The following is a 46829-nucleotide window of genomic DNA, read 5'->3' on the forward strand; positions in this document are numbered from 1 at the left end:
GCTCCGGCACCCCCCGGGTGTTCTTCGGCCCGCGGGCCGGTGGTGGGCTTGTCGCGCAGTTCCCCGCGCCCCTAAAAAGCCTCCACCCGGGCCGGGGCGTTCAGCCGGAGTTCTTGGGGGCGCGAGGAACTGCGCGAACAACCACAGGCGGTCCGCAGGCCGAATACACGCGTGGGCGCCGGGCGCGTCCGGTCTCGGGGCCCGGGCCCGGAGCGTCCGGCGTCCGCAGGTGTTCTTCGGCCCGCGGGCCGGTGGTGGGCTTGTCGCGCAGTTCCCCGCGCCCCTAAAAGCCTCCACCTCCCGCGGCGGGAGGCGGGTGTCAACGGGAGGCGAGGGGGGTTCTGGGGTGGGACTTCGTGGTGGGGGTGCAGTCGTAGTGGTTCGGGGCGTAACCCCCGGGGCCGCCCAGGAGCACGCCGCCGCCCTCGGCCGCCGCGCGGCTCTCCGCGAGGGTGCAGACCAGCTGTGACAGGGCCTCGGGCGCCAGGTCCTCCGGCTGGCGGCTCAGGCGGTAGGTGCCCTCGGGGTCGCCGTCCTGGCCCGCGGAGACCGTCAGCGGGCCGCGGACGTACGTCTGGAAGCCCGCCTCCCGCTCCGTCTGCGACGGCTCCTTCTGGAGTTCGGCGACGAGCGCCCGCGCCACCGGGAGCGCGGCCTCCTCCACCGGCCCGGACGGCTTCGCGGACGGTCCCGCCGAGCGGTCGACCGCGACCAGTTCGGACGCGCAGAGCAGATAGATCCGTACCGGCTCGGACCGCGAAGGCTGGGCCTGCGGCCCGCCGTCCCCGTTCACCGCGCACGGCATCCGCGCGGGCGCGGTACCGCCGTCCACGGGGACCTGGGTGGGGCGGATCCCGCAGCCGCCGAGAAGCAGGGCGAGCGCCGCCGTACCCCATAGAACACGCAGCCGGCCCGTCCCGACCGCGACCGACCGTGTCACTCTCCGCCGTCCTCTCGGCCCACCGGGCCCGCCGTGCCGCCGCCGGGACCCTCGGGCCCCTCCGGCTCCTCATCCGACGGTTCGGTCGCCGCCAAGGGGTCCCTTGGCAGCCGCAGGACGAAGACCGCCCCGTCGCCGTCGGGCGAGTTCGCCGCCGTGATCGTGCCGCCGTGGATATGCGCGTTCTCCACCGCGATCGACAGCCCGAGCCCGCTCCCCTCCGACCTCGGCCGGGACGCGCTCGCCTTGTAGAAGCGGTCGAACACGTGCGGCAGGACCTCCTCGGGGATCCCCGGCCCGTGGTCCCGTACCTCGATCACCAGCTCGGCGCCGGTGCCGTCGGGGGAGACCGCGCCCGTCGCCGGGTCCACGGTCCTCACCGAGACCCGGACCGGCGAACCGCCGTGCTTGAGCGCGTTGCCGATCAGATTGGCCAGAATGACGTCGAGCCGCCGGGGGTCGAGCCGGGCCATGGTCCCGCGTTCGGCGTCGAGTTCGACCGCGTCCAGCCAGGCGCGGGCGTCGATGCACGCGGTGACCTGGTCGGCGACGTCCACCAGGTCGACGACGACCTTCACGGTGCCCGCGTCGAAGCGGGTCACCTCCATCAGGTTCTCCACCAGATCGCCCAGCCGGCGCGTCTCGGACACCACGAGGTTGACCGCGGGCGCGATCATCGGGTCGAGATTGTCGATCTCGTCCTCCAGGACCTCCGTGACGGCGGTCAGCGCGGTCAGCGGGGTCCGCAGCTCGTGCGACATATCGGCGACGAAGCGGCGGCTCGACTCCTCCCGCGCGCTCATGTCCGCGACCTTCTTCTCCAGCGACTCGGCGGTCTTGTTGAAGGTCCTGGCCAGTTCGGCGAGTTCGTCGGTGCCCGACACCCGCAGCCGGGTATCCAGCTTGCCCTCGCCGAGCCTGCGGGCGGCGTCGCCCAGTCTGCGTACCGGCTTGAGAACCGTCGTCGCGGCGGCCTGGGCCAGCAGCGCGGAGCCCACCAGGGCCAGCGCCGTGGCGATCCCCAGCGACCAGGCGAGGGTGTTGAGGTCCTTGCTCTCGGGCTCCAGCGACTTCAGCATGTAGCCCGTGGGACCGCCGTTGGCGACCCGGCTGCCGCCGACGAGGAACGGCTCGCCGTCGCGGACGATCCGCTGCCAGTACAGGTGGTACGGGGCGGAGTTGCCCGCACCCGTGGGCTGCCGCCGGTTCACCTGCTCCCGCAGTCCGTCCGGTACGTCGCCGAAGGCGAACTCGCCCAGATCGGATGCGCCCACCACCGGCGCGCCCCCCTCGCCCTCGCCGATCAGCAGCACGCTGTAGCCGTCCCGGCCGTGGCTCATCTGTTCGGCGGTGCGCTGGAGTTCGGTCTGCGAGGGGTGCAGCGGCAGCGACGCGGCCCGGCTCTGCAACTGGGCCCGGAAGTCGTCGATCGTGGTCTTCTGCGTACGGCTCAGCACGGCCTCGCGGTTGAGCCAGTACGCGATCCCGGACGCCGAGACCGCGGCGGTCAGCGCGACCACGGCGAACACGACGAGCAGCCGCAACCGCAGACTGGTCCAGCGGAGACCGGCGACTATGGCACGCTTCGCGGCACCGGTCACCGCGCCGTCCCTCCGGTCACTGGGGAACGTCCAGCCGGTAGCCCACACCGCGGACCGTGCGGATCAGCGTCGGCGACGAGGGAATGTCCTCCACCTTCGCCCGCAGCCGCTGGACACACGCGTCGACCAGCCGGGAGTCCCCGAGATAGTCGTGCTCCCACACCAGCCGCAGCAACTGCTGCCTGGACAGGGCCTGTCCGGGCCGCCGGCTCAGCTCCAGCAGCAGCCGGAGTTCGGTGGGGGTGAGCTGGAGGTCCTGCCCGTTCTTGGTCACGGTCATCGCCGAACGGTCGATCACCAGGGAACCGAAGGTCGCCGAATCCGTGGACTCCCTCTCACCGCGCCGCAGCACGGCCCGGATCCGGGCGTCCAGCACCCGGCCCTGGACGGGCTTGACGACATAGTCGTCGGCGCCGGACTCCAGCCCCACCACCACATCGATGTCATCGCTGCGCGCGGTCAGCAGGATGATCGGCAACTGGTCGGTACGGCGGATCCGGCGGCACACCTCGAAGCCGTCGATCCCGGGCAGCATCACATCCAGCACGATCAGGTCGGGCCGCTGCTCCCGGAGGAGTTTCAGGCCGTCCTCGCCCGTCGCCGCAGTGGCCACTCGGTGGCCCTGGCGCGTCAGGGAGAGTTCGAGGGCCGTGCGGATGGCGTCGTCGTCCTCGATCAGCAACAGGAAAGGCACGGGGGCCATTCTGGCCCATGCCGGTCCCGGAGTTCGACCGGCACCGCGTCCGGGCGGGCCCCGGGACCCGTACCGGCCCCTGTGACAGTGCTGTGACAGTCGACGGACACCGCGATGAAACAGCCTGGGCAAGCTTGTGCCCATCGGACGGAAGCCCGAGGAAACGAACCAGCACCACTGACTCCAAGACGACGGGGGGCGCGAGGATGAAGACGGCACTGCACGGAGCCATCGCCAGCGCAGTGACCACGCGCCTGCACGACGTCCACGTCAGGTCCGGTGAGAAGGTCTCCGGCGCCGTGAGCGGGCGGGGGTGCGCTCGCGGCGCCGGAGTACGGCACAAGCCGCCGTACATGACGGTGGTGGACACCGTGATGACGGTGACGGACACCGCGCCGGTCGAGGTGCCGCGTCAGGCCGAGGCCCCGAAGGCGGCGGCCCCGAAGCCGCCGGCCCCGGCCGCGGGATCGATCTCCGAGGCGGAGTTCACGGCGTACGTCCAGGAGCGGCGCTCCGCCCTCTACGCCACCGCGTACCACCTGACCGGTGACCGCTTCGAGGCGGAGGACCTGCTGCAGAGCGCGCTGTTCTCCACCTACCGGGCGTGGGACCGGATCAGCGACAAGGCGGCGGTCGGGGGCTACCTCCGCCGCACGATGACCAATCTCCACATCAGCGCCTGGCGGCGCCGCAAGCTCAACGAGTACCCCACGGAGGAGCTGCCGGAGACGGCGAGCGACACCGACGCGATGCGGGGTACCGAGCTGCGGGCCGTGCTGTGGCAGGCGCTGACCAGGCTCCCCGAACTCCAGCGGACGATGCTGGTCCTCCGGTACTACGAGGGCCGTACCGACCCCGAGATCGCGGACATCCTGGACATCAGTGTCGGCACGGTGAAGTCGAGCATCTGGCGGTCCCTGCGCAGGCTGCGGGACGACCAGGCGCTGAGCTTCGGCCGTGACGAGGAGGAGTCCTTCGGCGAGCTGGTGGCCTGAGGGCGGGGGGAAACACGGGGGAAAAGGGGGGACCGCCCGGCCGGGGGGCCGTGGCGGTTCGAGTGGGGGGCATGAGGCCGGGGGGCCTCATGGTGTGAGGAAGGAAACGGGGACCGGGGCGTCACGGGGGAGCCCCTGCGGAGCGGGATCGGACAGGCCGGGGGGTCTTGTCCGGTCCCGCTTCGTGTTGTCCGTTCCTCTTCTTCCTGCCCGTTCTTCTTGCCCGCCTTCTCGTTGTGCGCCGGGGCCCTGTACAGGTCGCTACGCGCGTAGATATGCTCTTGTGGTGACCATGCCCCGAATCCACCCCGCCCTCGCCGACGTCACCGCGTCCGACCAGGCGCTCCGCAGATTCCTGCACGGGCTGCCCGGTGTCGATCCCGTCGGGCTCGAAGCGCGCGCCGCCGCCCTCGGGACCCGGTCGATCAAGACGACGGCCAAGGCGTACGCCATCGACCTGGCCATCTCGATGATCGATCTGACGACCCTGGAGGGCGCGGACACCCCGGGCAAGGTCCGGGCGCTGGCCGCCAAGGCCGTCCGTCCGGATCCGACGGACCGGGAGACCCCCTCGACCGCCGCCGTCTGTGTCTATCCGGACCTGGTGGCCACCGCGAAGGCGGCGCTGGGCGGCGCCGATGTCAAGGTCGCGTCCGTCGCCACCGCGTTCCCCGCGGGCCGGGCCGCCCTCGACGTCAAGCTGGCGGACGTCCGGGACGCCGTCGCTGCCGGGGCCGACGAGATCGACATGGTCATCGACCGGGGCGCCTTCCTCTCGGGCCGCTATCTGAAGGTCTTCGAGGAGATCGTCGCCGTCAAGGAGGCGTCGGGTGCCGCCCGGCTGAAGGTGATCTTCGAGACCGGTGAGCTGTCCACGTACGACAACATCCGGCGGGCCTCCTGGCTCGGGATGATCGCGGGCGCGGACTTCATCAAGACCTCGACCGGCAAGGTCGCGGTCAACGCCACCCCGGCGAACACGCTGCTGATGCTGGAGGCGGTCCGCGACTTCCGGGAGCGGACCGGGACGCAGATCGGGGTGAAGCCCGCGGGCGGCATCCGGTCCACCAAGGACGCGCTGAAGTTCCTGGTGCTGGTGAACGAGACCGCGGGGCCCGACTGGCTGGACCCCCACTGGTTCCGCTTCGGCGCCTCCAGTCTGCTCAACGATCTGCTGATGCAGCGCCAGAAGCTGGCGACCGGCCGCTACTCCGGCCCCGACTACGTAACGGTGGACTGAGCCCGATGACCAATCCCTTCAGCTACGCGCCGGCTCCCGAGTCCCGGGCGGTCGTCGACATCGCGCCCTCGTACGGCCTCTTCATCGACGGCGAGTTCACCGAGGGCTCCGGCGAGGACCGCAACAAGACCCTCTCCCCGGCGACCGAGGAGGTGCTCGCCGAGTACGTCCAGGCCAATGAGGAGGACGTCGACCGTGCGGTGCGCGCCGCCCGCAAGGCGTTCGAGAAGTGGTCGGCGCTGCCGGGCGCCGAGCGCGCCAAGTACCTCTTCCGGATCGCCCGGATCATCCAGGAACGCAGCCGTGAGCTGGCCGTTCTGGAGACCCTCGACAACGGCAAGCCGATCCGGGAGACCAGGGACGCCGATCTGCCGCTGGTCGCCGCGCACTTCTTCTACTACGCGGGCTGGGCGGACAAGCTCGGCCACGCGGGCTTCGGCCCCGAGCCGAGGCCGCTGGGCGTCGCGGGCCAGGTCATCCCGTGGAACTTCCCGCTGCTGATGCTGGCGTGGAAGGTCGCCCCGGCGCTGGCCACCGGCAACACGGTCGTCCTCAAGCCCGCCGAGACCACCCCGCTCTCCGCGCTGTTCTTCGCCGACATCTGCCGTCAGGCGGGGCTGCCGAAGGGCGTCGTCAACATCGTCACCGGCGACGGGCGTACGGGCGCGGCGCTGGTCGGCCACCCCGGAATCGACAAGGTCGCCTTCACCGGCTCCACCGCCGTCGGCAAGGCCATCGCCCGGCAGGTCGCCGGGACCTCCAAGCGGGTCACGCTGGAGCTGGGCGGCAAGGGCGCGAACATCGTCTTCGACGACGCCCCGATCGACCAGGCCGTCGAGGGCATCGTGAACGGCATCTTCTTCAACCAGGGCCAGGTCTGCTGCGCGGGTTCCCGGCTGCTGGTCCAGGAGTCGGTCGAGGAGGAGCTGCTGGACGCGCTGAAGCGCCGGCTCGGCACGCTCAGGCTCGGCGACCCGCTGGACAAGAACACCGACATCGGCGCGATCAACTCGGCGGAGCAGCTTGCCCGGATCACGGCCCTGGCGCGGACCGGCGAGGCGGAGGGCGCCGAGCGGTGGACCGCGCCGTGCGAGCTGCCGTCGGCCGGCTACTGGTTCGCCCCCACCCTCTTCACCGGGGTCACCCAGGCGCATACGGTCGCCCGGGACGAGATCTTCGGCCCGGTGCTGTCGGTGCTGACGTTCCGTACCCCCGACGAGGCCGTCGCCAAGGCCAACAACAGCCAGTACGGCCTGTCGGCGGGCATCTGGACGGAGAAGGGCTCGCGCATCCTCGCGGTCGCGAACAAGCTCCGGGCCGGGGTCGTCTGGGCCAACACCTTCAACAAGTTCGACCCGACCTCGCCCTTCGGCGGCTTCAAGGAGTCGGGCTTCGGCCGCGAGGGCGGTCGCCACGGCCTGGAGGCTTACCTCGATGTCTGACCGTCTCAGCGTTTTCAAGACCTACAAGCTGTACGTCGGGGGCAAGTTCCCCCGCTCCGAGAGCGGCCGGGTGTACGAGGTGACCGACGCAAAGGGCGTATGGCTGGCGAACGCGCCGCTCTCCTCCCGCAAGGACGCCAGGGACGCCGTGGTCGCGGCCCGCAAGGCGTTCGGCGGCTGGTCGGGGGCGACCGCCTACAACCGGGGCCAGATCCTCTACCGCGTCGCCGAGATGCTGGAGGGCCGCCGTGAGCAGTACGTCCGCGAGGTCGCGGACGCGGAGGGCCTGTCCAAGTCGAAGGCGGCGGCCGTCGTCGACGCGGCGATCGACCGCTGGGTCTGGTACGCGGGCTGGACCGACAAGGTCACCCAGGTCGTCGGCGGGGCGAACCCCGTCGCGGGCCCGTACTTCAACCTCTCCACGCCCGAGCCGACCGGTGTCGTCGCCGTCGTCGCGCCCCGGGATTCGTCCTTCCTGGGCCTGGTGTCGGTGATCGCCCCGGTGATCGCCACCGGCAATACGGCGGTCGTGGTGGCGAGCGAGAAGGCCCCGCTGCCCGCGCTCTCCCTGGGCGAGGTACTGGCCACGTCCGATCTGCCGGGCGGGGTGGTGAACATCCTCTCGGGCCGTACGGCCGAGCTGGCGGCGCCGCTCGCCGCGCACCAGGACGTCAACGCGATCGATCTGACCGGCGCGGAACCGGCGCTGGCGAAGGAGCTGGAGATCGCGGCGGCGGACAATGTGAAGCGGGTCCTGCGCCCGGCGCCGGTGGACTTCGCCGCGGACCCGGGGATGTCCCGGCTGACGGCGTTCCTGGAGACGAAGACGGTCTGGCACCCGACGGGGGCGCTGGGCGCCGCCGGCTCTTCGTACTGAGGCTCCGTCCCCACGGTGGGGAGGCCCTCCGCCCGTCGCCCGCGCGACCGGCGGAGGGCCTTCACCGCTGCCGGGCCGGGGCCCGGGTCCCGGGTTCTACAGGGGCAGGGCCTTGACCAGGTTGCCCACCAGGGGCAGGTCCTGGAGTGCGGCGCCGTCGGAGAGCGGGCCGGTCAGCAGATCCGTACCGATCGGCTTGAAGTCGGCGATCTGGGTGCCGACGCCGTTCGCCAGTGGGTCGACGCCGGTCTGCGCCAGCGGGTTGAGCTGGTGCTCCTTGAGGTACGCGAGACCGGTCACGGAGTTGGTGAGGGCGCCGGTCAGCCCGGCGCCCGGCCCGGTCAGGGCGCTGCCCAGGGCCTCCCCGTCGACGGGGAGGGTCGTCGGGGTCGCCTGGGCGGCGGTGCCCGTGCCGAGGGCCGCCGCCACCGCGGCGACGGTCAGCCCGGCGCCCACGGCGATCCGCCGGGCGGTGGTGGAGGTGGCGGTGTTCTGCGATGTCATATGAGGACCTTCGGTGGCTATGGGTGACGCTGTGAGTGCACAGGGTATTGGAGCGTGCGATTCCGGATCTACCGGCATCCCCGGTGGATCCCCTTCACGGGGCAATGCCTCACACTGGTGTTCCGTGACCGCCATCCCCGCCCAACCCGCTCCGGCCACCCGGGTCCTGCTGCTCGCGGGCCCCTCCGGCTCCGGAAAGTCGTCCCTCGCCGCCCGTACCGGGCTGCCCGTCCTGCGCCTCGACGACTTCTACAAGGAGGCCGGCGACCCCACCCTCCCGCTGGTGGAGGGCAGTACCGACATCGACTGGGACTCGCCCCGATCGTGGGACGCGGACGCGGCGGTGGCGGCGATCGAGGAGCTGTGCCGTACGGGACGTACCGCCGTCCCCGTGTACGACATCGCCACCAGCGCTCGCACCGGACACGACACGTTCAGCGTCGGCCGTACGCCCCTCTTCGTCGCCGAGGGCATCTTCGCCGCGGACGTCGTCGCACGCTGCCGGGAACTGGGCCTCCTCGCCGACGCGATCTGTCTGCGCGGCCGCCCCGGCACCACATTCCGCCGCCGGCTGCTGCGGGATCTGCGCGAGGGCCGCAAGTCCGTACCGTTCCTGCTGCGCCGCGGCTGGCGGCTGATGCGGGCGGAGCGGGGCATCGTGAGCCGCCAGGCCCGCCTGGGGGCGTACCCCTGCGGCCGGGACGAGGCCCTGGGCCGGGTCGCCGCCGCCGCGGCGGGCCGTCGCCGCGGGACACCGGAGCCGGCGCCCGGCCGGGGGCACGCGGTGCCGCCCGCGAGCGCCGCGCTCGGAGCGCGTACGGCAGAATCGGACGTATGAGCAAGCCCGAGACCCCCACGCCCGCCGAGCCCGTCTACGCCGAGCGCGTCTTCCGCTCCCCGGCGGGGATGGCCGGCGGGGTGCTGCTGCTGGCCCTGGCCGTCTGGCTGGGCGCCGACGCCGTCATCCGGGGCGCCGGTCTCACCCCGCTGTTCGCCATCGCGACCCTGCTGGTCGCGGCCCCGCTGGTGCTGGCGTTCACCCTGCGCCCCGCGGTCTTCGTCAACGACGACCGGATCCGGATCCGTAATCCGTTCCGGACGGTCACGGCCCCCTGGGGCCAGGTCGAGGAGGTCCGCTCCTCGTACTCCACGGAGATCGTCACCAAGGACGGCACCAAGTACCCCATGTGGGCGATCCCGGTCTCCCTCCGCCAGCGCAAGCGGGCCACCCGCCGGCAGCAGAAGCGCGACCGCGACGAGCGGGCGGGCCGCCAGGTGGACCGCAACCTCCCGACCCCCCTGGCCCAGGCGGACCGCACGGTCGGCGAACTCCGCGAGTTCATCACCTCCCGCGGCGCCGCCCCCGCGTCCCAGGGCGACGTGAAGGCGGTCTGGGCGTACGAACTCTTCGTCCCGCTGGCGGCGGGCGTGGTGATGTTCGTGATCCTCTTCGCGATCCGCTAGCCCGCCGCACCCCTGCGGGGCGGGCCAGGCCGAGGCTTTTAGGGGCGCGGGGAACTGCGCGACCGGCCCACCACGGTCCGAGGACCGGATACGGCGTACGGGAGCAGTACGCTCCCCGGCGCCGGAGGCGCGATCCGTCCTGCCACGGAAGCATGGACGCGGACTGCGGACCGTCCGTGGCCGGTCGCGCAGTTCCCCGCGCCCCTGACCACCCCCACCTCGCCCCGCAGGGACGCGGCGCCCCCAGGGCCTCCACCTGACCGCGGCCCCGCAGGGGGTCAGTGGGGGAAGCGGCGCGGGGGGCGCGGGATCGTCGTATCGCGGAATTCGGCGATACGGGAGTGGACCTGGCGCATCAGGTGGGTGTCCTCGATCCGGTCCAGATAGAGGCAGCGGGCCGCCAGGCCCGGGAGGTCGAAGGCGAAGTACAGGGCCATCAGCGGATTGATGAACAGCTCGCCGCCCCGGGTGCGCTCGGTGAACCGGACGTCTCCGAAGGAACCGCGGACCGCCGCCGCGATCGAACCGTTGACGATGCTGGGGCGCTCCGGCGTGTGGTCCTGGGCGTGGGTCACCGCGTCGAGGTAGAGCGCGCCTTCGAGGGTGGCGCGCGGGATCGAGAAGGCGCCGAGGTACGCGCCGTCGCGCTCCAGGGCGGCGATGTTCTCCAGCACCTGGACGTGGTTCACCCCGTGGTACGCGTCCACCCCGAAGCCGACCGAGACCACGAGTCTGGTCGGTATCCCGTCCAGCGGGGCGAGCGCCGCGACGCTGGTCAGATCCTCCTCCGGGGTGCCGAGCCCGGCCTCGTCGCCGCGCATCAGGATGTCCGTACCGCCGTCGACGAGCACCACCGCGTCGATGTCGTGCCGTTCCACCAGCGCCTGGTAGGCCTCGCGCAAGGGCCGTACCCCGGTCTGCGGGAAGGCGTACACGGTCGTCGTCGGGTAGTTGTGCAGCCGCAGCCACCGGGCCAGGGTCCGCTCCGGGAAGTAGCCCTGGTGCGGCGCCGAGTCGGGGCCGACCGCGGCCAGATCGGGGGCGACCCAGTCGTCCTGCGGCAGCCCGGCCAGGGCGCTGAACGACAGATTGGCGAGGTGGACGTCCTTGCCCTGGTGGAGGAGGGAGAGCGCGATCGGCAGCCCGGAGTAGATGTCGAAGCCGCCGCCCGCGCCCGCCACGAGGATCCGTTCGGCGCTGTCGAGTCGGGCGAAGAGCGGATTGGCGTGCAGGAAGGTCGTCATGGCGGCCATTGTGCGGAGCCGTACGGGGTCGGCGCCCGTGGATTATCGGATCACGGTGGCCCCGGCCAGACCAGGAGCATATAGGCGCTCAGCCAGGTCGACAGCAGGGTCGCCGACGCCAGGGTCACCAGGAGAGGGGCGCGTCGGGCGCGGGCGAGGGCGAGGGCGAGGGGGAGGAGCAGGGGGAACGCGGGGAGGAGGAAACGGGCCCGGGGGAAGTAGACCCCCGCACTGCCCAGCACCACCACCAGCATGAAGCCCGTGAAGACCAGCAGGACCGGTGGCTGGCGGTCCGCCAGGGACAGCACGTACATCACCACCGCGAGCACCAGACACGCCGAGACCGCCAGCACGAAGAGATGGGGGCGGGTCTCGTAGACCAGCTGCTGGCGGAGTTCCAGGAGCGTCGCCCGGCCGCCGTCCCACTCGTTCTTCCAGAGCCGCTGGACCGCGAAGTAGCCGTCCACCCGGCCCACCCGGGCCCCCACCCACCCCACGAACCCCAGCCACCCCACGGGGGCGAGGACCGCGCCGGTGAGCGCGAGGGTACGGGGCCGGCCCCGGGCGCGGCGGGCCGCGAGCAGGGCGGCCAGGGTGACCGCCGCCGCGAGCGCGACACCCGTGGGGCGGGTCAGGCCCGCCAGGGACGACAGCAGGCCCGCCGACACCCAGCGGCCCGTCAGCGCCGCGTACAGCGACCAGGCGCACAACGCCGTGAACAGGGACTCCGTATAGCCCATCCACTGCACGGCCCCGACCGGCAGCACTCCCCACAGGATCGTCAGCAGGGTGCCCACCCGGCGGCCGTGGAGCCGCTCCCCGACCGCGTACACCCCCCACGCGGCCAGGAACGAGCAGCCGACCGCGATCAGCAGCCCCACCGAGGCCCGGGAGCCCGGGGCGACGGCCGCGACCACCTTCACCAGCAGCGGATAGAGGGGGAAGAACGCCAGGTTGTTGGCGTTGACCCGGGTGCCGAGATCGTCGGCGTACCCGTGCTCGGCGATCCCGAGATACCAGCCCGAGTCCCACGACGTCGCCAGCGTCGGCCACACCCCGTGCCCCCTGGCGTGCGCCAGCCGGGCGAGGAACGCCAGCCCCACCAGCCGTACCAGCAGATACCCGGCGAGCGCGGGCGCCGCGGCCCGCAGCGACCGCAGGACGCGGTCCGCCCGGTGGCGGACCCGGGGCGATGACCCCCGGCGCGGCACGGGCGGCCGGCGGGAGGCGGGGACGTACGCGCGGACGGGAGACGCGGCGGGTGACAACGGCGGCTGCTCCTGGGGGCTCGGCGCGTGGAGGTTCGGCGCGCGCCCCGGCGGGCGCTACCCGGCCACCATTGCCCGGACCGCCGGGGGCCGGGGGCGGTCCACCGCCAGGGCACAACAGGAATCACCCGTGCGGGGCAGCACGGGTGATTCCTGTACGAAATATGTTCCCCCGGGACTTCGGCCGGAGGACTGGTGGACGGGTGGCTCAGATACCGGCCGCCGCCGCGAAGTCCCGCTTCAGCGCCGCGAGCAGCTCGTCCGCGCGGGTCCGCGCCGATGCCAGCTCCGACCGGTCGCCGACCGGGACCACGACCTCCAGATAGCACTTCAGCTTGGGCTCGGTACCGCTCGGGCGGACGATCACCCGGGCCCGGTAGTCGCCGTCGAGGTGGTAGCGCAGACCGTCCGTCGGCGGCAGGGCGGCACTGCCCTCGGCCAGGTCCTCCGCGCCGGTCACGGTCAGCCCCGCCAGTTCGGCCGGGGGAGCGGTCCGCAGCCGGGCCATCGCCGTCGCGATCACCCCGAGGTCCTCCACCCGGACGGCCAGCTGGTCGGTGGCGTGCAGACCGTGCTCCACCGCCAGGTCGTCCAGCAGATCGGTGAGCGTACGGCCCTCCTCCTTGAGGACGGACGCCAGCTCCGTGATCAGCAGCGCCGCTGTGATTCCGTCCTTCTCGCGGACGCCCTCCGGGTCGACGCAGTAGCCGAGCGCCTCCTCGTAGCCGTACCGAAGCCCCTCGACGCGGGCGATCCACTTGAAGCCCGTCAGCGTCTCCTCGTACGGCAGCCCGGCGGCCTCGGCGATCCGGCCCAGCAGGGACGACGAGACGATCGACTCGGCGAACACCCCGCGCGCGCCGGAGCGCACCAGATGCGCCGCGAGCAGCACCCCGACCTCGTCGCCGCGGAGCATCCGCCAGTCGCCGTCCCCGCCGTCGCGGTCGGGGACCGCGACGGCGCAGCGGTCGGCGTCCGGGTCGTTGGCGATCACCAGATCGGGCGCGGCGCGGCGGGCGGTCGCGAAGGAGAGGTCCATCGCGCCCGGCTCCTCCGGGTTGGGGAAGGCGACCGTGGGGAAGTCCGGGTCGGGCTCCGCCTGCTCGGCGACGAGCACGGGCGCGGGGAAGCCCGCACGGGCGAAGGCCGCCTCCAGCACCGGGCGGCCCACCCCGTGCATCGCCGTGTAGACGGTCGTGGCGGTCCGCGGCGAGCCGGGCGACAGGACGGCGTCGGTACGTGCCAGATACGCCGCCGTCACCTCGTCGCCGAGGGTCGTCCAGCCGGAGTCGGCGCGCGGGACGTCGGCCAGGTCCGCGATCGCGTCGATCTCCGCCGCGATCCCGGTGTCGGCGGGCGGCACGATCTGCGAGCCGTCGCCGAGGTAGACCTTGTAGCCGTTGTCGCGCGGCGGGTTGTGGGAGGCCGTGACCTCCACCCCGGCGACCGCGCCCAGATGCCGTATGGCGAAGGCGAGGACGGGCGTCGGCAGCGGACGGGGCAGCACGGCGGCCCGCAGCCCGGCGCCGACCATCACCGCGGCCGTGTCCAGGGCGAAGTCGGCCGACTTGTGGCGGGCGTCGTAGCCGATCACGACAAGACCGTCGCCCTCGCCCCGGCCCTGCAGATACGCGGCGAGCCCGGCGGCGGCCCGGATGACGACCGCGCGGTTCATCCGCATCGGCCCGGCGCCCAGCTCGCCCCGGAGCCCGGCGGTGCCGAACTGGAGCCGGCCGGCGAACCGCGCCGCCAGCTCGGCGGCGGGCTCGCCGCCCGCCGACGCGCCGTCGATCAGTTTCGCCAGCTCGTCCCGGGTATCGGGGTCGGGGTCCTCGGCGAGCCAGCGCTCGGCCCGCTCGATGAGGTCACGCGGAGCCAGGTCGTCGTCCTGTGCCTGCTGCACGGTCGGATTCGCCTCTCGTCGTGTCGCGTCGTGTTCTTCAGGTTCTTCAGGGGATCAGATCCGGGCCAGGACCCGGGTCAGCAGCTCGCCCATCCGCGCGGCGGAGTCCCGGCCGGCCTGGAGGACCTCCTCGTGGTTGAGGGGCTCGCCCGACATGCCCGCCGCCAGGTTGGTGACGAGGGAGATGCCCAACACCTCGGCGCCGGCCTCACGGGCCGCGATGGCCTCCAGAACCGTGGACATGCCGACCAGGTCGCCGCCGATCGTCCGGACCATGTTGATCTCGGCCGGGGTCTCGTAGTGCGGTCCGGTGACCTGGACGTACACGCCCTCCTCCAGGGACGCGTCGATCTCCTTGCACAGGGCGCGCAGCCGCGGCGAGTAGAGGTCCGTCAGATCGACGAAGTTCGCGCCGACGATGGGGGAGGTGGCGGTGAGGTTGATGTGGTCGCCGATGAGGACCGGCTGGCCGGGGCGCATGCCCTCGCGCAGTCCGCCGCAGCCGTTGGTCAGGACGACCGTCTTGCAGCCCGCGGCGACCGCGGTACGCACCCCGTGGGCGACGGCGGCGACGCCCCGGCCCTCGTAGTAGTGCGTACGGCCCAGGAAGACCAGGGCGCGCTTGTCTCCGATGCGGTACGAGCGGACCCGGCCGCCGTGCCCCTCGACGGCGGGCGGCGGGAAGCCCGGCAGCTCGGTGACCGGGAACTCGGCCTCGGGCGCGCCGAGCGCCTCGGCGGCCGGCGCCCAGCCGGAGCCCATCACGAGGGCGACGTCGTGGGACTCGGCCCCGGTCAGCTCGCGCAGCCGGGCGGCGGCGGCGTCCGCCAGGTCGTGGGGGGTGGCGGCAGCGCCGTCGAGGTCCGGATTCACATGTGCGTTCACGCGAATGAGGGTAGCCGCTGATTCCCTACGCGCGTAGATGACGGAGTCACGGACACCCGGATCGTTGTCTTGTCGTTTCCCACGAAGCACCGGGCGCCTCCCGCCGTGGGGTCCCGCGGGGCGCGGGGTCTCCTGCGCCTCAGTCGCCGGCGGGGCTGTGGTGGGGGTGGCCGTTGCTCCGGGGGTTTGCGCGGGCTGTTGTTCGGCGCGGGTGGGGCCGGTCGGCTCCGGGGTGACCTCCTCGCCGTCGGCGGTGCGCGGCTCCTTGGAAACGCTGACCGCTTCCGTACCGCCGACGGCTGCGGGGGCCACCCCACATCCACCCGACCACCGTCACCCCTACCTACCCCTGCCCCGAAGCCCGCCACGGGGGAGGTTTTCAGGGGCGCGAGGAACTGCGCGACAAGCCCCGGACGGCCTACACCCGACTAACGACCCCGCCCGGAGGGCCAAGCCTTCGCGAGGGCGATGAGAAGGGCATCCAGGGGCGCGGGGAACTGCGCGACCAGCCACAGACGGCCCGCACCCGGAAATCAACCCCGCCCGGAGGGCCAAGCGTCCTTGAGGGCGATGAGAAGGGCATCCAGGGGCGCGAGGAACTGCGCGAGCAACCACCCACCTGCCCGCGGCCCGAAGAGCACCTGTGGGCGCCGGACGGGTCCGGTCCTGGGGCCCGGGCCGGAGGGTCAGCAGGGGCGTTTGCGCAGCTCCATCACATAGTCGTGCGGCGCGCCCGCCGACTCGGCGGCGTCCGCGAGCTCGCCCAGATAGCGGGCCGACGGCAGCCCGCCCTCGTATCCGTTCAGGACGTACACCCAGGCCGGTTCCTCGCCGTCCAGGGTGTGGACCCTGATCCGCATCCGCCGGTAGATGTCGAGGCCGACGCCCTCCCAGCGGTCCAGGGAGTCCTCGTCCATGGGCGCGACGTCGTAGAGCGCGACGAAGACCTGGGAACGCGGCGCCTCCACGATCGTGGCCAGCGCGCCCTCCCAGCCCATCTGCTCGCCGCCGAAGGTCAGCCGCCAGCCGGTCAGCCAGCCCGTGCCGCGCAGTGGTGAGTGCGGAGCGCGGCGGCTCATCAGCCTCGCGTCGAGGTTGCCGGCGTACGCGGCGTAGAGCGACATGGGATCGAGGGTACGGGAGGGGCGCGGGTGGCCGCCTTTTCGGCGGTCACGCGGGGTGGGGCGGGGCGGGGGACGGCCCGGGGGCGGAGCAGGTTGATGCGTGCGGGACAATGGGGTACGTACTCCAGTCCGGCGGGACGCACGACGGGGCCCGCCGGGCGGGCACCGGCCCACCCACCCATCCGTACCCGGCAGCAACGAGAGCGCGAGGCGTAACCCCAGTGACCCGGATCGTGATCATCGGCGGCGGACCCGGCGGATACGAGGCGGCCCTGGCGGGCGCCCAACTCGGCGCGGAGGTGACCGTCGTCGACTGCGACGGCCTCGGCGGCGCGTCCGTCCTCACCGACTGCGTGCCCTCGAAGACCCTCATCGCGACCGCCGAGGTGATGACCACCTTCGACTCGTCGTACGAGGAACTCGGCATCATCATCGCCGACGACACCCCGCCCCTGGAGCAGGCCGCCCGGGTCACCGGTGTCGACCTCGGCAAGGTCAACCGGCGGGTGAAGCGGCTCGCGCTCGCCCAGTCCCACGACATCACCGCCTCCGTCACCCGGGCGGGCGCCCGGGTGCTGCGAGGCCGGGGCAAGCTGGAGGGCCGGCAGGCCGCGGACGGCTCCCGTACGGTCGTCGTCACCGCGGCGGACGGCACCGAGGAGCGGCTCACCGCCGACGCCGTACTGCTCGCCACCGGCGGCCACCCCCGGGAGATCCCCGACGCGCTCCCCGACGGCGAGCGGATCCTGAACTGGACCCAGGTCTACGACCTCGACGAACTCCCCGAGGAACTGATCGTCGTCGGCTCCGGCGTCACCGGCGCCGAGTTCGCGGGCGCCTACCAGGCGCTCGGCTCCCGGGTCACCCTGGTCTCCTCCCGCGACCGGGTCCTGCCGGGCGAGGACCCCGACGCGGCGGCCGTCCTGGAGGACGTCTTCCGGCGCCGCGGCATGAACGTCATGGCCCGCTCCCGCGCCGAGTCCGCCAAGCGCGTCGGCGACCGGGTGGAGGTCACCCTCGCGGACGGCCGGGTCATCTCCGGTACGCACTGCCTCATGGCGGTCGGCGCGATCCCGAACTCCGCGGGCATGGGCCTGGAGGAGGCGGGCGTACGGCTCAAGGACTCCGGCCACATCTGGACCGACAAGGTCTCCCGTACCTCCGCGCCCGGTGTGTACGCGGCCGGGGACGTCACGGGCGTGTTCGCGCTCGCGTCGGTGGCGGCCATGCAGGGCCGGATCGCGATGTACCACTTCCTCGGGGACGCGGTGCAGCCGCTGAACCTGAAGACCGTGTCGTCGAACGTCTTCACCGACCCCGAGATCGCGACCGTCGGCTACACCCAGGCCGATGTCGACGCCGGTCTGATCGACGCCCGGGTGGTGAAGCTCCCGCTGCTGCGGAACGCGCGGGCCAAGATGCAGGGCATCCGCGACGGCTTCGTCAAGATCTTCTGCCGGCCCGGGACGGGGATCGTCGTCGGCGGCTGCGTCGTGGCGCCCCGGGCGAGTGAACTGATCCATCCGATCTCGATCGCGGTCGACAACAATCTGACCGTGGAGCAGATCGCCAACGCGTTCACCGTCTACCCGTCGCTGTCGGGCTCGATCGCCGAGGTCGCGCGTCAGCTCCACACCCGCAAGGTGACCGGCGAGAGCTGAGCCCGCGGCGCCGCCGCCCCGTGGACGTCCCCGGCCGGGGACGTCCACGGCGGGTTCGGGACCGCCGCCGATCATCTTCCGGCCATCTTGCGACCGGCGGACGGTCAAACACCGACCGCCCTATACCACTTGTCGGTGCGATGCGCGCGCAATACTTGGCAATCGGTGCATAGAGCTGAAAACCGTCGGCGGGTCAGGTTACTGTCAGTTTTGTGTTCGCTGCTGAACGTCGCCAACTGATCCTTGAAATGGTGCGTGCCAACGGAGCCGTATCGCTCCGGGAACTCGCCCGGGTCGTCCAGACCTCCGAAGTCACCGTGCGCCGGGACGTCCGCGCGCTGGAGGCCGAAGGGCTTCTCGACCGCCGCCACGGCGGAGCGGTCCTGCCGGGCGGATTCACCCGCGAGTCCGGCTTCCCGCAGAAGTCCCTCTCCGCCACCGCCGAGAAGACCGCCATCGCCGATCTCGCCGCCGGGCTCGTCGGCGAGGGCGAGGCGATCGTCGTCGGCGCGGGTACGACGACCCAGGAACTCGCCCGGCGGCTCGCCCGGGTCCCCGGGCTGACCGTGGTCACCAACTCCCTGCTGGTCGCCCAGGCGCTGGCGCACGCCAACCGGGTCGAGGTGGTGATGACCGGCGGCACGCTCCGGGGCAGCAACTACGCCCTCGTCGGCAGCGGCGCCGAACAGTCCCTGCAAGGGCTGCGGGTGTCCCGGGCGTTCCTGTCCGGCAGCGGGCTCACCGCCGAGCGGGGCCTCTCCACGTCCAACATGCTCTCCGCGAGCGTCGACCGGGCGCTGGTCCAGGCGGCTGCGGAGGTCGTGGTCCTCGCCGACCACAGCAAGCTCGGCGCCGACACCATGTTCCAGACCGTGCCGACGGACGTCATCACCCGGCTCGTGACGGACGAGCCGCCCGCGCACGACGACCGCGCGGCGACGGAGTTGCAGGCGCTGGCGGACCAAGGCGTGCAGATCGCGGTCGCGGGCGGCCCCACCCCGTCGTCGGGGGTCGGCCCCGACGACGCCCACACCGGCCGCGGCCCGCGCCGCGAGGTCCCCCTCCCCGGCCCGCGCCGCACCCGCGGCGGCGCCGGCCCCACGCGCTTCACCGCGGCCGGTCTCGAACGGGACGCGCTGGGCGGGGGCGGCGGAATGGAACGCAGCGCGCGGGTGGCGGACCTTCGCCGTCGTTAGCCTCCGGCTCGGCCGAGGTCGCGATGTGGGCCCGCCGCGGGGGCCGGACGCGTCCGGCGTCCGCAGGTGTTCTTCGGCCCGCGCGCCGGTGGGTACCTGTTACGGGGTCAGGCCGCGGAAGGTGAGGGCGAGGAGGCGGTCGGGGAGGTGGGGGTCCGAGGGGGACTGGTCCGCCGCGAGGGAGATGGCGTTGGTGAGCTGCATCAGGTCGTCGATCGACGCGTCCTCCCGTACCGCGCCCGCCAGCACTGCCCGCTCCAGCAGCCCCGCCCCCGCGTCGGTGAGGAGCGCGCAGGACGCGGAGAGCGCCGATTCGGTGTCGTGGGAGGCGGACATCAACGCCCCGGCCAGGCCCCGGTACTCACCGGAATGGGTGATCAGGGTACGGAGCCACTCGGCCAGCGCCTCCCGGGGATCCGGCGCGTCGCCGAGGGCCCGGGAGCGGTCCAGCAGCATGCCGACCGCGTCCTGGAAGACGGCGCTCATGATGGTGTGACGATTGGGGAAGTGGCGGTAGAGCGTGCCGATACCGACCCCGGAGCGGCGGGCGATCTCCTCCAGGGAGGCGTCCGTACCGTACTCGGCGAAGACGGCACGGGCCTCGGCGAGCAGCCGCTCGTAGTTGCGGCGGGCGTCGGCACGCATGGGCCGGGCCGCCGCCGGGCCGGGCTCCCGTCCCCCTTCCGCCCCGGTCGCGGCCACCGCCGTGTCCGGTGCTGTCGTCGTCCCCATCACGCCCCGTCCTCTCGGTCCACCCCGTCGCACCAGGATGCCATCCGGGTGACGTACGGCCGGACCGGTTGCCGCCCCGCCGCGCGTCGCGGGCGGTGGGGCGATGGGGCGGCGGGAATGCCCGAGGGCCCGCCGGGTCGCTGTGACCTGACGGGCCCTCGGTACGGCCGGTGCCGGTTCAGTCCTTGATCTCGCAGATCGTCGCGCCGGACGAGATGGACGCGCCGACCTCCAGGCTGAGGCCCTTGATCGTGCCCGAACGGTGCGCGTTCAGCGGCTGCTCCATCTTCATCGCCTCCAGGACGACGACCAGATCGCCCTCGGAGACCTCCTGGCCCTCCTCGACGGCGACCTTCACGATCGTGCCCTGCATCGGCGAGGCGAGGGTGTCGCCGGACGCGGCGGCCGATGACCGCTTGGCGGCCCGCCGCTTGGGCTTCGCCCCGGCGGCGAGACCCGTACGGGCCAGGGTCATGCCCAGATGCGCCGGGAGGGAGACCTCGAGACGCTTGCCGCCGACCTCGACGACCACCGTCTCGCGGTCCGGCTCCTCGTCCGCCTCGGCGTCGGCGGCCGCGGTGAAGGCGGGGATCTCGTTGACGAACTCGGTCTCGATCCACCGGGTGTGGATCCGGAAGGGGTCGCTGGTGAACGCGGGGTCGACGACCACGGCCCGGTGGAAGGGGATGGCCGTGGCCATGCCCTCCACCCGGAACTCGGCCAAGGCGCGCGCGGCCCGCTGGAGCGCCTGCTCGCGGCTGGCGCCGCTGACGATCAGCTTGGCGAGGAGGGAGTCCCACGCCGGGCCGATGACACTGCCGGACTCGACGCCCGCGTCCAGCCGGACACCGGGCCCCGAGGGCGGGTCGAAGACGGTGACGGTGCCGGGCGCGGGAAGGAAGTTGCGGCCGGGGTCCTCGCCGTTGATGCGGAACTCGAAGGAGTGGCCGCGGACCGGCGGGTCGTCGTAGCCCAGCTCCTCGCCGTCGGCGATCCGGAACATCTCCCGTACGAGGTCGAGTCCCGTGACCTCCTCGGTGACCGGGTGCTCGACCTGGAGGCGGGTGTTGACCTCCAGGAAGGAGATCGTGCCGTCGACGCCGACCAGGAACTCGACCGTGCCCGCGCCGACGTAGCCGGCCTCCTTGAGGATGGCCTTGGACGCCCGGTACAGCTCGGCGTTCTGCTCGTCGCTCAGGAAGGGCGCCGGGGCCTCCTCGACCAGCTTCTGGTGCCGGCGCTGGAGCGAGCAGTCACGGGTCGACACGACGACGACATTGCCGTGCTGGTCGGCGAGGCACTGGGTCTCCACGTGCCGCGGCTTGTCCAGGTACCGCTCGACGAAGCACTCGCCGCGGCCGAAGGCGGCGACGGCCTCGCGGACGGCGGAGTCGTACAGCTCCGGCACCTCTTCAAGGGTGCGGGCGACCTTCAGACCGCGACCGCCACCGCCGAACGCGGCCTTGATGGCGATCGGAAGACCGTGCTCCCGGGCGAAGTCGACGACCTCGTCGGCGCCGTCGACCGGGTCGGGCGTACCGGCGACCAGCGGGGCGCCCGCCCGCTGCGCGATATGCCGGGCGGCGACCTTGTCGCCCAGGTCGCGAATGGCGGACGGCGGCGGACCGATCCAGGTCAGCCCGGCGTCGATGACGGCCTGGGCGAACTCGGCGTTCTCCGACAGGAAGCCGTAGCCGGGATGGATCGCGTCGGCCCCCGAGTCCTTCGCGGCCTGAAGTACCTTGCCCATGTCGAGATAGCTGGCCGCCGGGGTGTCACCGCCCAGGGCGAACGCCTCGTCGGCCGCGCGGACATGCAGTGCGTCCCGGTCCGGATCGGCGTAGACGGCTACGCTCGCGATTCCGGCGTCCCGGCAGGCACGGGCGACGCGGACAGCGATTTCGCCTCGATTGGCGATGAGCACCTTGCGCACGATGGCTCCCTCCTTGAAACAAGCCGAGTTTAGGGACTGCCGACACGACCGTTCGACCCGTCCCCTAGGGTGAGCTTGCCCACACGGAGCGTGATTCGAGGCTTGCTCGAGTCGCGAAATCCCTTGTCGCACCACGGTACGACGGGTTGCTTATCCCAGACAGTAGCTCCGGTGTGTGGCGCGGGTCTCTGTCCGTGGGGCCAGTCGGCCAACCCCTTTCTTTGTGGAATCCCTACGAATGGCAGAACGATTCTTCTCATTCTCCGAGGTCGGACGGAGCCTGTCGCCCGGGACGGTCACGGGTGAGGGGTGCGACAGGGGGTGTGCCTCCGGTGTGCCTCCGCCGCGCCACGGGTGCCCGCCCGGCGCGGGGCGCGACATCTTGTCTCCGGGGCTACCCGTTAGTAGCGTGCCGCCCGCGACGGGCTCTTGCTTCCGGTTGGAGTAACGGTGATACGCAGACCGGTGGCCGCGGTCGCCGCGGTCGTCCTGGCCCTGGAGGCCATGGGCGTGGTGGTGATCAACGGCATCCTCGCCCGATTCGTGGACGTCCAGTCGATGTCCCTGGACGGTCTCGACCCCGGCACGATGGTCGTCGGCACCTGGGTGACCGGTGTCGGCACGGGCCTCTTCCTCGCGGCCTGCGCCGCGATCGCCCTCACCACCGCCGTCCGCGACCGCGCCCCCGGCCGCGTCGCCCGCGGCGTGCTGATCGCGGCGGCCGTCCTCCACGGGGCGCTCGGCGCCCTGACCGTCGGCCTGGTCGGCTGGACGGCCTTCGCCGTCGTGATGGCGGTCCTGGGTCTGATCGTGCTGCTGCTGATGTCGTACGACACCCCGCGCCGGGCCTGCCGCGCCACCACCCGCGACAACGGCGAAGGCCCCGATCCCGGCCCCGGCCCGGGCCCCGGACCCGCGGTCGGCGGGGCGGCGCCGGTGTGACCCGGGGACGCCCTCGTCGGGGGCGTCAGCCCCGCGGGATCCAGAGGTCGGTCACCGAGTGGCCCAGCTCCGTCAGGAGGGTGCGCAGCAGCGGCAGGGAGATGCCGATGACATTGCCGTGGTCGCCGTCGATCCCGTTGAGGAACGGCGCCGAGTACCCGTTGAGGGTGAAGGCGCCCGCCACGTGCAGCGGTTCGCCGGTCGCGACGTACGCGGCGATCTCGGCGTCCGACGGCTCACCGAAGCGGACCGTCGTCGACGCGGTGGCCGAGGCGATCCGGCCGGTGGCGGTGTCCGTGACGCAGTGGCCCGTGCGCAGCACCCCGGAGCGGCCCCGCATCGCCTTCCAGCGGGCCGTGGCTTCCTCCGCGTCCACGGGCTTGCCGAGCGCCTCGCCGTCCAGGTCCAGGACGGAGTCGCAGCCGATCACCAGAGCGCCCGCGACCTCGGGCCTGGCGGCGACGACCGCGGCCTTCGCCTCCGCGAGCACGAGCGCGAGTTCGGCGGGGGAGGGCGCGGTCAGGGCGTCCTCATCGACCCCGCTGACGATCACCTCGGGGTCGAATCCGGCCGCGCGCAGCAGCCGCAGCCGGGCGGGGGACGCGGAGGCGAGGACGAGACGGGGCACGGCGGGGCGGGGGGTGGCATGGGCGGTCATGCGGCCATGGTAGGCGGGGTTCGCCGCCGGATTACCCCATTCGGGGCAGGCCCGGGGTGATCACCTCAGACCCACCACGATCATCCCGAGCACCATGGCCAGCGCGAGCACGAGCCCGGCGCGGCGCAGCATGGCCTGCGTCTCGCGCAGCTCCTCGGGGGGTTCGTTCTTCGGATCGGACCACAGCATGTCTTCGATGGTGCCGGGCGAGCGGCGGTTACGCCTGAGTACGAGTACCTAATCGCCTCCCGCGGGGGCGCGGGATCCCATGGGCCTCGGGCCCATGGCCCTGTGTTCGCCCCCGGGGCCGTGGGGGCCCCAGCGCCTTGGTTGCCCGTGGCCGCGCAGTTCCTCGCGCCCCTGGAAACTCCACCTGCGGCCACCGACCGGGCGTGGGCGGGACTCGATGTCATGGCTACGGCGCCCCGCAGGGGAGCGGTGCTACCGGGGCCAGAAGGTGTGGGGCCAGGCGTTCGGGGACGGGGTGGGGAGCGGGGGGCGGGTGCGGTGGGCGGGGCGGGACCACTCCGAGACGGCCGGGGGCTCGTCTGGGTGGGGGGTGCCCGCGCCGAGGGCCCGGGCGCGGACCACCGCCAGCGCGGCCGCCAGCTCCTCCGGTGTCGGGTTGCCCCGTACGATCTTGATCATCATCGTGTCCGCCCCTCTTACAACGGAATGTTGCCGTGCTTCTTCGGCGGCAGGTTCTCCCGCTTGGTCCGCAGATGCCGCAGGCCCCGGACGATCTGCGCCCGGGTGTCCGACGGCACGATCACCGCGTCGACATAGCCCCGCTCCGCCGCCGTGTACGGGTTGAGCAGGGTGTCCTCGTACTCCGCGATCAGCCGCGCCCTGGTCTCCTCGCGCGCCTCGTCGTCACCCGCCTCGGCGATCGCCCTGCGGTGCAGGATGTTGACCGCGCCCTGGGCGCCCATGACCGCGATCTGCGCCGTCGGCCAGGCCAGGTTGAGGTCGGCGCCCAGGTGCTTGGAGCCCATGACGTCGTACGCCCCGCCGAACGCCTTGCGGGTGATCACGGTGATCAGCGGGACCGTCGCCTCCGCGTACGCGTAGATCAGCTTGGCGCCGCGCCGGATGATGCCGCCGTACTCCTGGTCGACCCCGGGCAGGAAGCCGGGGACGTCGACGAAGGTCAAGACCGGGACGTTGAAGGCGTCGCAGGTCCGGACGAACCGCGCCGCCTTCTCGGAGGCGTCGATGTCGAGACAGCCCGCGAACTGGAGCGGCTGGTTGGCGACGATCCCGACCGGCCGGCCCTCGACCCGGCCGAAGCCGGTGACGATGTTGGGCGCGAACAGCGTCTGCGTCTCCAGGAACTCCCCGTCGTCGAGGACGTGCTCGACGACCGTATGCATGTCGTACGGCTGGTTGGCGCTGTCCGGGATCAGCGTGTCCAGCTCGCGGTCCTCGTCCGTCGGCGCCAGACCGGCCTCCTCGGGGAAGGCCGGGGGCTCGGAGAGGTTGTTCGACGGCAGATAGGAGAGCAGGGACTTGACGTACTCGACGGCGTCCTTCTCGTCCGACGCCATGTGGTGCGCCACGCCCGATGTGGTGTTGTGGGTACGGGCTCCGCCCAGCGCCTCGAACCCGACGTCCTCACCGGTCACCGTTTTGATGACATCGGGACCCGTGATGAACATATGGGACGTCCGGTCGACCATGACCGTGAAGTCGGTGATCGCCGGGGAGTAGACCGCGCCGCCCGCGCAGGGCCCGACGACCAGGGAGATCTGCGGGATCACCCCGGACGCGTGGGTGTTGCGGCGGAAGATCTCGCCGTACATCCCGAGCGCGCTCACCCCCTCCTGGATCCGCGCGCCCCCGGAGTCGTTGATCCCGACGACCGGACAGCCGGTCTTCAGCGCGAAGTCCATCACCTTGATGATCTTCTGCCCGTACGCCTCGCCCAGCGCCCCGCCGAACACCGTGAAGTCCTGCGAGAAGACGGCCACGGGGCGGCCGTCGACCGTGCCGTAGCCGGTGACGACGCCGTCGCCGTAGGGCCGGGTCCCGTCGAGGCCGAAATTGGTGGAGCGATGCCGGACCAACTCGTCGAACTCGACGAACGAGTCCTCGTCCAGCAGCAGCGCGATCCGCTCACGGGCGGTCAGTTTCCCCTTGGCGTGCTGCTTCTCCACGGCCCGCGCCGAACCGGCGTGTACGGCCTCGTCGACCCGGCGCCGCAGATCCGCGATCCGGCCCGCCGTGGTGTGGGTGGTGCTGTCGTGCTGTTCCGGCTCTGACATCGGGATACGGCTCCCTGAACGCGACGAGAACGGGGGACGGGCGCCCGGCGGATCGTCGCCTTCGGCTACCGCTTCGTAGCGTATCGGCGGCGATACGCCCGCGCAGTGCGGCGTATGCCACACCTACGCTGGCTTGCATGACGTCTGAGAATGCGCCTGGAAACAGCCCCGGAGACCGGTCGGCGGAGGCCGGTGGGAACGGTCCCTGGGGCGATCTGGAGCGCCCGCCGCTGAACGGGTCCGCCCTCCGCAGGGCGCTCGTACGACCCGGTGGACTGTGGACGTCGCTCGATGTCGTCCCGGCGACCGGTTCGACCAACGCGGATCTCGTCGCCCGGGTCACCGCCGCCGGCGGCGAAGGCCCCGCCGAGGGCGCGGTGCTCGTCGCCGAGGAACAGACCGCGGGGCGGGGGCGGCTGGACCGGCGGTGGAGCGCCCCCGCGCGCTCCGGGATCTTCCTCTCCGTACTGCTGCGCCCCGGGCCGGACGTCCCGGTGGAGCGCTGGGGCTGGCTGCCGCTGCTCGCCGGGGTGGCCGCCGCGACCGGACTCAGCCGGTCCGCCGGGGTCGACATGTCCCTCAAATGGCCCAACGACCTGCTGGTGAAGGTCGACGGCGAGGAGCGCAAGACGGGCGGGATCCTGGTCGAGCGGGCGGGTGGCCCCGACAGCGCCGGCGGCGGCGCGGTGGTCGTCGGGATCGGGATCAACGTCGGCCTGCGCGCCGCCGAACTGCCCGTCCCCACCGCCGGGTCGCTGGCGCTCGCGGGCGCGGTCTCCACCGACCGCGATCCCCTGCTGAGGGCGGTCCTGCGGTCGCTGGAGCGGTGGTACGGCGACTGGCGGGCCGCGGGCGGCGACCCCACTCTGTCAAATGTGCAGGCGGCATATGCCGCAGGCTGTGCGACGCTGGGCCGTACGGTACGGGCCGAACTGCCCGGCGACCGGTCCCTGACCGGTGAGGCGGTGGCGCTGGACGGCGACGGACGCCTGGTCCTGGCCCTGGAGGGCGGGGAGCGGCAAGCCGTCGGCGCGGGCGACATCGTCCATCTCCGCCCGCTGCCGACCGGCTGAACGCGGACGGAGGCCGGCTGCGTTCGACGCCGTACGGCTAGGTACGGCGCCGCCGGCCCGGCGGGACGTGTCCTGTGCGCCGGGTACCGGACACGTACAGCGGTGTGATGCCTGGTCGGCGGCGTGCGGGGCGGGAACGGCGGCCGGTGGGGCACCCCCGCACGGCACCGGTTACCGGACGGCGGACCGGAACCGCAGCGGGGACGTGAGCCAGGGCACATCTGCCGTATCGTTGAGGCGATCGAGCGACAGAGCGGCAGGCAATTGCGCGGGGAAAGGGCAGGAGGCGGCTGGTGACCGTCGACGACACCAATTCCGGCGCGGGCGCGTCCGACGACTCCGGGCGTTCGGGCGGGGCCGACGCGGCGGCTCGTACGGGATCCGGTCAGGGCGGCCACGCGGGTCAGGGCGGCCAAGGTGGTTCCGGGGCGGCCGGTGCCGGGGCCGTACATCCCACCCCCCTGCACGCCGTCGACCACACCGCCGAACCCACCGACGACCCCCTCGCCATCCGGCTGGAACAGCTCATCCTCGGCGCCGAGCGGCGTTACACGCCCTTCCAGGCGGCGCGGACCGCCGGGGTCTCCATCGAACTGGGTTCCCGCTTCTGGCGGGCCATGGGCTTCGCCGACATCGGCCAGGCGAAGGCCCTGACCGAGGCCGACGTACTCGCACTGCGACGGCTGGCCGGTCTGGTGGAGGCCGGGCTGCTGAGCGAGCCGATGGCGATCCAGGTCGCCCGCTCCACCGGCCAGACCACGGCCCGGCTCGCCGAATGGCAGATCGACTCCTTCCTCGAAGGGCTGACCGAACCGCCCGAGCCGGGCATGACCCGTACCGAGGTCACGTATCCGCTGATCGAACTGCTCCTGCCGGAGTTGCAGGAGTTCCTCGTCTACGTATGGCGGCGCCAGCTCGCCGCCGCCACCGGGCGGGTGGTCCAGGCCGCCGACGACGAGGAGATGGTCGACCGGCGGCTCGCCATCGGCTTCGCCGACCTCGTCGGCTTCACCCGGCTGACCCGCCGGCTGGAGGAGGAGGAGCTGGGCGAACTCGTCGAGATCTTCGAGACCACCGCCGCCGACCTGGTCGCCGCGCACGGCGGACGGCTCATCAAGACCCTCGGCGACGAGGTGCTGTACGCCGCCGACGACGCGGGTACCGCGTCCGAGATCGCGCTCCGGCTGATCGACGCGATGCAGCAGGACGAGGTCATGCCGTCCCTCCGGGTCGGACTCGCCTTCGGGACCGTCACGACGCGGATGGGCGACGTCTTCGGGACGACCGTCAATCTGGCGAGCAGGCTGACGTCGATAGCGCCGAAGGACACCATCCTGGTGGACGGCGCCTTCGCCCTCGAACTGATCAGGACCGGCGACGCGCCCAAGTCCGAGACACAGGCGGCGGAGGAGGCCGCGGCGGCGGAGAAGGAGGGCGAGCCCCCGCCGCCGTACCGCTACGCGCTCCAGCCGATGTGGCAGCGCCCGGTCCGCGGCCTGGGCGTCGTCGAGCCGTGGATGCTCTCCCGGCGGCCGTGACGCGCGTACGGCCCGGGGCCCATGGCCCGCGAGTCACGTGCCGCACGGTCTTGCGGAGGCGCGGGGCGCGATGCCTATGATCCGGTGAACCGTCGTTAACCGGGAGGGTGTCGGATGTCCGTGCCGCCGTCGGGAGAGGCGCAGTCGCCGCTGCCCCCGCAGTCATCGCCCCCGCTCTCGCCGTCCTTCCTGGCCGCGGAGGTCGGCGCGGGCGGAACCGGCGACGAGGCACGGGAGCGGCGCTTCGGGGAGTTCGTCGTCGTCCGTACGCACGGTCCCGGCCATGTCGCCGAACTCGTCCTCGACCGGCCCGCCGCGATGAACGCGGTCTCCTCCGCGATGGCCCGGTCCGTCGCCGATGCGTGCGCGGCTCTCGCGGCCGACCCGGACGTCCGGGTCACCGTTCTGACCTCCTCCCACGACCGGGCCTTCTGCGTCGGCGCCGACCTCAAGGAGCGCAACGGGTTCTCCGACGCCGAACTCCTGCGGCAGCGCCCACTGGCCCGCGCCGCGTACACCGGGGTACTCGAACTGCCGATGCCCGCCGTCGCCGCCGTCCACGGCTACGCGCTCGGCGGCGGCTACGAACTCGCCCTCTCCTGCGATGTGATCGTGGCCGACGCGACCACCGTGGTCGCCCTCCCCGAAGTGTCGGTCGGGGTCATTCCCGGCGGCGGCGGTACGCAGCTGCTGCCCCGCCGGGTCGGCGCGGCCCGCGCCGCCGAGCTGGTGTTCACCGCCCGGCGGGTGGCCGCCGACGAGGCGCTGGCCCTGGGGCTCGTGGACCGGCTCGCGGAGGACGGCGGCGACGCCAGGACGGCGGCGCTGGCGCTGGCCGACCGGATCGCCGGGAACTCCCCGGTCGGACTGCGGGCCGCCAAGCGCGCCCTGCGGCTGGGGCAGGGACTCGATCTGAAGGCGGGCCTGGAGGTGGAGGACGCGGCCTGGCGGACGGTCGCCTTCTCCGGGGACCGGGCCGAGGGAGTGGCCGCGTTCAACGAGAAGCGGAAGCCGCGGTGGCCGGGTCAGTGAGCGGGTGGGTGAGCCGCTCGCCCGGCGATCGTCACCCTGGGTGAGATGACCCGGGCCAGTTCAACCGGCAGAAACCGGACATAGGTCCTTAGTCTGGGGTGATGGCTGAGGATCGGCGGCTGCGGGCCGTGGTGACACTGGCGCAGGCGATGGCCGCGGCGCAGACCCCGCGTGAGTTCTGGCGCGCGGCGGCACTGGGCGCGTGCGCCGCGCTCGACGGCTCCTTCGGCGCGCTCTCCGTCTGGGAGCGGGAGCTGGGCCGGCTGAGAGTGCTGGTGAACGCGGGGGCGCGGGCACCGGGCGAGGAGGAGTTCCCGGAGGCGGAGACGTATCCCGTCAACCGGTTCCCCGAGATCACCGAGTTTCTGCACGAGCGGTGGGCGGGCGGTGGTGAGCCCGAGGCATGGGTCGAGACGGCGGAGCCGGAGGAGCCGGAGGAGCCGGAGGAGACGGCACCGGTCGTGCCGGACCCCGGCCGGGACTCCGCGGTCCCCGAGTACGGGCCCCGGCCGGGCGCGATACGGGGCTACCGGCATCCGTCCGTCCCGCCGCCCGGCGGCGCGACGGGCAGGGCCGCGGCCCTGCGCCGCCGAAGGCGCGGCTGCTGCGTCGTCGCGCCGATCGTGCTCCACGGGCGCGCGTGGGGCGAGCTGTACGTGGCCCGGCCGCCGGGCGCGCCCGTCTTCGGCCGCGACGAGGCCCACTTCGCCACGGTCCTCGCGTCCGTCGTCGCCGCGGGTATCGCCCAGACCGAGCGTCTTGAGGAGGTGCGGCGCCTCGCCTTCACGGACCCCCTCACCGGGCTCGCCAACCGGCGCGCCGTCGACACCCGGCTGGACGAGGCCCTCGAACGGCACCGTGCCGACGGGACCGTCGTCAGCCTCGTGGTGTGCGACCTCAACGGGCTGAAACGGGTCAACGACACCCACGGCCACGAGGTCGGCGACCGGCTGCTGGAGCGGTTCGGCTCGGTGCTGTCCCTGTGCGGGGCGATACTGGCGGACGCGCTGGCCGCGCGGCTCGGCGGGGACGAGTTCTGTCTGGTGTGCGTGGGACCGGCGGCCGACGACGTCGTCCGGGTCGCGGACGAGCTGTGCGTCCGGGCGGCGGAGATGGAGTTGGGGGAAGGCGTCGCCTGCGGGGTGGCGTCGACGGGGGATCCGATCGGTCAGATCCGTACCGCGCGACGGTTGTTCCGGCTGGCGGACGCGGCGCAGTACCGGGCGAAGGCGGCGGGCTCGGCGAAGCCGGTGGTGGCGGGGCGGGACGGGGCGGTGCTGCGCCTCGCGGACGCCCCTGCGCGGCGCCACCCCCAGGACCGCCGCCGCTTCCGTGGCGTCCCCCCGGAGCCCCCCTGACAGCCCCGACGCCCTCCCGTGCGGGACCTCCAGCGCCGTGGCTCGGGCCCCGGGCCCCGGGACCGGACGCGTCCGGCGCCTACGGGTGCTCTTCGGCCCGCGGGCCGGTGGGTGGTTGTTCGCGCAGTTCCCCGCGCCCCTGGATCCTTCCGCTTCGCGGTTGGGTGCGGGCCGTCCATGGTTGCTCGCGCAGTTCCCCGCGCCCCCAAAAAACCTTCCCCTCCCGTGGCGGGCTTCGGGACAGGGGACAGGTAAGGATGACGTTGGTCGGGTGGATGTGGGGTGGCCCCCGCAGCCGTCGGCGGTACGGAAGCGGTCAGCGTTTCCAAGGAGCCGCGCACCGCCGACGGCGAGGAGGTCACCCCGGAGCCGACCGGCCCCACCCGCGCCAAGCAAGTACCCGCGCAAACCCCCGGAGCAACGGCCACCCCCACCACAGCCCCGCCGGCGACTGAGGCGCAGAAGCAACCCGCGCCCCGCGGGAAACCGGCACCCGGGCCACCGGGGGACCCCGCGCCGCGCGGGGGCGGCCACCCCGGGCGACACCCTGGTGACATGGCGGCATTCAATACGTACGCTGCTGAATATGGATATGCATACCGTCGTGGTGGGGACGTCCGGTACCAGCTCCGCCGATGTCGTCGCCGTCGCCCGGCACGGCGCCCGGGTCGAGATCTCACCCGCCGCCGAGTCCGCGCTCGCCGCCGCCCGGGCCGTCGTGGACGCGCTCGCCGCCAAGCCCGAGCCGGTGTACGGGGTGTCCACCGGGTTCGGCGCGCTCGCCACCGCGCATATCGGGCCCGAGCTGCGCGCCGCCCTGCAGCGGAACATCGTGCGCTCGCACGCCGCCGGGACGGGGCCGCACGTGGAGCGCGAGGTCGTGCGGGCGCTGATGTTCCTGCGGTTGAAGACCGTCTGCTCCGGGCACACCGGCGTACGGCCCCTGATCGCCCGCACCATGGCCGCCGTCCTCAACGCGGGGATCACCCCCGTCGTCCACGAGTACGGATCCCTCGGCTGCTCCGGGGACCTCGCACCGCTGTCCCACTGCGCGCTCGCGCTGATGGGCGAGGGGGACGCGGAGGGCCCCGACGGGCGGGTGCGGCCCGCCGGCGAACTCCTCGCCGAGCACGGCATCGACCCGGTCGAACTGCGGGAGAAGGAGGGGCTCGCCCTCCTCAACGGCACGGACGGCATGCTCGGCATGCTGCTCCTGGCCATCGACGACCTCCGGCGGCTGCACACCTCCGCCGACATCACCGCCGCGCTCTCCCTCGAAGCGCTCCTCGGCACCGAAAGCGTCCTGGCGCCCGAGCTGCACGCCATACGGCCGCACCCGGGCCAGGCCGTGGCCGCCGCCAATATGGCGGCGGTGCTGAAGGGGTCGGAGCTCACCGGCCACTACCAGCAGGACGACGCGCCGCGGGTCCAGGACGCGTACTCGGTCCGCTGCGCCCCGCAGGTCGCGGGCGCGGGCCGGGACACCCTCGACCACGCCCGGCTGGTCGCGGACCGCGAACTCGCTGCCGCCGTCGACAATCCGGTGGTGCTGCCGGGGGCGGGCCGGGTGGAGTCCAACGGCAACTTCCACGGTGCGCCGATCGCCTACGTCCTCGACTTCCTCGCCGTCGCCGCCGCCGACCTCGGCTCCATCGCCGAGCGCCGTACCGACCGGCTCCTCGACAAGAACCGCAGCCACGGCCTGCCGCCGTTCCTCGCCGACGACCCGGGCGTCGACTCGGGTCTGATGATCGCCCAGTACACCCAGGCGGCGCTGGTGTCGGAGATGAAGCGGCTCGCCGTCCCGGCCTCCGTCGACTCCATCCCGTCCTCCGCGATGCAGGAGGACCATGTCTCCATGGGCTGGTCGGCGGCGCGCAAGCTGCGGACCGCCGTCGACGCGCTGGGGCGGATCATCGCCATCGAGCTGTACGCGGCGACCCGCGCGATCGAGCTGCGCGACGGGCTCACCCCCGCGCCCGCGTCGGCCGCCGTGGTGGCGGCCCTGCGTGCGGCGGGGATCGAGGGCCCGGGGCCCGACCGCTTCCTCGCCCCGGAGCTCGCGGCGGCGGAGGAGTTCGTCAGGGACGGTCGGCTGATCGCAGCGGTGGAGCCGGTCACGGGCCCGCTGGGCTGACCCGGGGCTACTCGGAGACCGAGTGCCCGCGTCGTACGGCGTATGTCACGAAGGCGATACCGAGCCCCAGGAAACCCGTACCGCCGATCAGATACGGAGTCGAGTCGAAGCTCCCGGTGTCGGCCAGGTGGGGCTGCCCGCCGCCCGTGCCGGCGCTCACGGCCGTGGCGTATGACCAGTCGGCCCGGGGCCGCTCCGGTGCCGCGTTCGCGGACGGGACGAACCACAGGGCGCAGAGCAGAGACCCCGCCGCGGCGGCGGTCATCAGTGGTCGGCGGGCGAGCGACACGGAAGTGGTCCTCCTGGGGACGAACGCTGCGGTGATCGGGACGACGGGGCGGGTGCCCGGAAAGCCCGAGGCGCACACGGCGCGCACGGCGCACGGGGGCGTACGGAAGACGCGGACCCGGTCGGAACCCGGTCGGAACCCGGTCCTGCCGGTCGCGGTGCGCCGATGCTAGTGAACCGCCGTACCCGGGGGGAAATCGGGGTGCGGATTCCCCAACCGGCCTGCCCCGTAACGCAACCGGAAGACGCGATACGGCCCCGGGGACGGGCGGAGGCACCCGCCCCGACCGTCGGATTCCGGTCACGCGTACCGTGGCCGGAGGCGGCACGCACGGGAAACCCGGTGGAGCGGCCGAAAAACACGAGTGGTGTTCACCACATCACCAACAGGATGTGGAACCGAACGCCTGGTAATCGATGTGTTCCCCACTGTTCGGTCAGGGGACATGGGGGACAGGCGACGATGGAGAAGCGTGTGAAGACGGACAGCAAGCGGCGCCGGGGGCTGATGGTCGCGTCCGCTGTGCTCGGTGGTGTGATGGTGCTCGCCGGCTGTAGTGGTGACGACGGTGGCAAGGGCGACAACGGCAAGAACACCCAGGCCGAGGTCGACAAGGCCGCCGCGAAGGAGGTCTCGAAGGCCCGAATAGCCATCGAGCCCAAGAACGGTTCCAAGAACGGCAGTATCAACAACGCCAAGGTCACCGTCGCCGAAGGCACCCTCACCGAGGTCAAGATGGTGACGTCGGAGGGGACGCCCGTCGAGGGCGCCATCTCCTCCGACGGCAAGAAGTGGACCCCGGCCAAGTCGCTGAAGCGGTCCACGTCGTACAAGGTCTCCGCCACCGCGAAGGACGACAAGGGCCTCACCGTCCACGAGAACGGGTCCTTCACGACCGTCTCCCCGGACAACAGCTTCATCGGCACGTTCACCCCGGACAACGGCAAGACCGTCGGCGTCGGCATGCCGGTGTCGATCAACTTCAACAAGCCGATCAAGGACCGCAAGGCCGTTCAGACCGGGATCACCGTGACCTCCACCGGTGGCCAGGAGATCGTCGGCCACTGGTTCAACTCGCAGCGCCTCGACTTCCGGCCCGAGCAGTACTGGAAGGAAGGCTCCACGGTCACCCTGAAGCTCGCCCTGGACGGGGTCGAGGGTGCGCCGGGTGTCACCGGTGTCCAGCAGAAGACGGTCACTTTCAAGATCGGCCGTAACCAGGTCTCCACCGTCGACGCCAAGACGAAGACGATGGTGGTGAAGCGGAACGGCAAGACCGTCCGCACCATCCCGATCTCCGCGGGCGCGCCCGCCACCCCGACGTACAACGGTCAGATGGTGATCTCCGAGAAGTTCAAGGAGACCCGGATGAACGGCGCGACCGTCGGCTTCGGCGGCGAGTACGACATCCCGGACGTCCCGCACGCCATGCGGCTCTCCACCTCCGGCACCTTCATCCACGGCAACTACTGGGGCGCCGACTCCGTCTTCGGCGGCCAGAACACCAGCCACGGCTGTGTCGGCCTCAACGACAAGAAGGGCGCGAACGACCCCAACCAGCCCGGTGCCTGGTTCTACGACAACTCCCTGATCGGCGATGTCGTGGTGATCCGGAACTCCAAGGACGAGACGATCAAGCCGGACAACGGCCTGAACGGCTGGAACATGGACTGGGCGGCCTGGAAGGCCGGCTCCGCGCTCTGACCGGTCCGGTCGACGCCGAACGACGCCGAACGACGCGGAACGCGACACCGAGCGACGCCGAAGGGCGGCACCCCACCCGGGGTGCCGCCCTTCGCCGTGCCGCAGATGTCCCGCCCGATGGACCGCCCGGTCTCAGCAGCCCGGGTCCGACGTCCACGGCAGCCGGTACGCCGAGTGCAGCCGGTACTCGCCCGCCTTCTCCACCGTCAGCCGCGTGTACTCGCCGTCCGGCTCCAGACAGGCGCCCTCCGCCCGCAGCCACGGCGAGTGGGCCACCCGTACCGTCACCGACCCGGCCGCCGGCATCCGTACCCGCATCTCCGCCCGGTCCTGGTCGACCACCTCGGCGGGCGCGGCGACCAGCGGTACCGCGTCCCGTACCCGGTACACCGACCAGTTCGCGTCCCGCCAGACCCGCTCCAGATACGAGGGGCCGCCGCGCACCAGCGCCGCCTCCGCCTCGGCGGGCCCGTCGGGGCGCCCGTGGTGCAGCACCACGAAGCCGACGGCCCAGCGGTCCAGCCATTCCCGGTACGTCTTCTCGGTCAGCGACCCGTCGTAGAACAGCCGCCCCCGCTCGACGTCCAGCTGACGGTTCCAGCCGCGCGCCATATTGACGTGCGGGGCGAGCACGGTGGCCTCCCGGTGGTTGCGCGCGGGCACCACCTCGACCCGGGTCCGGTCGGCGCCCAGCCGCTCCAGCTCCCGTACCAGCGCGTCGGTCTCCGACGCCCAGACGGGCACCTTGTTGGAGACCACGAGGTCGTCCTCGGTCTTGTCGACCAGCCAGTGCGAGTTGATCGCCAGCATCACCGTCAGCGCCACCGCCGACACCACGGGCACGGCCGCCGCCCGGCCCGCGCGCCGTGCCGCGTTCCGTATCGCGTTCCGTACGGCGTCCCGGACGGCCGCCGGGCCGCCCAGCGCGCAGACGGTCGCGATCAGGGCCGCCAGCAGGACCGGCGGTCCGGCGAGGCCCACCAGCCGCTCCACATTGCGGCCGATGGGGGACGGGGTGAAGTAGGTGAGGACGACCCCGAGCGCGTAGACCGCGGCACCCCACCGCACCAGCCGCCACTCCCGGCCGCGCGGGGCCGCCAGCACCACCACGGCCGTGACCCACAGCGGCATCCACAGCTTGTTGGTCTGCATCGGCATCTCCCCGTCGAAGGGGAAGAGGACCGTCGTCACCCCCACCACCAGGGCGGGCGGCACCAGCAGTGCCAGCGCCGGGCGCCAACGCCGTTCCAGCAGATACGCGGCGCCCACGACCACCAGGAACAGCCCGGCCACCGGGCTCGCCGCGGTCGCCAGCGCCGCGACCGGGGCGGCGAGCCGGACCCGGCCCCGCTGGACGCACACCATCGCGATCAGCCCGATCGCCGTGCCCAGGGCGAAGGTCGTCCGGCCCGACGCGACATTCGCCCAGAGCGCCAGCGCCCCGGCCACCGAAGGCCACACCGGATACCGCACACCGCTGCGGACGAACAGCAGCGCCATCGCCCAGGTGCCGACGAGCCCGGCGGCCACCGAGACCGCCCGCACCCCGAACAGCGCCATCAGCGGCGGGGCGAGCAGGCTGTAATTCGCGGTGTGGGTGCCCCCGTACCAGGACAGGTTGTACGCGGACGAGGGGTGCGCCTCGGCGAAGCCCGTCCAGTGGAGCTGGGCCGCGAGATCACCGCCGCCGGTCGCCAGCCACCCGGCCCACAGGACGTACAGCGGGACGACGACACCGGTCGCGATCAGCGGTACGAGCCACCGGCCGCGCCCCTTCCCGCCCGGTGCGCCGTCCGCCGTCGCCCCGGACACGGGTACGGGCGCGCCCGCACCCGTACCCGTACCGTCGGCTCCGGTGATGTCGCTGTCGGCCGTGGTCGGGTCGGCCGTGGTCCGCTGCTCACTGATCCCCACGGATATGACCCTAACCGCGTTCCCGGGTCAGCCCGCCGGGCGCCCGTCCCGCAGCTCCAGCCGGTCCCCGCCGAAGCCGTCGCGGAAGCGCCGGTCGTGGGAGACCGCGACGATCGCGCCCGCGTACCGGCCGAGCGCCTCCTCCAACTCCTCCACCAGGCTCAACGCCACATGGTTCGTGGGTTCGTCGAGGACGAGTAGGTCGGCGGGGGCGGCGACCAGCCGGGCCAGTGCCAGCCGCCGCTGCTGGCCGACGGAGAGCGCGCCGACCGGTACGACGAGATCGTCGGGGCGGAACAGACCGAGGCCGATGAGTTCCTCCTCGTACTCGTCGGGATGGCCGGGCCGGCCCGCCGCGTACGCCGCCAGCAGCGGTTTCGGCGACGGGGACGGCGGCAGCTCCTGCGGCAGATAGCCGACCCGGACATGCCCCGGGCGGTGTACGGCGCCCCGGTCAGGGCGCAGCTCACCGGCGAGGACCCGCAGCAGTGTCGTCTTCCCGGCCCCGTTCGGGCCGGTCACCAGCAGCCGCCGGCCGGGTGTCACGGACAGCTCCGGCAGCCGCAGCCGGTCGCCGACGGCGATATCCGTCAATTCGGTCACCGGCCCGTCGGCGGCGCGCGGCGTGCCCTCCGTGCCCTCCGTGCCGTCCGGGCCGTCCGCCGACAAGGCGGGGGCCGCCCGGAATCGCAGCGGCTCCGGAGGGGCGGCCACCGGCTCCCGCCGCAGCCGTTCGAGCCGCTGCCGGGCCGCCCTGACCCGGCCGGAGAGTTTGGCCTCGTGGGACCTGCGGTGTTTGCCGAAGCCCTGCCCCGGGTCCTTGCCGGTGGTCGCGAGACGCCGCCCGGCGGCCTCGACCTCCTCCTCGGTACGGGCGAGATCGTCCAGATACTCCCGGTGGTCCTGCTCCCATCGGGCGCGGGCGGCGGCCTTCGCGGTGCGGTAGCCCGCCCAGCCGTCCCCGTACCGCCGTACGCCCAGGGTGTCCCGGTCGACCTCCAGCACGGTGGTGGCGACCCTTTCGAGGAACGCCCGGTCGTGGGTGACGGCGACGACCGTGCCGCGGTGGGCGCGCAGCCGCTCCTCCAGCCACTCCACGGCCCGCCGGTCGAGATGGTTCGTCGGCTCGTCGAGCAGCAGCAGCTCGGGATCGGCGGCGAGGACGCAGGCGAGGGCGAGCCGGGACCGTTCACCGCCGGAGAGCGTGCCGAGGAGCCGGTCGCGTCCGATGCCGCCGATACCGAGCCCGTGGAGGGCGGCGTCGACCCGGGCGTCGGCCTCGTAGCCGCCGCGCTCCTCGAAGGCGGTGAGCAGTTCGCCGTACGCGGCCAGCCGCTCCTCGTCCGGATCGGCGCCCAGACCCTCCCCGGCGGCGCGCAGCCGCCGCTCGATCTCCCGCAGCTCGGCGAGGGCCGCGTCGACGGTGTCCGCCACGGTGTGGCCGGGGCCGAGCCCGAAGCCGCGGTCGAGGGTCTGGGCGAGATGCCCGGTCCCGCCGGGCGCCACGACGGTCAGCTCCCCGTCGTCGGGGGTCTCGTCGCCCGCGAGCAGCCGGAGCAGGGTGGACTTGCCGGAGCCGTTCTCGCCGATGACGGCGGCCCGCTCACCGGGGCGGACGGTGAAGGAGACCCGGTCGAGCACGGGCCGCGGTCCGTACGCCTTGGAGACGTCCCGGACAGTGAGCTGGGCATGGCGGGAGCTGTCCTGATAAAGGGATGTAAAGGGTGTAAGAGCTGATACAGGTGAATGGGCGCGTTCGCGCATGGTTCTTTCCCTGATGGAAGAAGAGGGGCCCGGCGAGAAGAGTGCGCTCAGCCGGAGCGGGGCAGGCCGGGGCGGCACGCCCGCGGAGCGGTCAGCCGCTCGACGCGGTCGCGGCCGCGGTCCCGATCAGAGAAAGAAGTAGTGCAGGTGAGAGCCCATGCGTCCACCGTACCCGGGGGCCGGGCCGACCGCCGAACGGTTTTCCCGGCCCCCGGTGCGTGCGCCCGGCGGCGTGCTACTTCCCGAAGTACGCGTCCCGGATCGTGACCGATCCCGTGTTGCCCTGCTTGTCGACGACATGGGCCCGGAGGGAGACGGACTTGCCCGCCGCCGGGTTCTCCATCGTGACCTCGCCGTTGACGACCGGCTTCCACTGCCAGGTCGTACCACCGTCGTACGAGGCGAGAACGGCGAGCGCGTTCAGATTCGAGCCGGCGGCCGGGCCCTGCACGGTGACCGGGAAGGTCTGGAGCGTGCCTGCGGGCGCCGTGCCGTCGACGTCGACCGCCGCGCCGAAGCGGACCACCGACAGCGGCAGTCGCGACCGCTGGGCGGTCTGTGCCGACCGGAACGTCCACACCCCGTCGACCCGGCTCGCGACCCGGGACACCGCCGGATCACGGGTGACATGCGTCGTCAGCGTGTAGAAGCCGTCCGCCGCCGGGATGGTGACCGGCTCCCGCCAGAAGAGGCTGCGCGGGACGTCCGCCACGAGGGTCGTCCCCCGGTGCAGGGTCGTCCGCGCTCCGCTGATCACCGTCGAGCCGGGATGGCCGTGGGCGTCGGCGAGCAGCGGCATATCGGCCAGGACGGCGTTCCCGTTCCGGAAGACGCCCCACCGGTCGTCGGTCAGCGGGCCGTGGACCGCCGTATTGAAGTCGATCCGGTAGGTCTGCCCCGCCGTGTACGCCCGAGCGTCCCGCTCGTAGGCGGCTTCGATGCCGCCCATGGTGTTCGGGATGTGCTGGGAGGCGCCCAGCCGCCATCGCGCCCCGTGCCCGGTGGAGAGCCGTACGGTCAGCCGTTCGGGCCCCGGCCTGGCCCGGGAGAACTTGGAGAAGTGGTTGCCCGGCAGGACCACACCGATGTTCAGTGCGGCCAGTCGGCCCGGCACCGACAGGCCGAGGCCGATCTCCGCCGTCGCGAACTCGTCGGCGGTGAACGCCCTCGTCACCCCGGTGGCGAAGCGCGCCCCGTCCACGACATGCGCGGCGTGGTACTCGGTCGCCCCGTTCACGCCGTTCGCCCCCTTCACCCACGAGCCGACGAAGGACTGCCGCAGCGTGCCGCCGCCGGCGTCCGGGCCCAGGTGCGCGGTCGCGACCTCGATGTGCTGGTCGAAGAGCCGGCTCCGGGAGTACCGCTGCCCGTCCCGGTCGAGGCTCGATGTCACGTTCATCCAGTACGGGGTGGCCCCGGGGTCGGGCACGGACATCGCGACCGGCCGGGTGTCCCGGGCGTCCAGGGTGACGGTGGTGTCGCCGTCGACGGTCAGCTCCGGTTGGACGATCAGGTGGAAGCGGTCGCGCGGGTCGCGGATCTCCCGTCCGGTGCCCTCCAGCAGATAGCGCCCCTTCGGGACCCGGAGCTTCGCCGTCCCCGATGAGAGGTCGGGTTCGCGGGTCCGCCCCGCTTCGGTCCCGGTGAAGGCCGTGAGACCGGCCGCGAAGGTGGTGGCGGTGGTCCCGTCGGCGCCGACAGCCTTCAGTGTGAGGTCGTACGACTCCACCTCCCGGTCGACGACGACGGGGACGCGGACGGTTCCGCCGCCCCCGGTCGCGGTGACCGAGCCCGTGTAGAGGCCGTCGCCGCCGCCCTCCACCCGGGTGTCGGCGGTCAGGCCGACGGACGCGGTACCGCCCGCCGGGACGGTCAGCCGGGGCGCGTCGAGGGTGAAGAACCCGGCCGGTGCCGGGCCGCCCGCCGGGGTCCGGCCGGCCACGGCCAGATCGAGCGTGATCGCCGTGGTGCCCGTGTTGCGGTAGGTGAGCTGCCGGGCGACCGGGGTGTCGTCGTGGTGCGGCCAGCGCTGGACGCCGAGGGAGAGCGACACCGGTTCGGCGACGACGGGCTGGTCGATCGCCTCGTCGACGGCGATCCGGCCCGCGCCCTGCTCGTACGGGGTGTACGGTCCCGGCCGCGCCGTGCCCGTCAGCACCGCCTTGATCCGGGCGCCGGTCCAGGTGGGGTTCTTCTGCTTGAGGAGGGCCGCCGCGCCCGCGACATGGGGCGTGGCCATCGACGTACCGTCGTGCGCGACATATCCGGCCGGGTCCTGCGGACCGGTCCCGGTGGCGGCGGCCGCGGTCACGGCGACCCCCGGCGCGGTGACATCGGGTTTGATACCGCCGTCGCCGGCGCCCGGACCCCGGCTGGAGAACTCGGCGAGCGCGTCGTTGTCGTCGACCGCGCCGACGGTGAGGGCGGCCTCCGCGCTGCCGGGCGAGTTGAGACTGCCGGGCCCGGGGCCCCAGTTGCCCGAAGCGACGGCGAACAGGACGCCCCGCTCCGCCGACAGCCGGTTGATCTGCTCCTCCAGTGGATCGATCCCGGGAGTGTCCTCCCCGCCCAGGCTCAGATTGACGACGTCCGCGCCCTGAGCGACGGCCCAGTCGATGCCCGCCGCGATGTCGGAGGTGGCGCCCGCGCCGCCGTCGTCGAGGACCTTGCCGTTGAGGAGGGTGGCGCCGGGGGCGACGCCCTTGAAGCGGGGGTCCTTCGTCCCGGTCCCGGCGGCGATCGACGCGACATGGGTGCCGTGCCCCTGCCGGTCCACCGCGTCGGGCGCCGAGGAGAAGTTGTGCGATGCGGCGACCTTGCCCGCGAGGTCGGGGTGGGTGCCGTCGATGCCGGTGTCCAGGACGGCGATCTTCACACCGGTGCCGTCGTACGAGCGCGACCAGGCGGCCGGGGCCCCGATCCGTGCCGTCGTGCGGTCCAGGCTCGCCTTGACGACGGCGTCGAGCCAGAGCTTCTCGATCCCGGGCCGGGCAACGGGGGTCCCGGGCCCCGTACTGAAGGGGCCGTTCCGGGCGGTGCCGGTCAGCGCGTTCCAGAGCGCTGGGCCCCGGTCCGGCGCGACGGTGACGGCATCGGCGTCCAGGGCCGGCAGACTCCGCCGTACGGTCGCCCCCTCCACCTCCCGGACGTCCGCCTTCGCGGACCGGGCCGCCCGGCCCCCGTACGCCACGATCACCTTGACGCCGTCGCGGTAGGCCCGGCGCGCCTCGGGACGGCTGAGATCCGTCAGATCGAAGAGCCGCCGGTCGACCTTCCCGGCGGCGATCAACTGCTCGGCGTCGTACGGAATCGCGTAATGACGGCCGCGGTCGGTGAACGATCTGACCGGTATGCCCTGGCGGCCCGCGCCGGGTTCGGAGCCGGTCAGCCGGCCCTCGGCGTCGACGGTGACCCGGTCGCCGGTGACCAGGGTCAGGGTGTGGACGGTGGTCGCCGACGGGCCGTCCGATAAGGCCGTACGCGCCCCGCTCTTCGGTGTGCCGGCGGTCGCCGGGCTGGTCAACCCGGCCGTCAGGGCCAGGCCCACGGCGATCGTGACGCCGGGACCCATCCCTGTGCCGAGACGTTTTCCGCTCCGTTGTCGCATGGCTCTCCCCAGGAGGAAGTCATCGGGAACCGGGGGAGGTACGTCCTTCCCCCGGTGCCGGAAGCATGTCCGGGCCGGGGGCCGAGGCCAACAGAACGGCGACCGTGATAACTCGGAATTACGTAATCGCCGCGTAATAGCGGGGTGGTGGGGTGGTGGGGTGGTGTGGGCCGGAACGGAGACGGCCCGTCCGGGCCGGAGGACGATGCCCCGGGCCCGGACGGGCCGTTTTCGCGTGCTACCGCGTTCTACCGCGTGCTACCCCCGTACGGCGGTCACCTGCCGAGGTAGGCGTTGTGGACCGTCAAGGACACCTTGCCGCCCGACTTGTCGACGGCATGGGCCCGCAGGGTGATCCCCTTGCCCTTGGCGGGGTTCTTCACCGTGATCTTGCCCTTCTTCACGGTGACTTTCTGCCACTTCTTCCCGCCGTCGTACGAGACGGAGACGGCCAGCGACTTCAGGTTCTTCCCGGCGGCCGGACCCGCGACGGTGACCGGATAGGTCTGCGTCTTCCCGGCCGGGGCCGTGGAGTCGAGCGCGACATCGGGGGTGAACCGGACTGTCGACAGCGGCAGTTGCGTCCAGGCGTCGGTCCGCTGGGAGCGGAACGTCCACGACGCGTCCACCCGGGACCCGGCCTTCGTCACGCTCGGCGCCCTGGTCACCGAGGTCGCCAGCGTGTAGGTCGCCGCCTCCGGGGACAGGGTGAACAAGTCGCCGCTGGGCGGCGCGTCGACCTTGCCGACCAGTGTCGACCCCCGGTGCAGGGTCGTACGGGCGGTGTCGTGCGTGTAGTGCAGGGCGATATTGCCCCATCCGTCGGAGAAGAGCGGCAGATTGCCCCAGAGGGCGTCGTTCTCCCGGAAGACCCCCCAGTCCTGCGTCGTCGCGGGAGCGTGGGCCCCGGTGTTGAAGTCGAACCGGTACTTCTTCCCCGCGGTGAGGCTGCGCGCCGCCGGGAACATGTACGACGCCTCGGGCTCCATCCAGTCGTCCAACGACTTCAGCTGCGAGAACGACAGGTCCCACTTGACGCCGTCGGCCGTCGTCAGCCAGCTCGTCCGGCGGTTCGGCGCGGCGTCGAAGGTGAGCGCCCCCATGCCGTAGAGGCCCGGGATCACGGCGTAGGCGGTGTAGTCGCTCGTCTTGCCGGGGACCGAGACGCCGAGACCGACGTCCGCCCGGGCGAAGTCGCCGGCCTTGTACCGCTTGGTCAGACCGGTCGGGAAGCGGGTGCCGCCGGACTTGTGGACGGTGTTGTAGTCGGTACCGGGCTTCTGCCAGTTGCCGTGGGCCCAGGCGGTCACCGAGCCGCCGGAGAGCGACGGGCCGACATGCGCGGTCCGGAGGTTGTTCAGGCTCGGGGTCAGGGACATGCCCGTGGACCTCGACTGGCCGTGGCGTACCTCGAACAGCATGGTGCCGATCGTCTCGTTCACCGCGGTGTCCGGCACGGTGATACTGACCGGCTTGGTGGTCCTGACGTCCAGCACGGCCGAGACGTTCCGGTCCACCACCAGGCGCGGCTGGAGCAGCAGATCGACGCCCGCCGCCGGATCGTCGTACTTGAACGACTCGCCGACCAGCACGTACTCGCCCTTGGGCACCCGTATCGTCCGCTCCCCGGTGGAGAGGTCGACCGGGATGCTCACCTCCTCGGACGGGTCGCCGAGCAGGGCGAGCCGCGCCGTCGCGTCGCGGTCGGGCGCGCCGTCCCGGCCGATCGCCCGGACGGTGACGTCGTACGACTCCCGCTCGCGGTCCACGGCGGCGGCCGTACGCAGCACGGTTCGGCCGTCGTCACCGGTCGCCACGACCGTGGCGTGGTAGCGGCCGTCGACCGCGCCGGGGACCGCGATGTTCGAGGTCACGTCGAGGGTCGCGGTGCCGCCCGCGGGCACGGTGATCCGCTGGGCGCCCAGGGTGAACAGACCGGCGGGCGCCGCCTGCCCGTCGGGCCCCTTCGCGTCGGTGACGGCCACGTCGAGGGTGATCCCGGCCGGGCCGTCGTTGCGGTACGTCAGCCGCTCGGTGGCGGGCGCCGCGTCGTCGTGCGGCCAGCGGTGGGTGCCGAGGGCCAGGGACGCCGGCTCCGCGGTGACCTGCTGTCCGATCGCCCGGTCGACCGCGATCCGGCCGGTGCCCTGCTCCCACACGGTGTACGGTCCCGGCTTCGCCGAACCCGCGAGCGCGGCCTTGATCCGGGGGCCGGCCCAGCCGGGGTTCCGCTGCTTGAGGAGGGCGGCGGCGCCCGCGACATGGGGCGCGGCCATCGACGTACCGGAGAAGGTGGCGTACCCGGGCGGGCTCTGGCCGCCGGTGCCGGTGGCCGCAGCGGCGGTCACATCGACGCCCGGCGCGGTGACATCCGGCTTGATGCCTCCGTCGTCCCACCGGGGGCCGCGGCTGGAGAAGTACGCGAGACCGTCGTTGTCGTCCACCGCGCCCACGGTCAGCGCGCCCGCGGCGGTGCCCGGGGTGCCGACGCTGGACGCCGTGGGGCCCGAGTTGCCGGCGGCGATGGCGAACAGGACGCCCTTCTCGGCCGTGTACTTGTTGACCAGGGCCTCCACCGGGTCGACCCCGGGGCTGTCGGCGCCGCCCAGACTCATATTGACGACATCGGCGCCCTGGGCGACGGCCCAGTCGATCCCCGCCATCACCCCGGACCAGCTGCCGCTGCCCCCGTCGTTGAGGACCTTGCCGTTGAGGAGCGTTGCGGCGGGCGCGACACCCTTGAACCGCGCGTCCTTGGTCCCGTTCCCGGCCGCCGTCGATGCCACATGCGTACCGTGGCCCTCACGGTCCTTTGCGTCGGCCGCGTCGGAGAAGTTCTGCGCCGCGGCGACCCGGCCCGCGACATCGGGATGGGAGTCGTCGATGCCCGTGTCCAGGACGGCGATCTTCACCCCGGCGCCGTCCAGCTGCCGCGACCAGGCCGCGGGCGCCCCGATCTGCGTCGTGGTCTTGTCCAGGCTCGCCTTGACGACGGCGTCGAGCCAGATCTTCTCCACCCCGGCGTTCGCGGCGAAGGTGCCACCGCGCGCCGGTCCGGTGAGGGCCTTCCACAGGGCCGTGGCGTTCCGCGGGTCCGCGGTCAGCGCCTCCGCGTTCACCGCGGGTAGCGCCCGCCGCTCCTTGACCCCGTCGGCCGCCCGGACCCCGGCCTTCGCCGCCCCGGCGGACGCCCCGCCGTAGGTGACGATCACCTTTGTGCCCCCGCGGTGCACCCGCCGGGCGTCCGCACCGGCCAACTCGGTGATGTCGAACAGCCGTTGGTCGACCTTCCCGGCCGCGATCAGCCGCTGCGCGTCATGCGGGACGACATAGGTACGACCCCCGCTCCGCTGCGTCTGGAAGGGCATTCCCTCCCGGCCCTCACCCCGCCGGACGGAGACGACGTCCCCCTGGGGCCCGATGTGTACGCGGTCCCCGGTGACCAGGGTGACGGTATGCGCCACCACCCCGCGCCCCCGCTGACCCCCCGTATCGCCCCCTCCACCGGGGGACTTGCCGCCCGGTACCCCACCCGCTCCCACGGTGAGCGCCGTACCGGTGACGACGGCGACGGATATCAGTAACGACCTTCTGGCGCGTCTACGCATGCTCTCCCCTGAAGTGGTTCGAATGCCCGTGCCTTTCGGGTCCGGGCAGTATCACCAGGGGTGTTGCGGTTGCTCAATGGAGTGAAAAGGGTTGCCTACGATTCGGACAGCTTGACGATCTTCCCCGCGATGCCGGACATCCGGACGGACGCTCATCCCCTCGGGGCTCCGGCCTGCGCGCGCCGCTCTCCACGTGCCACGGAACCCGGCACGACCGGCCGGACGACCGGCATCACCTGATCGGCGCCCGCATGAAGACGCCGCCCGGCCCGGCCGGTGATGGCCTCGATATCGCCCCAGGCGATCACGGCCTTCCCTCCCCGGCACGAAGGTGCCGGGGAGGGAAGGAACCCGGGCCGGGGGCGGAGACCACGGCCTCAGCCGTCGGCGCGGGCCACGCCCACCGGGCAGCTGACCCCCGTACCGCCGATGCCGCAGTATCCGCCGGGGTTCTTGTCCAAGTACTGCTGGTGGTAAGCCTCGGCGGGGAAGAAGGGGCGGCCTTCGGCCGGGAGGATCTCCGTGGTGATCGTGCCGTAGCCGGAGCCGGTGAGGACCTTCTGGTACGCCGCGCGGGACGCCTCGGCGGACTCGGCCTGGGCGGGGGAGTGGGTGTAGATCGCCGAGCGGTACTGGGTGCCGACGTCGTTGCCCTGGCGGAAGCCCTGCGTCGGGTCGTGGGACTCCCAGAAGAGCTTGAGGAGCTGGTCGTAGGAGACGACCGCCGGGTCGTAGACCACCCGGACCGCCTCGGTGTGGCCCGTCGCGCCCGAGCAGGCCTCCTCATAGGTGGGGTTCGGCGTATGGCCGCCCTGGTAGCCGACGAGGGTCGTCCACACTCCGGGGGACTGCCAGAACTTCCGCTCGGCGCCCCAGAAACAGCCCAGGCCGAAGTCCGCGACCTCCAGGCCGTCCGGATACGGGCCCAGCAGGGGGTTGCCCAGGACCGTATGGCGCTCGGGGACCTGGAAGGCGGGGGAGGGACGGCCGGGGAGCGCCTCCTCCGGGGTGGGCAGGACGGGGACGCGGCGGGACAGGAACATGCGGATTCCTCCTCGGGAGGTCGGTATCCGGAGAACGCCGCGGACGCCGCGGACATTCCGGAAACATCGTGCGCCCGGTCGGGCACGCCGCGCCACCTCCGGCGGCGCGGCCGGGCGACCTGTCTCGTATACACAAATGACAATTCCGACGACTAAACCAGTGTAGAACTCTGAGGTCGCCGAATCAATAAAAAA

Annotated in this window: 36 protein-coding genes; 15 read left to right on the forward strand and 21 right to left on the reverse strand. The window is 72.6% G+C overall.

Translation table 11 applies throughout. The annotated features are described in order from the left end of the window. Positions 1 to 319: 319 nt before the first annotated feature. Genes ACFXG1_RS24565 through afsQ1 form a run of 3 tightly spaced genes read right to left on the reverse strand, consistent with a single transcriptional unit; the run spans position 320 to position 3235 of the window. On the reverse strand, positions 320 to 940 hold the full coding sequence (locus tag ACFXG1_RS24565) for a hypothetical protein (RefSeq protein ID WP_384716109.1): 621 nt from the start codon (positions 938 to 940) through the stop codon (positions 320 to 322). Beyond that, positions 937 to 2541: an ATP-binding protein gene (locus ACFXG1_RS24570; protein WP_384716106.1), complete on the reverse strand. Its 1605-nt coding sequence runs from the start codon at positions 2539 to 2541 to the stop codon at positions 937 to 939. The genes ACFXG1_RS24565 and ACFXG1_RS24570 overlap by 4 nt, the downstream gene beginning before the upstream one ends. A gap of 16 nt (positions 2542 to 2557) precedes the next feature. Further along, the gene (afsQ1, locus tag ACFXG1_RS24575; protein WP_384716103.1) at positions 2558 to 3235 is read right to left on the reverse strand and encodes a two-component system response regulator AfsQ1; all 678 of its coding nucleotides are present in this window, start codon (positions 3233 to 3235) and stop codon (positions 2558 to 2560) included. Positions 3236 to 3441: 206 nt separating this feature from the next. Here afsQ1 and ACFXG1_RS24580 point away from each other — a divergent pair, with 206 nt between their 5' ends. The 4 genes from ACFXG1_RS24580 (at position 3442) to ACFXG1_RS24595 (ending at position 7789) form a co-directional block, all read left to right on the forward strand. Beyond that, positions 3442 to 4230, forward strand: a complete 789-nt coding sequence (locus ACFXG1_RS24580) for a SigE family RNA polymerase sigma factor (RefSeq protein ID WP_384716100.1) — start codon at positions 3442 to 3444, stop codon at positions 4228 to 4230. A 292-nt stretch (positions 4231 to 4522) separates the two neighbouring features. Next, positions 4523 to 5470: a deoxyribose-phosphate aldolase gene (deoC, locus tag ACFXG1_RS24585; protein ID WP_384744577.1), complete on the forward strand. Its 948-nt coding sequence runs from the start codon at positions 4523 to 4525 to the stop codon at positions 5468 to 5470. A 5-nt stretch (positions 5471 to 5475) separates the two neighbouring features. Next, positions 5476 to 6912, forward strand: coding sequence for an aldehyde dehydrogenase family protein (locus ACFXG1_RS24590; RefSeq protein WP_384716094.1), 1437 nt, complete (start codon positions 5476 to 5478; stop codon positions 6910 to 6912). After that, positions 6905 to 7789: an aldehyde dehydrogenase family protein gene (locus ACFXG1_RS24595; protein WP_384716092.1), complete on the forward strand. Its 885-nt coding sequence runs from the start codon at positions 6905 to 6907 to the stop codon at positions 7787 to 7789. Before ACFXG1_RS24590 ends, ACFXG1_RS24595 begins: the two co-directional genes overlap by 8 nt. A 96-nt stretch (positions 7790 to 7885) precedes the next feature. Here the strand turns inward: ACFXG1_RS24595 and ACFXG1_RS24600 are convergent, their stop codons facing one another. Then, on the reverse strand, positions 7886 to 8293 hold the full coding sequence (locus ACFXG1_RS24600) for a hypothetical protein (RefSeq protein ID WP_384724348.1): 408 nt from the start codon (positions 8291 to 8293) through the stop codon (positions 7886 to 7888). Between the two features lie 19 nt (positions 8294 to 8312). Between ACFXG1_RS24600 and ACFXG1_RS24605 the strand changes: the two genes are divergently transcribed. Together ACFXG1_RS24605 and ACFXG1_RS24610 are read left to right on the forward strand one after the other, a co-directional pair. Next, positions 8313 to 9131 carry a uridine kinase gene (locus ACFXG1_RS24605; RefSeq protein ID WP_384744556.1) on the forward strand — a complete coding sequence of 273 codons (819 nt, stop codon included), beginning with the start codon at positions 8313 to 8315 and terminating at the stop codon, positions 9129 to 9131. Then, positions 9128 to 9757, forward strand: coding sequence for a PH domain-containing protein (locus ACFXG1_RS24610; protein ID WP_384744558.1), 630 nt, complete (start codon positions 9128 to 9130; stop codon positions 9755 to 9757). Before ACFXG1_RS24605 ends, ACFXG1_RS24610 begins: the two co-directional genes overlap by 4 nt. Before the next feature lie 278 nt (positions 9758 to 10035). Here ACFXG1_RS24610 and ACFXG1_RS24615 read toward each other — a convergent pair whose 3' ends face one another. From ACFXG1_RS24615 to ACFXG1_RS24635, 5 genes are all read right to left on the reverse strand, one after another. Next, positions 10036 to 11010 (reverse strand): DUF1152 domain-containing protein, encoded by a 975-nt coding sequence (locus tag ACFXG1_RS24615; RefSeq protein WP_384722465.1) that lies wholly within the window; start codon positions 11008 to 11010, stop codon positions 10036 to 10038. A gap of 41 nt (positions 11011 to 11051) precedes the next feature. Then, complete coding sequence (locus tag ACFXG1_RS24620) at positions 11052 to 12269, reverse strand: hypothetical protein (protein WP_384722468.1); 1218 nt, start codon at positions 12267 to 12269, stop codon at positions 11052 to 11054. A gap of 208 nt (positions 12270 to 12477) precedes the next feature. Then, complete coding sequence (locus tag ACFXG1_RS24625; RefSeq protein WP_384744560.1) at positions 12478 to 14172, reverse strand: phospho-sugar mutase; 1695 nt, start codon at positions 14170 to 14172, stop codon at positions 12478 to 12480. Positions 14173 to 14226: 54 nt separating this feature from the next. Beyond that, positions 14227 to 15045, reverse strand: a complete 819-nt coding sequence (locus tag ACFXG1_RS24630; protein WP_384721774.1) for a purine-nucleoside phosphorylase — start codon at positions 15043 to 15045, stop codon at positions 14227 to 14229. A gap of 698 nt (positions 15046 to 15743) precedes the next feature. Continuing rightward, a complete protein-coding gene (locus ACFXG1_RS24635; RefSeq protein WP_384713636.1) occupies positions 15744 to 16181 on the reverse strand; it encodes a gamma-glutamylcyclotransferase in 438 nt (145 codons plus the stop codon). A gap of 221 nt (positions 16182 to 16402) precedes the next feature. Between ACFXG1_RS24635 and ACFXG1_RS24640 the strand changes: the two genes are divergently transcribed. Together ACFXG1_RS24640 and ACFXG1_RS24645 are read left to right on the forward strand one after the other, a co-directional pair. After that, positions 16403 to 17842: an NAD(P)H-quinone dehydrogenase gene (locus ACFXG1_RS24640; protein WP_384744563.1), complete on the forward strand. Its 1440-nt coding sequence runs from the start codon at positions 16403 to 16405 to the stop codon at positions 17840 to 17842. A gap of 212 nt (positions 17843 to 18054) precedes the next feature. Further along, a complete protein-coding gene (locus ACFXG1_RS24645; RefSeq protein WP_384744565.1) occupies positions 18055 to 19038 on the forward strand; it encodes a DeoR/GlpR family DNA-binding transcription regulator in 984 nt (327 codons plus the stop codon). A gap of 99 nt (positions 19039 to 19137) precedes the next feature. Here the strand turns inward: ACFXG1_RS24645 and ACFXG1_RS24650 are convergent, their stop codons facing one another. Together ACFXG1_RS24650 and ACFXG1_RS24655 are read right to left on the reverse strand one after the other, a co-directional pair. Then, positions 19138 to 19683 carry a TetR/AcrR family transcriptional regulator gene (locus tag ACFXG1_RS24650; RefSeq protein ID WP_384712360.1) on the reverse strand — a complete coding sequence of 182 codons (546 nt, stop codon included), beginning with the start codon at positions 19681 to 19683 and terminating at the stop codon, positions 19138 to 19140. A gap of 265 nt (positions 19684 to 19948) precedes the next feature. Next, the gene (locus ACFXG1_RS24655) at positions 19949 to 21703 is read right to left on the reverse strand and encodes an acetyl/propionyl/methylcrotonyl-CoA carboxylase subunit alpha (protein WP_384712334.1); all 1755 of its coding nucleotides are present in this window, start codon (positions 21701 to 21703) and stop codon (positions 19949 to 19951) included. 450 nt (positions 21704 to 22153) lie between these two features. Here ACFXG1_RS24655 and ACFXG1_RS24660 point away from each other — a divergent pair, with 450 nt between their 5' ends. Beyond that, positions 22154 to 22645, forward strand: a complete 492-nt coding sequence (locus ACFXG1_RS24660) for a hypothetical protein (protein WP_384712337.1) — start codon at positions 22154 to 22156, stop codon at positions 22643 to 22645. Between the two features lie 25 nt (positions 22646 to 22670). Here the strand turns inward: ACFXG1_RS24660 and ACFXG1_RS24665 are convergent, their stop codons facing one another. From ACFXG1_RS24665 to ACFXG1_RS24680, 4 genes are all read right to left on the reverse strand, one after another. Further along, positions 22671 to 23303, reverse strand: a complete 633-nt coding sequence (locus ACFXG1_RS24665) for a Maf family protein (protein WP_384712340.1) — start codon at positions 23301 to 23303, stop codon at positions 22671 to 22673. 60 nt (positions 23304 to 23363) lie between these two features. After that, positions 23364 to 23492, reverse strand: coding sequence for a morphogenic membrane protein MmpB (gene mmpB / locus ACFXG1_RS24670; RefSeq protein WP_384712343.1), 129 nt, complete (start codon positions 23490 to 23492; stop codon positions 23364 to 23366). A gap of 252 nt (positions 23493 to 23744) precedes the next feature. Next, on the reverse strand, positions 23745 to 23954 hold the full coding sequence (locus ACFXG1_RS24675) for an acyl-CoA carboxylase epsilon subunit (protein ID WP_384712346.1): 210 nt from the start codon (positions 23952 to 23954) through the stop codon (positions 23745 to 23747). A 14-nt stretch (positions 23955 to 23968) separates the two neighbouring features. Beyond that, entirely contained in the window at positions 23969 to 25567 is a 1599-nt protein-coding gene (locus ACFXG1_RS24680) for an acyl-CoA carboxylase subunit beta (protein ID WP_384712349.1), read from the reverse strand. Between the two features lie 137 nt (positions 25568 to 25704). Between ACFXG1_RS24680 and ACFXG1_RS24685 the strand changes: the two genes are divergently transcribed. From ACFXG1_RS24685 to hutH, 5 genes are all read left to right on the forward strand, one after another. Continuing rightward, positions 25705 to 26640 (forward strand): biotin--[acetyl-CoA-carboxylase] ligase, encoded by a 936-nt coding sequence (locus tag ACFXG1_RS24685; protein ID WP_384712352.1) that lies wholly within the window; start codon positions 25705 to 25707, stop codon positions 26638 to 26640. Between the two features lie 461 nt (positions 26641 to 27101). Beyond that, a complete protein-coding gene (locus tag ACFXG1_RS24690; RefSeq protein ID WP_384712363.1) occupies positions 27102 to 28178 on the forward strand; it encodes an adenylate/guanylate cyclase domain-containing protein in 1077 nt (358 codons plus the stop codon). A gap of 114 nt (positions 28179 to 28292) precedes the next feature. Then, positions 28293 to 29210 carry an enoyl-CoA hydratase/isomerase family protein gene (locus ACFXG1_RS24695; RefSeq protein ID WP_384744569.1) on the forward strand — a complete coding sequence of 306 codons (918 nt, stop codon included), beginning with the start codon at positions 28293 to 28295 and terminating at the stop codon, positions 29208 to 29210. Between the two features lie 101 nt (positions 29211 to 29311). After that, a complete protein-coding gene (locus tag ACFXG1_RS24700) occupies positions 29312 to 30568 on the forward strand; it encodes a diguanylate cyclase (RefSeq protein WP_384712357.1) in 1257 nt (418 codons plus the stop codon). A gap of 592 nt (positions 30569 to 31160) precedes the next feature. Then, positions 31161 to 32705 carry a histidine ammonia-lyase gene (hutH, locus tag ACFXG1_RS24705; protein ID WP_384713993.1) on the forward strand — a complete coding sequence of 515 codons (1545 nt, stop codon included), beginning with the start codon at positions 31161 to 31163 and terminating at the stop codon, positions 32703 to 32705. A 7-nt stretch (positions 32706 to 32712) separates the two neighbouring features. On the opposite strand, the gene ACFXG1_RS24710 is transcribed toward hutH, so the two are convergent. Continuing rightward, positions 32713 to 32994: a hypothetical protein gene (locus tag ACFXG1_RS24710; protein ID WP_384713981.1), complete on the reverse strand. Its 282-nt coding sequence runs from the start codon at positions 32992 to 32994 to the stop codon at positions 32713 to 32715. Positions 32995 to 33456: 462 nt separating this feature from the next. Here ACFXG1_RS24710 and ACFXG1_RS24715 point away from each other — a divergent pair, with 462 nt between their 5' ends. Next, positions 33457 to 34698, forward strand: coding sequence for an Ig-like domain-containing protein (locus tag ACFXG1_RS24715; RefSeq protein ID WP_384713984.1), 1242 nt, complete (start codon positions 33457 to 33459; stop codon positions 34696 to 34698). 132 nt (positions 34699 to 34830) lie between these two features. On the opposite strand, the gene ACFXG1_RS24720 is transcribed toward ACFXG1_RS24715, so the two are convergent. The 5 genes from ACFXG1_RS24720 to msrA form a co-directional block, all read right to left on the reverse strand. Next, positions 34831 to 36612: a hypothetical protein gene (locus ACFXG1_RS24720; RefSeq protein WP_384713987.1), complete on the reverse strand. Its 1782-nt coding sequence runs from the start codon at positions 36610 to 36612 to the stop codon at positions 34831 to 34833. 27 nt (positions 36613 to 36639) lie between these two features. Continuing rightward, positions 36640 to 38376 carry an ABC-F family ATP-binding cassette domain-containing protein gene (locus ACFXG1_RS24725; RefSeq protein ID WP_384713990.1) on the reverse strand — a complete coding sequence of 579 codons (1737 nt, stop codon included), beginning with the start codon at positions 38374 to 38376 and terminating at the stop codon, positions 36640 to 36642. Between the two features lie 235 nt (positions 38377 to 38611). Then, the gene (locus ACFXG1_RS24730; protein WP_384744572.1) at positions 38612 to 41983 is read right to left on the reverse strand and encodes a S8 family serine peptidase; all 3372 of its coding nucleotides are present in this window, start codon (positions 41981 to 41983) and stop codon (positions 38612 to 38614) included. Between the two features lie 275 nt (positions 41984 to 42258). Beyond that, positions 42259 to 45447 carry a S8 family serine peptidase gene (locus ACFXG1_RS24735; protein WP_384744574.1) on the reverse strand — a complete coding sequence of 1063 codons (3189 nt, stop codon included), beginning with the start codon at positions 45445 to 45447 and terminating at the stop codon, positions 42259 to 42261. Between the two features lie 521 nt (positions 45448 to 45968). After that, a complete protein-coding gene (msrA, locus tag ACFXG1_RS24740) occupies positions 45969 to 46634 on the reverse strand; it encodes a peptide-methionine (S)-S-oxide reductase MsrA (RefSeq protein WP_384744575.1) in 666 nt (221 codons plus the stop codon). Between the last annotated feature and the right edge of the window lie 195 nt (positions 46635 to 46829).

The organism is Streptomyces sp. NPDC059248, assembly GCF_042753905.1.
GTDB lineage: Bacteria > Actinomycetota > Actinomycetes > Streptomycetales > Streptomycetaceae > Streptomyces.

Bases quoted from the DNA above. Each gene is read 5' to 3' on its own strand.
- ACFXG1_RS24580 (WP_384716100.1), top strand. From the start codon at position 3,442: ATGAAGACGGCACTGCACGGAGCCATCGCCAGCGCAGTGACCACGCGC.
- deoC (WP_384744577.1), top strand. From the start codon at position 4,523: ATGCCCCGAATCCACCCCGCCCTCGCCGACGTCACCGCGTCCGACCAG.
- ACFXG1_RS24590 (WP_384716094.1), top strand. From the start codon at position 5,476: ATGACCAATCCCTTCAGCTACGCGCCGGCTCCCGAGTCCCGGGCGGTC.
- ACFXG1_RS24595 (WP_384716092.1), top strand. From the start codon at position 6,905: ATGTCTGACCGTCTCAGCGTTTTCAAGACCTACAAGCTGTACGTCGGG.
- ACFXG1_RS24600 (WP_384724348.1), bottom strand. From the start codon at position 8,293: ATGACATCGCAGAACACCGCCACCTCCACCACCGCCCGGCGGATCGCC.
- ACFXG1_RS24605 (WP_384744556.1), top strand. From the start codon at position 8,313: ATGGGTGACGCTGTGAGTGCACAGGGTATTGGAGCGTGCGATTCCGGA.
- ACFXG1_RS24610 (WP_384744558.1), top strand. From the start codon at position 9,128: ATGAGCAAGCCCGAGACCCCCACGCCCGCCGAGCCCGTCTACGCCGAG.
- ACFXG1_RS24615 (WP_384722465.1), bottom strand. From the start codon at position 11,010: ATGGCCGCCATGACGACCTTCCTGCACGCCAATCCGCTCTTCGCCCGA.
- ACFXG1_RS24635 (WP_384713636.1), bottom strand. From the start codon at position 16,181: ATGTCGCTCTACGCCGCGTACGCCGGCAACCTCGACGCGAGGCTGATG.
- ACFXG1_RS24650 (WP_384712360.1), bottom strand. From the start codon at position 19,683: ATGCGTGCCGACGCCCGCCGCAACTACGAGCGGCTGCTCGCCGAGGCC.
- ACFXG1_RS24665 (WP_384712340.1), bottom strand. From the start codon at position 23,303: ATGACCGCCCATGCCACCCCCCGCCCCGCCGTGCCCCGTCTCGTCCTC.
- mmpB (WP_384712343.1), bottom strand. From the start codon at position 23,492: ATGCTGTGGTCCGATCCGAAGAACGAACCCCCCGAGGAGCTGCGCGAG.
- ACFXG1_RS24675 (WP_384712346.1), bottom strand. From the start codon at position 23,954: ATGATGATCAAGATCGTACGGGGCAACCCGACACCGGAGGAGCTGGCG.
- ACFXG1_RS24680 (WP_384712349.1), bottom strand. From the start codon at position 25,567: ATGTCAGAGCCGGAACAGCACGACAGCACCACCCACACCACGGCGGGC.
- ACFXG1_RS24685 (WP_384712352.1), top strand. From the start codon at position 25,705: ATGACGTCTGAGAATGCGCCTGGAAACAGCCCCGGAGACCGGTCGGCG.
- ACFXG1_RS24695 (WP_384744569.1), top strand. From the start codon at position 28,293: ATGTCCGTGCCGCCGTCGGGAGAGGCGCAGTCGCCGCTGCCCCCGCAG.
- ACFXG1_RS24700 (WP_384712357.1), top strand. From the start codon at position 29,312: ATGGCTGAGGATCGGCGGCTGCGGGCCGTGGTGACACTGGCGCAGGCG.
- hutH (WP_384713993.1), top strand. From the start codon at position 31,161: ATGCATACCGTCGTGGTGGGGACGTCCGGTACCAGCTCCGCCGATGTC.
- ACFXG1_RS24715 (WP_384713984.1), top strand. From the start codon at position 33,457: ATGGAGAAGCGTGTGAAGACGGACAGCAAGCGGCGCCGGGGGCTGATG.
- ACFXG1_RS24725 (WP_384713990.1), bottom strand. From the start codon at position 38,376: ATGCGCGAACGCGCCCATTCACCTGTATCAGCTCTTACACCCTTTACA.
- ACFXG1_RS24730 (WP_384744572.1), bottom strand. From the start codon at position 41,983: ATGCGACAACGGAGCGGAAAACGTCTCGGCACAGGGATGGGTCCCGGC.
- msrA (WP_384744575.1), bottom strand. From the start codon at position 46,634: ATGTTCCTGTCCCGCCGCGTCCCCGTCCTGCCCACCCCGGAGGAGGCG.